The following is a 56581-nucleotide window of genomic DNA, read 5'->3' on the forward strand; positions in this document are numbered from 1 at the left end:
CCGGCCTGCTGCAGGATCTGGGTGCGGGTCAGCTCGGCGGTTTCCTTGGCGAAGTCGGTGTCCTTGATGCGGCTGCGCGAGGAGGACAGGTTTTCCGACGAGGTCTGCAGGTTGGCCACGACCGAGGTGAAGCGGTTCTGGATCGCGCCGAGGTCGGCGCGGGTGCTGTTGATCGCACCCAGGGCCTTGTCGACGATTTCCATTGCCTGCTGGGCGCCCTTCACGGTGCTCACGTCCAGGTTGCTGGCGTACTTGGCGGCCGGCGCCGCAGCATCGGCAGTGGCCGTGAAGGTCGCCTGCGTGTTGCCTGCCCAGGTGCCGGGGGTCGCGGTGATCGCCTTGAACGAGCCATCAGCGTTGGCGCTGTCCTTGACCGAGGTCAGGGTGACGCCGGCGGTGCCGTTCACTTCGGCGTAGACACCGGTCTCGCCGATCTTGGCGTTGATCGCGGTCACCAGCGCTTCACGCGAGGCCTTGCCGGTGGCAGCGGCGTCGGCGCCCTGCTTGACCGAGACGTCAGCGATGGCCACGCCATTGATGGCCAGGCCGGTGATGCTGAAGTCAGCGTTGGTGCCCGGATCGGCCAGGGCCAGCGCGTTGGTGTCGAAGCGGGCACCACCCAGGGCGTTGGCCTTGGCGTCGATGGTCTTGTCGATGGCGATGGCCTGGCCGGCGTTGGCGCCCACCTGGAACAGCTGGCTCGAGAACGAACCGTCCAGCAGCTTGGTGCCGTTGAAGTCCGACTGCTTGGCGACGCGGTCGATTTCCGAGACCAGCTGGGTCACTTCGGCCTGCAGCGCCTTGCGGTCACTGGCCGAGTTGGTGGCGTTGGAGGCCTGCACCGACAGCTCGCGGACGCGCTGCAGGTTGTTGCCGATCTCGGTCAGCGAGCCTTCGGCGACCTGGGCCAGCGAGATACCGTCGTTGGCGTTGCGGATGGCGACGTCGGTACCGCGGATCTGGGTGCCGAAGCGCTCGGAGATCGCCAGGCCGGCGGCGTCGTCCTTGGCGCTGTTGATGCGCGAACCGGAGGACAGGCGCTGGATGGTGGTGGCCAGCGAGCTGCCGCTGGTGCTCAGGTTACGCTGAGCATTCAACGACATCGTATTGGTGTTGATGACTTGTGCCATGAGGAGAGGTCCTTGAGCGGTTGCACGTGAGTTGGGTTAGACGCCCCCGACGTGCCCCGGGGGCGGCTCATGTCAGCGCTGCAACAGGCTGAGCACGTTCTGCGGTACCTGGTTGGCCTGGGCCAGCATGGCCGTACCGGCCTGCTGCAGGATCTGGGTGCGGGTCAGCTCGGCGGTTTCCTTGGCGAAGTCGGTATCGCGGATGCGGCTGCGCGAGGCCGACAGGTTCTCCGAGGAGGTCTGCAGGTTGGCCACCACCGAGGTGAAGCGGTTCTGGATGGCGCCGAGGTCGGCGCGGACGCTGTTGACCGACTCCAGGGCCTTGTCGACGATCGACATCGCCTTCTGCGCGCCCTCGGCGGTCGTGACGTTCAGGTCCTTGACGAAGCTGACCGCTGCACCGGTCAGGGTGCCGCCGTTGGTGCTGGTCTCGGTCAGGCCCAGGCCGGCGAGGGTGGCGGCGGTGACGCCGGTCGGCGGCGTTGCGGCGCTGACGCCCAGGGCGAAGGTCTGGCCATCCTTGACCGACGCCAGGCTGATGACACCGGCATTGACCGAAGCAACCACGCCGGTTTCGCCCAGCTTGTTGTTGATCGCCGCCGCGGTGGCCGAGGTGATCGATTCGCCGGCCTTCACGGTGAAGTCACTGATGGTGACCGTAGTGGCGGTGCCACCCGGCGGAGTGACCGAGACCTGCAGGCCCGAGTAGGTGGTGTCGGCGGTGGCTTTGTCGGCGGCGGCCAGGCTGGTGCCGGTGTAGCCGTTGGCAAAGGTGGCCGCGCCCAGTGAATCGGCCTTGGCGTTGACCACGCTGTTGATGGCGATGGCCTGGCCGGCGTTGGCGCCGACCTGGAACAGCTGGCTGGTGAAGCTTCCATCCAGCAGCTTGGTGCCGTTGAAGTCGGCCTGCTTGGCCACGCGGTCGATTTCGGAGACCAGCTGGGTCACTTCGGCCTGCAGCGCCTTGCGGTCGCTGGCCGAGTTGGTGGCGTTGGAGGCCTGCACGCCCAGTTCGCGGATGCGCTGCAGGTTGTTGCCGACTTCGTTCAGCGAGCCTTCGGCGACCTGGGCCAGCGAGATGCCGTCGTTGGCGTTGCGGATAGCCACGTCCAGGCCACGGATCTGGGTGGTGAAGCGCTCGCTGATGGCCAGGCCGGCCGCGTCGTCCTTCGCGCTGTTGATGCGCAGGCCGGACGAGAGGCGCTGGATGGTGGTGGCCAGCGAGCTGCCGCTGGTGCTCAGGTTGCGCTGAGCGTTGAGCGACATCGTATTGGTGTTGATTACCTGTGCCATGGGGTCGTCTCCTCTTATATGGAACCCGTTGGTGAATGAAGCGAAGCGCCGCCTGTTTTTTTGTGTGGCTGTGTGCTTCGCCGTTGCCAAATGAATAACGGCGCTTTGTCAACAACCTTTAGCCGTGAATTCCGTTGAAGTCGTAATTCGTTGCCGGAGGCTGTTTTTCCGGGTTTTTCCAACCCCGAAGGGGCGTGTAGGCGCACCCGGAAGGGGCGGTTGGGCAGGCCCAACCAGCGCTGATGAAGGTATCGGCGGGGTGGGGCCGGGCTTGATGGGCAATCACGGAAAATCCGCCGAGCGCTGTCTGGAATGCTTCGCGGCGACGGGCCACGGAAACGAAAAAGGCCGCGATGCAAGCATCGCGGCCTTTCGGGGCTGAGGCGGGGGTGCTGTCAGCCGATCTTGTTGAACAGCGACATCGACTGCATCTGCGAGAAGATCGTCTGTGCCGCCTGCAGCGCGGTGCTCTGCAACTGGTACTGGCTCAGCGCATCGGCGTAGTCCAGGTCGCGCATCTGCGACAGCGTGGTTTTCAGCGTCACGCTGTTGGCTTCGCGCATGTCGGCGGCGTTGTCCAGTGCCTTCAGCTGCGCGCCACCGGCCGCACGCGAATCGATCATCCGCTCCGACGCGCGCGCCACGTCACGCAATGCACTCTGCAGTTCGTTCTGCTGGGCGCTCATCTTCGCGGTGGTGCCGGTGTCGGCATCCAGTGCGGCGATCAGCTTGTCCATGGTGTCAAAGATGTCGCGGCTGCTCGCCGGCTTCACGTTGAAGCTGTCGCCCGCTGCCGGCGCGCCGGTAATCTGCAGCCGCACGCCGTTCACTTCCACGTTGTCACCTGCCTTGAAGGTGCCGGTGCCGGTCACGTTGCCGGCGCCATCCAGCACCTCGTACTGGTCGGCAGCGGTGAAGCGGATGCTGAAGGACTGCCCGTTCCAGCTGTCGCTGCCATCACGGGTGATGTTGGTCAGCACGCCGTTACCGGTGTTGCCCGCCGCAGCGGCGCCATCGACGAAGCCATCGCCGGTGGGGATGCGCATGAAGATTTCGCTGCCGGGCAGGGCATCGCGCACGTAGGTATCGGGGCCGACCTCGATCTGGCGCTGGGTCTGGTCACCGCGGTAGACCACCTTGCCATTGATCCTGGCAAACGGCGGATCGCCGTCGTTGGTGCCGCCGAATACATAGCGACCCGTGCCGTCCTCGGCGTTGGCCAGCGACAGCAGGCCGTCGCGGATCTGGTTCAGTTCGGTGATCAGCGTCTTCTTGTCGGACGCGCTCAGGGCGGGGTTGCTGGCCTGGATGGTCAGGTCGTTGACGCGCCCCATCAGATCATTGACCTGGGCCAGGGTGTTTTCCTGCACGCCCAGCCGGTTCTGCACGTTGCCGGCGTTGAGCTTCATCCGTTCCAGTGCGGCCAGGCTGCGGTCCAGTCCGACCGCTGCGCCGGCCCCGACCGGATCGTCCTTTGCGGAGACGATCTTGCTGCCGGTGGCGATCTGCTGCTCCAGGTGGCTGAGCTTGGCCTGCTTGGCCATCATCAGCGACACCGACTGGTTGTACATCATGCTGGTGGAGATGCGGCTGCTCATCGGCGGACGGCTCCCAGGATGGTCTGGAACATGCTGTCGGCGGTGGAGATCAGCTGCGAGGCGGCCTGGTAGGCCTGCTGCAGGCGCAGCATGTCGGCCGCTTCCTCGTCCAGGTTGACGCCGGACACTTCATCGCGCGCTTCCTGCGCCTTGTCGTTGATCACCAGTTGCGCTTCCAGCGAGTACTCGGCCGAACGGGCCGCAGCACCCACCTGGGTGGTGAGGCCACCCAGCGCGCCGTTCAGCGTCACCGTGCCGGCATTGAAGGCCTTGGCGCTCTCGACCTTGGCCAGCCTGGAGGCGTTGCTGTTGTCGGAGGAGCCGGCCGGCGTCGGGGTGATGTTGAAGGTGTCGCCGACCTTCGGCGCACCGTCCAGCACGAAGCTCCAGCCATTGGCGCTGATGGTCTGGCCGGGCGTGTAGGTCTGCGGCGGGCCACCATCGATGGTGTAGGTGGTGGCCGAGGTGAACACGATCGCGGCCGGATTGCGCAGGTTGGCGTTGCTCGAATCGGTCACGGTTACGCCACTCAGCTTGCCGGTGCCCGTGTTGGCCGTCGCGGCGGCGCCCTTTACCGCGGCAGCGGCTGCAATCCGGGACGGATCGGTGATGGCGATCTCCATGCTGCCGGCGACGCCTGCGGTGGGCTGCAGCAGGAATCGGTCGTTGGCAGCGGGGGTGCCACCCACGACCAGCGTGACGCCGTTGATCACCAGCGGATCGGCGGCGGTGCCGGTGCCGGCCAGCGGAACGCTGGCGCCGGTGTCGGCCCGGCTGGCCTTCCAGTTGCTGCCATCGAACTGCAGCACCACGTTCTGCGCGTCCAGCTTGCCCAGGTCGCCATAGGTGGCGCTGAGGCTGGCGGTGCCGGTGTTGGCGTTGTTGGCGGTGACGCGCGGGTTGCCGATGTTGAAGAAGTCGCCCCCGAGCTGGCCATACATGTCCACGCCCTGGTGGTGGGCCTGGTTGAAGGTCTCGGCCAGGCCGACAGCCAACTTGCCCAGTTCGGCCTGGGCCGGGGTCAGCACGGTGTCGCGGAACTCCATCAGGCCGCCGATCTGGCCGCCTACTGCCTTCGGGTCGAGGCGGATGGTGTTGCCCTGCGTTTCCAGGGCCAGCTGCAGGCGCTCGGGCTGGTACGGGTCGGCCACGGTGGTGACCTTGGTCGCGGTGGTGCCCACCACCAGCGCGTTGCCGCCGGCGGTGTAGACATTCATGATGCCGCCGTCCTGGATCACCGCGGTGCCGCCGGTGTAGCCGATCAGCTGGGTGATCAGCTGGTCGCGCCGATCGAGCAGGTCGGGCGCGGCGGTGGCGATGTTGGTGCCGATCGCACCGTTGATCTGCGCGATCTCCTGCGCCAGGCGGTTGACCTCGGTGGCACCGGCCAGCAGGCCGTTGTTGACCTCGCTGTTGAGGTTGTTCAGGTGGGTGTTGAGCTGCACAAAGCGGTTGGCCAGGGCCTTGCCGCCATCGAGCATGTTCTGGCGATCGGCCGTGCCGGAGGCATTGGAGGACAGGCCACTGACCGAGTCGAAGAAGTTCGACCACACACCAGAGACATTCGTGGCCGCATCAGAGAACAGCGCGTTGACCCGGTCGGCCATGCCCGAAAGCTGTTTCAGGCGCGCCAGTTCGCCGCTGCTGTCGAGCAGGCGCGAGATGGCCAGCTGGTCGGCGGTGCGGCGGATGTCGGTGATGCGGGTACCGTTGCCGACCGTGCCGTAGCCATAGTTCTGCGGATCGGCGGTGGCGAAGTTGACCTTCTGCCGGCTGTAGCCGGGCGTATTGAGGTTGGCCACGTTGTGGCTGGTGGTCGCCAACGCACGCTGGAAGGCGAGCAGGGCACCGGTACCGGTGGAAAGTACGTTGGACATGGGATTCCTCAACGACGGGTGATACCCAGCGCCGCGGTCGCGGTGCTGGCGAAGGTCTGGCCAAGGCGCGAGCCGGCGTCTGCCACGGCGGCGACGGCGCGCTCGATGGTCGGGCCGCCGGCGATCGCGGCGATCTTGGCCGCGTAGCGCGGATCGGTGGCATAGCCGGCGCGCTGCAGGCCACGGGCGAAGCCCTGCACGTCGGTGCCGGCCTGCAGGGCCTGCTGGTAGCGCGGGCTGGTCTTCAGCAGGCGCACGTAGTCGGCAAAGCTCTCGGCCGGCGAACTGTAGGCGCGGAAGCTGGCGGTCTCGTTGCGGCGCACGCCATCGACATATTCATGGGTGCCGGCTACGGCGCGCTGGCCGTTCCAGCCATTGGCCTTGATGCCGAACAGGTTGTGCGAAGTGCTGCCGTCGGCATGCTTGATGTGGCGCTTGCCCCAGCCGGTTTCCAGCGCCGCCTGGGCGACCAGGGCGCGGGCATCCACGCCCAGTTCCTTGGCCGCACGCTGCGCGTGCTGCCAGATGCTGGCGACGAAGCCTTCCGGGGTGTGCTCGCCGAGCCGGGCGACAGCGGTGCGGGTCGCCATCGCATCGGCCGGGCTGATCGCGGTGCCGCGGTTGCTGGCGGTGGCCGACCACTGGTCGCTGTTGGCGGCCCAGTCCTCGCCCTGCAGGCTGCCGATGTACGGATCGTCGGTGCCCAGCGAGCGGTGCATGCTGCTGCTCTCGCGCCCGGCGATCAGATCCAGGGCCTGCTCCATCGGCGCCACTGCCGCCTGCGCACCGTGCTGCGCACCGGCGGCCATCTGCTGCAGCAGGCGCACCGCCTGGCTGCCGTCTTCCAGTGGCAGCGACGGTGCCGGCCTGGCCGGTGCATTGAGCTGGTAAGCACGGCTGGCCTTGGCCGGATCCACGCGGGCATCCAGCGCCGGGCCATCGGCGGCCTGGCCGGACAGCTGCCGGCTGATCATGCTGGACAGGCCCAGGCCTTTGCCGCGGGTCATCGCCTCGGCAATCTTCTGGTCGTACATCTCGCGGAACATCTTGTTCTCGCCGGGAAACAGCGAGTCGCCGAAGCTGGCGTCACGCATGCTCTTGACCAGCATCTGCGCGAACTGGCCTTCCAGCTGGCGCGCCACCTTGTCGATCCTTGCCGGATCGTTCTGTTGCGCCGGGTGCAGGTCGAATGCGGGATTGATGCGCATGTCAGATCACCTCGAGCTCGGCACTCAATGCGCCGGCCTGCTTCAGGGCTTCCAGGATCGCGATCAGGTCGCCCGGTGCCGCACCTACGGCGTTCACCGCATGCACGATCTCGTCCAGGGTGGTGCCGCCGCTGAACTTGAACATGCGGCTGCCGTCGTTGGTGGCGGTGATGGTGGACTGCGGGCTGGCCACGGTGCGGCCGCCGGACAGGGCATTGGGCTGGCTGACGTTGGTGTTTTCCTGGATGGTCACGGTCAGCGAACCGTGCGAGATCGCCGCGGGTCCCACGCGCACCTGCTGGCCGATGACCACGGTGCCGGTGCGCGAATTGACCACCACCTTGGCCGGGGCGCTGCCCGGGGTCAGTTCCAGGTTCTCGATGCGCGCCAGCAGGCCGACGCGTGCGCCCGGGTCGGTCGGCGCGGTGACCGCGACGGTCACGCCATCGATCGCGCGTGCCGCACCTTCGCCGAAGGCGTTGTTGAGCGCGGCGACCATGCGCGAGACCGTGGTGAAATCGTTGTTGTGCAGGTTCAAGGTGATGTCGCCGCCGTTGGCCAGCGGATCGGGCAGGGCACGCTCCACGGTGGCGCCGTTGGGGATACGACCGACGCTGGGCACGTTCACCGAGACACGGGAACCATCCTTGCCCTGCGCACCGAAGCCACCCACGATCAGGTTGCCCTGGGCGATGGCGTAGATCTGCCCGTCGGCCCCGCGCAGCGGGGCCATCAGCAGCGAGCCGCCGCGCAGCGACACCGCGTTGCCGATCGAGGACACCGTGATGTCGATCGGCTGGCCGGGCTTGGCGAACGGCGGCAGCTCGGCATGGATCGCAACGGCGGCCACGTTCTTCAGCTGCGGGTTGACGTTCGGCGGCACGTTCACGCCCAGCTCGCCGAGCAGGTTCTTCAGGCTCTGCACGGTAAAGGGCGCCTGGCTGGTGCGGTCGCCGCTGCCATCCAGGCCGACCACCAGGCCGTAGCCAACCAGTGCGTTGCCACGCACGCCGCCGACCTGTGCCAGGTCCTTGATGCGCTCGGCGCTGGCCGGGGCTGCCACGACCATCAGCATCAGCGCGACGAACGACGCCACGCGGCGCTGCCAGGAAGAAGAGGGGAGGAGTTTCATGGCCATACTCAGAACGGCGTCAGGCCGGAATTGAAGAAGCGGCTCAGCCAGCCCATCGCGTTGGACTGCGCGACCGGTCCGCGGCCGCCGTAGACGATGCGGGCCTCGGCTACGCGGCTGGAGGGAATGGTGTTGTCCTGGCTGATGTCGCCAGGGCGCACGATGCCCTGCACCTGCACCAGTTCATCGCCCTGGTTGAGCCGCAGGTTCTTCTGCCCCTGCACCACCAAGTTGCCGTTGGGCAGGCGCTGGATCACGGTGACCGTAACGCTGCCCTGCAGGCGGTTGCTCTGCGCGCTGTTGCCCTTGCCGGTGAAATCACGCTTGCCTTCCGCACTGGCGCTGAGGATGTCCTTGCCGCCCAGGGTGACCGGCGCGCCAAAGATGCTCGGGCTGCCCAGGCTCAGGTTGGACTCCTTGTTGGTGGCGGTGTTTGCACTGGTCTGCGCGGTGGTGCTTTCCAGCAGGGTGATGGTCAGCAGGTCGCCGACATCGCGTGCGCGGCGGTCTGAATACAGCTGCAGGGTCGGGCCGGCGGCATAGATCGCCCCGGCGGTGGGCGCGGCCTGCGGCGGCATGATCGGCTGGATCGGCGCCATCGCCGGGTAGGGGCGCACGTCGCCCGCGATCACGCAGCCACCGAGCAGGGCGGCCACGGTGCAGGCGAGGGCAGTGCGGGCAAAGTTGGAAATGGGCGACATGGCGGTTTCCCGGTTGGGCCGGTCAGATCTTGTTGTTGAGATAGCCGAGCATCGAGTCGGTGGTGGAGATCGCCTTGGCATTCATTTCGTAGGCGCGCTGGGTTTCGATCATCGACACCAGCTCTTCCACCACATTGACGTTGCTGCCTTCCAGCGCCCCCTGCACCACGGTGCCGAGGCCGTTCAGGCCGGGATTACCGTTCTGGGCCGGGCCCGAGGCCGTGGTTTCCAGGAACAGGTTCTCGCCGCGCGCCTGCAGGCCGGCCGGATTGACGAAGTCGGTCAGGGTCAGCGCACCGACTTCCACCGACGCGGCGTTGTCGGCCATCTTCACGCTGATGGTGCCGTCGCTGCCGATGGTGACCGACTGCGCGCCCTCGGGAATCTGGATGCCCGGTTGCACCGGGTAGCCGCTGTTGGTGACCAGCTCGCTGTCCTGATTGATCTTGAACGAGCCATCACGGGTGTAGGCCGAGCTGCCGTCGGGCATCTGCACTTCGAAGAAGCCGCGGCCGTTGACCATCACATCCAGGGCGCGGCCGGTCTGCTGCTGGCCACCCTGTTCGAAGTTCTTGGCGGTTGCTACCACGCGCACGCCGGTGCCCAGCTGCAGGCCGGTCGGCAGCTGCGTCTGCGCCGACGAAGAGCCGCCCGGCTGGCGCACCTGCTGGTACAGCAGGTCCTCGAAGCTGGCACGGTCCTGCTTGAAGCCGGTGGTGTTGGTGTTGGCGAGGTTGTTGGAAACCACCGACATGCGCATCTGCTGCGCATCCAGTCCGGTTTTCGCGATCCACAATGCCTGGTTCATCTTCGATGTCCTGTCTGGTGAAACCGGCCGCGTGGTGCGGCCCTTGTATGCGGGTGTGCAAGCGGTGTGCCAGCGCCGGCATCAGCCGGCGCCGGAATTCCGTCAACTGCCCAGGCGCAGCATGCTGTTGGCGCTGCGCGCGTTTTCGTCGCCGTGTTTGATCACCTGCACCTGCATTTCGTACTGGCGCTGCAGCTGGATCATCTGCACCAGTGCCCCGGCCGCATCGACATTGCTGCCTTCCAGCTGGCCGCTGTGCACTGCGGTGCCCTGTGCCGGTGCGAACGGCTGTTGCGGGTCGGTATTGCGGAACAGGCCATCCAGGCCGCGCTCGAGGCGCTCGTCCGGTGCCTGCACCACCTTGATCCGGCCGATCTGCGCCATGGTCTGCGGGCCTTCACCCTGCGGGATGATCGAGATCGTGCCGTCGGCACCGATCTCCATCGCCTGGTAGGGCGGAATGGCGATCGGGTTGTTGTTGTCATCCAGTACCGTGCGGCCGCCGGAGGTCACCAGCTGGCCATTGGGGGTGACCGACAAGGCCGCGCCGCGCGTATACGCCTCGCTGCCATCGCTGGCCTGCACCGCCAGCCAGGTGCCGCTCTGCAGCGCCAGGTCCAGCGGTTTGCCGGTGATGTGCTGCGCGCCGGGCGTGCGGTTGAAGCCAGCGTCGACGTGCAGCGCATCCACCCGCGAGGCAAAGCCGGGGCCGCGGATCGGGAAGGCTTCGGTGTTGGCCAGCGCTTCCTTGAAGCCGGGGGTGTCCGAGTTGGCGAGATTGTGGCTGAGCGTTCCCTGCGCCTGCAGGGAGGCGCGGGCACCGGTCATCGCCACGTAAAGGGCTTTATCCATGCGGGGAGTTCCGTGACAGGGTCAGCGGGTCATCAACGGATGTTGATGACCGTCTGGGTGATCTGGTCCTGGGTGGTGATCATCTGTGCGTTGGCCTGGAAGTTGCGCTGCGCGGTGATCATGTTGACCAGCTGCTCGGTGAGGTCGACGGTGGACGCTTCCAGCGAACCTGCCTGGATCTTGCCGAGGTTGGAGGTATCGGGCATGCCGGTGCGCGGCGTGCCCGACTCGAAGGTCTCGACCCACAGGTTGTTGCCCTTCGATTCCAGGCCCTGCGTGTTGTTGAAGGTCGTCAGCGCCACCTGGCCCAGCGGCTTGTCGTCGCCGTTGGAATAGCGGGCGTAGACCACGCCGGATTCGGACACGGTGATTTCATTGAGCTTGCCGGCGGCATAGCCGTCCTGCTGGGTGTTGCGCAGCGCGAACTTCTCGCCGTACTGGGTCGAGCCGTTGATATCCAGCGTCATGTTCAGCTGGCCGGCGCCGGTGGTGGGGGTGAACGTGCCGAGGCCGACCTTGCCGTTGGCCGGGGCGGTCAGCTTGCCGCTGTTGTCGAAGGTGACCGCGGTCGGGGTGCCAGCGGGCTGGCCATCGACATAGTTGTGCACGGTCCATTCGTTGGGGTTGGCTCCCTTGACGAAGTACGAGACCTGGATGTGGCTCACGCCCAGCGAGTCGTACACGGTGATGCCGCCGCTGGAATGGTTGTAGCTGTTGGAATCGGCCGGGTCGAAGGTGGCCACCGTCGGCTGCTTGGCGTTGGCCGGCAGGGTGAAGCCGACCTTCACTTCGCTGGTCTGCTTCGGCGGGCTGTCGGTGGTCAGCAGCTGCAGGTCGACCAGGCGGCCGGCGTCGAAGTTGGTGCCATCGGCATTCGGTGCGAACACCTGCAGGCGCGCACCCTGCGGATTGACCACGTAGCCGGCCGAATCGGTCTGGAAGTTGCCGGCACGCGAATACACCCGCGAACCGTTCATGTTCATGGTGAAGAAGCCCTCACCGGAAATGGCCATGTCCAGGCTGCGCCCGGTCTGCTCGTTGTGGCCCTGGATGAACTGCTGGGCGACGTTGGAAACGCGCACACCCGAGCCGGTCTGGTTCTTCGACAGGCCATAGCTGGTGGAGGCGAACAGATCGGCGAACTCGGCGCGCGACTGCTTGAAGCCGGTGGTGTTGACGTTGGCGACGTTGTTGGCGGTGACGCTCAGGTCGGTGTTGGCGGCATTGATGCCGGACAGCGAGACATTGAAGCCCATGGGATGCTCCTGGTTGATGCGGGATGTGCGGCTCAGCTGACGCGGAGCACGTAGTCGATCGGGGCCGTGCCCAGGCCCTTGAGGTTCAGGTACAGGCCGTCGGAACCGACGGTCACGCTTTCCACCGGCGCCTGAACGTAGGTGGACAGCTTGGTGCTCTTGCCGGCGGTATCGACATGGTTGGCGACGATGGAGTACTTGCCCGGCTCCATGCGTTTGCCGTTGGCGTCCTTGCCGTCCCACTGGAAGGCGGTTTCGCCGGCGGCAGTGGCTTCCACGCTCAGCGAGGTGACCTTGGCGCCGTTGGCATCGGTGATGTCCACGGTGATGATGCCGGCCGACGGCGCGGCCACCGTGCCTTCGACGCTGCCCTCCTTCTCCAGTACCAGCTTTTCCGACGGCACCAGCACCTGGTGGCCGACCAGTGCCGCGCCACGCAGCACCTGGTCGCTGGCCATCGACTCCTGGAAGCCCTTCACCGTCTTGTTCAGATCGGTGATGCCCTGCACGGTGGACATCTGCGCCATCTGCGCGACCATCTGGGTGTTGTCCATCGGCTTCAGCGGGTCCTGGTGCTGCAGCTGCTCGGTCATCAGGCGCAGGAAATCGGCCTGGTCCAGCGTGTTCTTCTTCTTGGTGGCGTTGCTGTTCGGGGCGTTCAGACCAAGTGCGGTATAGACGTCCTGGTTGGTCTGGTTGTTGACGGCGGTGGTCATGGCGGTATCCGGTACTGCGGGCCTCAGCGGCCCATGGTCAAGGTGGCCAGGGCCAGTTCCTTGGCGGTGGTCAGCATCTCCACGCCGGCCTGGTAATTGCGCGAGGTCGAGATCAGGTTGACCATCTGCGCCACCGGGTCGACGTCGGGCTGGTAGATGTAGCCATCGCCATCGGCCAGCGGGTGGCCCGGCTCATAGCGCTTGATCGGCGCCGCATCGCTCTGGGTGATCTCCTTCACCTTCACCGAGGTGATGTTCGGATCGTTCTTGCTGGTGACAGCCTGGAAGATCGGTTCCAGCGGCTTGTACACGGCGTCGGCGGAACCGGCGACGGTGTCGGCGTTGGAGAGGTTGGAGGCGATGGTGCTCATGCGCACCGACTGCGCCTGCAGCGCGGAACCGGCGATATCGAAGATCGGCAGGTTGCTCATGGCTTATTGCCCCGTGATCGCGGTCAGCATGGAACGCACCTTGCTCTCGACGAAGCTGAGCGAGGCGCGGTACTCAAGAGCGGCGCGGCCATAGGCGGCACGCTCGGCATCGGGATCGACGGTGTTGCCGTCCAGGCTGGGTTGCACGCCTTCGCGCGCGATCTGGAACGGGTTCAGGCCGCTACTGATTTCGTAGTGCTGCTCATGGGTGGTGGCCATCAGGCCGTTGGCATCCTGCCCCTGGGCGTGGCGCAGGGCGGCATCGAAGTCCAGGTCCTGGGCCTTGTAGCCGGGCGTATCGGCATTGCCGAGGTTGCTGGCGATCAGCTTCATCCGTTGTTCGCGCAACGGCATGGCCTGGGCGTGGACGCCCAGGTAGTCGGTAATCAGGTTGCGCACGGTGCACTCCCACGGGAACGTTGCCCGGGAAGCTGCAAGGGGTGTGCCAAATTCGAGAGGGTAGTGCCGGCCGCTGGCCGGCTCCCCGATGGATCTGCGGTTGCCGGCCAGCGGCCGGCGCTACCGGATCGGTGGCTGTCAGGCCGCCATCGCGACCTTGCGCAGGCGGTCCAGCACGAAATCGGCCAGCTCGTGCGGCGAGTACTTGGCGACGAAGGCATTGGCGCCGACGCGCTCGACCATCGCATTGTTGAATACGCCCGACAGCGAGGTATGCAGCAGCACGTACAGGCCGGCAAGGCCAGGGTGGCGCCGGATTTCCGTCGTCAGCGTATAGCCGTCCATGGCCGGCATTTCGATGTCTGAGATCACCATGGCGTAGCGCTCGGCCGGGTTTTCGCCCGAGGCGTGGATCTGCAGCAGGTGGTCCAGCGCCTGCTTGCCATCGGAAAGCAGGGTGGCGCCAACGCCCAGCTGGTCCAGCACGCTGCGGATCTGCTGGCGGGCCACGCGCGAATCGTCCACCACCAGCACCTGCAGCTGCGGGCCATCGGCAGGCATTGCCATTGCCGGATCGAGTACGGCATCACCGCGTACCTGGGCGATATCGGCCAGCACGCTTTCAACGTCGATCACCTGGATCAGCTCACCCTGGAAGCGGGTCACCGCCGTCAGGTAGCTCGATTCGGCACCCAGTTCCGGCGGCGGGTGGATGTCTTCCACCGCGATGTTGACGATGCGCTCCACGCCGCTGACCAGGAAGCCCTGGATCGAACGGTTGAATTCGGTGACGACCAGGTAGCCAGGCGAGGTGTCCGCGTCAGGCTCACGCTCGGGGTGGCCGATGGCCAGGCCCAGGTCCAGCACCGGCACCGAGCGGCCGCGTACGTCGGCCACGCCGGCAAACTGGCTGGGCAACCCGGGCACCTGGAACAGCTCCGGGCGCCGCAGGACTTCCTGCACCTTGAAGACATTGACGCCAAAAAGCTGACGTCCGCCGAGACGGAACAGCAGCAGCGCCAGGCGGTTGTGGCCGGCCAGTCGGGTTCGCTGGTCGATCCGGTTGAGCAGGTCATGGGACATGGCTGCTGTATCGGCGGGGTGGGCGCCAAACTTGAGGGCGCTCTGCCGCCTGCGCGGTCCGCACCACGTTTGTAGAGTCGACTGTCAGTCGACCGCTCTTCGATCCGATCACGGAAAACCCCGTGCTTCGCGCGAAAGTCGACTGACAGTCGACTCTACCCATCCGGTCGCATCCCCATCCCGGATCCGATCAACGGGTCCCGGCGCTCTGGCACACCCCTTGCACGCACCAGGGCCAGATTCCATCGACAGGAGGCGCCATGCGCCGGGTCACACCTCTATTCGCCATCGTGCTCGCCGCAGCCGCGCCATGGGCAGCCGCTGCAGAGTGGCAGCCGGTTGCCAGCATCCGCGCGGCGGCGTTGTCGACGCTGCCTGCCGGGAGCGAGGGGGAGGCGCAGGTGGCCGATGCGCTGCGCCTGCCCAAGTGTGGCGGCGCGCTGCAGGTGCAGCCCACCGCCAACACCACGGTGGAAGTCAGCTGTCCCGACGCCGGTGGCTGGCGCCTGTTCGTGCCAGTGAAAGTGCGGCGCAACCAGACCGTGCTGGTGCTCAACCGCGGAATCGGTACTGGAGAAACCCTTACTGCTGCCGATATCACCACTGCCCAGCGTGATGCCGCCCGGATTGCCGGTGCGGTGCTGGCCGATCCCAACGCAGCGATCGGCCGCATCGCCCGCCGTCCGTTGCAGGCCGGGGCCCTGCTGTCGAGCAACGATCTGGTGGTGCAGCGTCTCATCAAGCGAGGAGACAATGTGGCGCTGGTCTCGCGTCGCGGCTCGGTCGAGGTCCGTATTGCAGGCCGTGCGATGGGTGACGCGGGTGAGAACGAGCGGGTCTCGGTCGAGAACCTGTCCTCGCGGCGGATCGTGCAGGGCACGGTCGACGCCGCCGGTGACGTAATCGTGGCGCGTTGAATTACCGCAGAATATCCCTAAAGATCACGGCCCTGCGGCCGTTATCCCATGTGAACGGCAACTCCAGGACACCCCATGAGCCAGAAAATCGACGGCAACCTGCAGGTCCCCCAGGCCCTGCGCAGCGTGACGACCCCGGCCAACAAGCCCGGTGTAAGCACCGATGCGGCGGCACGCCCGGTCGAGGCGGCCGACAGCCTGCGCCTGACCGGCGAGGCCACCAATCTGCAGGCCATCGAGCGTGAGCTGACCACCGCCCCGGCAATCGACGCCCAGCGCGTGGCCGCCGTGCGCGAGGCGCTGCAGAACGGCACCTACAAGATCAATCCGGACGCGATCGCATCGCGCATGCTCGAGCTGGACCAGCAGCTGCACGGATGACTGCGGCGATGAGCGAGCCGCTGCAGCGTCTTGCCCAGGCCCTGGACGTTGAACGCCAGGCCCTGGTCGAGCACGACGTGCACGCCCTGATCCGGGCCACCGGCGCCAAGCTGGAAGCGCTGCGTGCGCTGGAAGGCGCGCCGCCGGTCGGGGAAGGCGAGCAGCTGCAGGAACTGGCCGAACGCAACCGCGCCAACGGCGTGCTGCTGTCGCGCCGGCGCCGCGAGGTCAACTGGGCCCTGCGCCAGCTCGGGCGCACCGAAGATGCCTCGGCCTACGATGCCAAGGGGCAGGCGCACACCGTCACAGCGCGCCGCCCACTCGCCGTCGCCTGAGGCGGCGGTCGAACAACCCCATCACGCGGGCTGAAGCCCGCTGCACGAGCGCGTATATTGGGCGTCTGTTCGAATGCCCCCGAGTCGCCGTGTCCGCTGCCAACGCCCTGGTTACCGCCCCCCTTCCGCCACAGCCGGTACTGCAGGCCCTGCTTGAGCGCCTGCGCGAAGGGCTGCTGCTGTTCACCGAAGACGGGCAGGTTGCGCTGGCCAATCCAGCCGCGCAGAACCTGTTGGCAAGCGGTGAGGATGGTGCATTGCCGCCCCCGCAGCGGCTTCGCGAGCTGCTGCCCCCCGATGCGCTGGAACACGCGCGCCAGCATGGTCACTGGAACGGCAGCCTGCCGCTGGGCGAGGGCGTGGTCATCGCCCACCTGTATCACCACGGCCCGGTGGGGCAGGGGCACTTCCTGGCCTTGTTCCGTCATATCGAAGGACAGGAAGACTACGAGCGAGAACTGCAGCAGCGCCACGCCGAGCTGCGCCAGGCCTACCTGCGGCTCAACGGTACCCAGGAGAAACTGCTGCAATCTGAGAAGATGGCCTCGATCGGCCAGCTTGCTGCCGGCGTCGCGCACGAGATCAATAATCCGATCGGCTACGTGCACTCAAACCTGGGCAGCCTGCAGGAGTACCTGCGCAGCCTGTTCACCGTGATCGAAGCCTACGAACGCGCGTTGCGTGCGCCGGACCCGAAGGCGCTGATCCCGGAGATCGATGACATCCGTGACCGCCTGGACATCGATTTCATCAGCCGCGACCTGCCGCAGCTGATGGCCGAATCGCGCGAAGGCATCGAACGGGTGACGCGCATCGTGCGTGATCTGAAAGACTTCTCGTATTCCGGGCGTGATGAGTCGTGGAAGCTGGTCGACCTGCACGCGGGCCTGGAATCGACCATCAACATCATCTGGAACGAGCTCAAGTACAAGGTCACCCTGGTACGCGAGTTCGGCCAACTGCCGCTGGTGGAATGCCTGCCATCGGAGTTGAACCAGGTCTACATGAACCTGCTGCTCAACGCGGGCCATGCCATCGCCGAGCGCGGCACGATCACCGTGCGCACCGGCGTCGATGGCGACCAGGTGTGGGTCGAATTCGAGGACACCGGCGGTGGCATCTCGCCGGAACTGCGCCAACGCATCTTCGATCCGTTCTTCACCACCAAGCCGGTGGGCAGTGGCACGGGCCTGGGCCTGTCGATCTCCTACAGCATCATCAACAAGCACCATGGCCGGATCGACCTGGACAGCACCCCGGGCGTGGGCTCGCGCTTCCGCGTGGTGCTGCCGGTGAAGCAGCCGCGCTGACCGCTTCGGGTAATGCCGGCCGCTGGCCGGCAACCTCATTGCACCCGGCATGCAGAGCAGCCGGCCAGCGGCCGGCTCTACCAGGCTGGATCGTTACCGCAATGGGCGGTCCTCGCCGCCGTCTCCGCTCTCCACCGGCGCCGGCCCGGCGTTGCTGCGGCGCTGTTCCTCGTACGTGCGGAACGCCTGGTGGATATGCTTGCGCAGCTCGTCGTCGTTCCATGGCTTGGTCAGGAAGCGGTAGATCGCGCCGCGGTTGATCGCATCGGTCACCGTGTTCAGATCGGTATAGCCGGACAGCACCAACCGGATCGTGTCCGGGTACAGCATCTTCACCCGGCCGAGGAACTCGGTGCCGCTCATGTCGCTCATGCGCTGGTCGGACAGGATCACCTGCACGTCGTTGATCGCCAGCAGGTCGAACGCATCACGCACGTTGCCGGCCGCCAGGATGCGGTAGCCGTCGCGACGGAACAGCCGCACCAGCGATCGCAACACGTTCTCTTCGTCGTCCAGCAAGAGCAGCGTGCGGTCCGGGCGGGTCTCGGCGAAAGCTTCCGGGCGCAGGTAGCGGCGGCGCAGGGTCATGCCTGCGGCATCGGCCGACATCGGTTCGCCGAACAGGTAGCCCTGGAACACATCACAGTCGTTGCGACGCAGGAAGCCAAGCTGCGCCTGCGATTCAACGCCGTTGGCGATCACCGTCATGCCCAGCTGATGGCCCATGGCGATGATCGCGCGGGCGATGGCCGCCTCGCGGTTGCCGGCCGGCGCGCTCTTGATGAAGCTGCGGTCGATCTTCAGCTTGTCCACCGGGTAGCGCACCAGCGCACTGAGACTGGAGTCACCGGTGCCGAAGTTGTCCAGGCTCAGGCTGATGCCCTCGTTGCGCAGGTTGGCCAGCGTCTCATGCACGAAGTTGACGTTGTTGGTCAGCGCGCTTTCGTTGATCTCCAGCGTCAGCATCTGTGCCGGTATGCCCGCGGCCTGGATCAGGCCCATCACTTCGGCGAAGAAGTTCGGCCGCAGCAGCTGCAGGGTGGAGACGTTCACCGCGATGGTGAAATCGTCGAAGCCTTGGTCGCGCCACAGGCGGGCCTGCTTGAGTGCACCTTCCAGCACCCAGGTGCCGATCTGCACGATGATGCCCAGCCGCTCGGCGGTGCGCATGAAGCGCTCCGGCACCAGCATGCCCAGCGTCGGCGACTGCCAGCGCAGCAGCGCTTCCATGCCGACCACGTGGCCATCGCGGGCGCTGACCAACGGCTGGTAGCGCAGTTTCAGTTCGCCGTTGGGAATGGCATCGACGATCTGCCGCGCGATGATGCTCTCGCTGTGCGCGCTCGGCGGCGTGTCCACTGCGTGGATGCGCACCGCGTTGCCGCCCTCGCGGGCGGCCTGGTACAGCGCATCTTCGGCGTGGTCCAGCAGGCGTGAAACGTTGCTGGCATGCTCCGGGCACAGGCTCACGCCCAGCTTGCCGGTCATGAACAGCGTGTACGGCAGGACCGACAGCGGCAGTTCCATCTGCTGCCGGATTTCCTCGGCGAAATCCTCCGGCAGTGGCACCTCGGCTGTGCGTGGCACCGCGATCAGGAACTCGTCGCTGCCGTGGCGCCACAGTTTGCCGCGCCCTCGCAGGTAGGACTGCAACCGCTGCGCAACCAGCACCAGGGCCTGGTCACCTACCTCGGCGCTCATGTTTTCGTTGACAGAGGCGAAGTGGTCGATGTCCACATGCATCAGCATGAGTGCGGTACCGCCCGAGGCCGCCTCGGCGACCATCACCTGCAACTCGGGGTTGCCGGCACCGAGGCGATCAGGCGCATCATCGATGCTGACCGGGGGCTGGTTGGGATTCCACATAGGCTCAGTAGTCCGGTGACTCGGCGGCGGCCATGCTGGCTGCCTGGTAGGGGAGATGAACGTCGATCAGGGTGCCTTCACCGTGCGCGGATTCGATCCGTACATGGCCACCGACGCTCTGCGCACGCTCGCGCATCACGATCAGGCCCAGTCCGCGCGGGCCGTCGGGGTCGAAACCCTCGCCGTCGTCGCGGATCTGCAGGTGCAGGCCGCGCTGGCCGACGTCGCGCAGCTGCAGCTGTACCTGGCTGGCACGGGCGTGGCGCAGCACGTTGGTCAGGCTTTCCTGGGCAATACGGAAGCAGGCCTGCTCGATGCTGTTGTCGGGACGGTGCGGCAGCGGCTCGATCTCGGCCAGCAGCTCCACCGGCGAGGAACGGAACAGTACCCGTGCCTGCCAGCTCAGCGCCGCTTCCAGGCCCAGCGCGTCCAGCTGCGGCGGCCGCAGCAGGGTAGAGATGTCGCGCAGCTTGGCCACCGTGGTATCGGCCAGGCTGACGATCTGTGCCAGGTCCTCACCGCGGCGTTGCGGATCGTCCTCGTCCTGCGCGGCATAGGCAGACAGCTTGATCGCCGTGATCGCCTGGCCGATATCGTCGTGCAGGTCGCGCGAGATCGCGCGGCGCTCATCCTCCTGCAGCGAGAACAGGCGGCCGGCCATGGCCTGCAGTTCGCGGTTGCTGGTTTCCAGTGCGCTGCGGATGCGTTCGGAATCACTGAGATCGCGCACGATCAGCAGCTTGCAGTCGCGGCCGCCATAGCGCACCTCGCCCACTGCCAGGCCGGCATGGAAGCTGCGGCCATCTGCGCGCTGCATCGCCACCACGCTGCTGTGGCCCGGCCCCAGGTGCAGCTGGCCCGCACGCAGCTGGCTGCGCACGCGGGCCAGATCGGCGCTGTCCACCAGTGCCGAAAGCGGTTCGCCCAGCAAGGTGTGGCTGCCATAGCCGAACAGGCTGGCGGCCCAGGCGTTGGCGTACAACACGTGTTCGTCGGCGAGGATCACCACACCATCGGGCAGCACCCGCACCAGCTCGCGGAACTGTTCCTCGCGCTCGCGCAGCAGGCGACGCGACTGCTCGCGCTCGGTCACGTCCTGCAGGGTGCCCAGCACACGGCTGCGGCCAGCTTCATCGATACCGCTGGCGGCGCGCAGGTGCACCATCAACGCGCGCCCGTCCATCGACAGGACGGGCAGCAGCACGTCCACCTGCACCGGCTCGCCGGAGCATAGTTCGGCCAGCAGCTGTTCGGTCTGGGTGGCAGTGGCCGGATCGGCCGGCACCAGCAGTTCGTCGAAGCGGTGCCAGCGGCGGGCCTCGGGCGGGCGGCGGCCAAGCAGCCGGTAGACCTGGTTGGAGTAGCGACCCAGCCCGGTGGACGGGTCCAGCTCCCAGGCGCCGATACGGGCCAGCTCGTGGGCTTCCTCGACCCGGGCCAGCGCCTGGTCGCGGCGCAGCTGGGCCAGGTCTTCGGCGGTGCGGTCGATGGCAATCAGCAAGCGGGCGTTGTGGCCGTCATAGCTGATGGCGTTGGACCGCAGCTCCATCTGCCGTAGCGAGCCATCACGCAGTTGCAGCTGGGCACGCAGGATGCAGAGCTCCTGCGGCGCCTCGCGGATCGCCTCCAGCTTGGTCTGCAGTGCCTGGTCCTGGCCGGGCGGCCACAGCACGTCGACGGTCTTCTCCAGAAGGTCACCGCGCTCCCAGCCGAACGCGCTGCAGGCAGCCGGATTCGCGTCGAGGATCGCCAGCGTGTCCAGGTCGTAGACCAGGATCGGGCCGGGATTGCCCTCGAACATCTGCCGCAGGCGCAGCTCGGAGGCCTGTTGGCGCGCGTGGGTGTGCAGCACGTGCTCGGCCAGCGGGCGCAGCAGCAGATACAGCAGGCCTGCGCTGGCCAGGGCGAAGAACGAGCCCTTCAGGCCCTGCCACAGTGCCGCCTGCTGCGGATCGGGCACCAGCGCCTGCACCACGCTGTCGGTAGAGATCATCCAGGCCAGCGCCATCACCAGGTAGCTCAACACCACCCGGCGGCGGTCACGGCTCAGCGCCTGCGCCATCCGCGGGTCGGGAACAGGGGCGTTGCCGGTCGGTTCTGCAGGCATGGACGAGGCGGGTGACAGGGGCGCTGGTCATCTTACCCCGCAGCGCGCCGTGACCACTCAATTATCCGCCGCAGGCGCCGTTAACCACTGCGTGCCCCGCTGACGGGCGTGTCATCCGGAGCAAGATCGCGTGGACCAAGGGATCATCGCCAGCCTGCTGCAGCACCCGCTTGCGTCGGCGCTGGTCATCGTCGACCGTACCGGGCGTCCGCTGGCGGCCAATCCGGCCGCGCGCGAGCATGGCCTGCCAGCCACCGTGGCGGCCTATGCGCCGATGCTGGAAGATCTGCGCCTGATGGCCGCCGATGGCGGCATCGTGGCCTGCACGCTGCCGGGCGGCCCGCGCGGCCACTACGACGGCCACCTGCGTGCGGTGCACGACGGCGCGGGCAACCTGCTGGCCTTCACCCTCAGCATCCCCGAGCCGGTGCCGGTGGACGGTGGCGGACGCTGGGAACTGGCGCTGGATAGTGCCGGCCACAGCCTGTGGGACTGGGACATCCCCAGTGACCGCGTGATGCGGACGCCGACGCTGGGCGACGAGACCGCCACCGAGCTGCTGGCTCGGGTGCACAGCGAGGACATCGCCCTGGTGCGCGCAGCGCTCGACGAGCACCTGCATGGGCGCAGCGAGCAGTACAGCGCACAGTTCCGCTTTCGCCAGGCCGATGGCCAGTGGCGTTGGGTGCTGGATCGCGGCCGCGTGGTCGCGCGCACCGCCGATGGCCAGCCCCTGCGCATGGTCGGCACGCATACCGATATCGAGCAGCAGAAGCAGCTCGAATCGCTGCTGCAGGAACAGCAGCTGCACCTGAGCGAGGCCCAGCGCATCGCCAGCATGGGCAGCTGGTCGTTTGATCCCAACAGCGGGCATTTCTGGTGGTCGCCGGAACTGCGCTCGCTGCTGGCGCTGGAGCAGGGCGCCGTGCCCGGCCAGCGGCGCTGGTTGAAGCAGCTTCACCCCCGCTCGCGGGGTGCGTTGCGTGCGGCCTGGCGGCGGTTATGGCGCGATGGCCGCGCTGCCAACCTCGAGCTGGAGCTGACCCGCGGCCATGAGCCTTCGCAGCACCTGCGCCTGTGGATGCAGCCGCTGCTCGACATGGACGGGCAACCCAAGCGCCTGCTCGGCCAGGTGCAGAACATCACCGAGCAGCACCAGACCGATGCGCTGATCCGCTGGCGCACCGAACTGCTGAACCGGGTCTCCGCGCTGGGCCGCATCGGCGGCTGCGAGATCGAGGTGCAGACCCGCAGCATGCAATGGACCGAGGAGTGCTACCGCATCCATGGCCTGCGCAAGGAACCGATCACCCTCGACCAGGCGTTGGCGCTGTACACGGAGGACTCGCGCAACGCGTTCGAGGCGGCACTCGCCCGTATCGCCAACGGCGGCCTGCCCGAGCAGCTGGACCTGTGCTTCTATCGCCAGTCCGGCCTGCGCGTGTGGGTGCAGGTGCTGATTGAACTGGACCGCCGTGACGGCCTGCCGCCGCGGTTCGTTGTCCTGTTCCGTGACATCACCCGCGAGCGCGAAGCCAACGAACGCATCGAACTGCTGGCCCACTACGACCTGCTGACCGGCCTGCCCAATCGTGTGCTGCTCGGCGAGCAGACCGCCGAGGCCATCGAGGAAGCACGCGACCGCGGAACATCGCTGGCGATGCTGTTCATCGATCTGGATGGCTTCAAGACCATCAACGACAGCTTCGGCCACGCCACCGGCGATGCGCTGCTGAAGGCGGCGGCCACCCGCCTGCACCAGAACCTGCGCAACAACGACCTGTTCGGCCGCTTCAGTGGCGACGAGTTCATTGTGGTGCTGCGCGACCTGGCCGAGCCGGAAGACGCCGGCCACGTGGCGCGCAAGCTGATCGCCTCGCTGGCCGAGCCGCTGCGCCGTGGCGAGACCACGTTGAAGGTCGGCGCCAGCGTCGGCATCGCGATGCTGGGCGATGCGCAGACCGACTTTGATTCCCTGCTGCGTGCTGCCGACGCCGCGATGTACGCAGCCAAGGAAGCCGGACGCAATACCTACCAGTACTACAGCCAGGACGCATTGGCCCGCATCCAGCGCCGGCTGGACGTCGAGCATGCCCTGCATGGGGCAATCGAGCGCGACGAGTTCAGCCTGGCCTACCAGCCGTTGCTGCACGCTCACCACGGTGAGCCACCGGCGATCGAGGCACTGTTGCGCTGGCACCGGCCCGGGATTGGCTACTGCAGCCCGGCCGAGTTCATTCCCATTGCCGAAAAGTGCGGCGAGATCGTGCGCATCGGCGACTGGGTGCTGAACGAGGCCTGCCGCCAGGCCACCGCCTGGGACCGCGCCGGACTGCAGTTTGATCGCATCGCGGTCAATGTGTCGGCGGTGCAGCTGCGTGATCGTGGCTTCGCCGAACGCGTGATCGAGATCTGCCATGCCCATGGCTGGCCGCCGCAACGGCTGGAACTGGAGCTGACCGAGTCGGCGCTGATCCGTGACACCGACATCCTGCGCCATTGCTTCGACGTGCTCGAACGGCACGGCGTACCGTTGGCGGTGGACGACTTCGGCACCGGCTTCTCCAACCTCAATTATCTCAACCGCTTCCCGGTGGGGCGCCTGAAGATCGACCGCAGTTTCGTGCAAGGGATGCTGCATGACTCGGGCACGGCGGAAGTCACCCAGGCCATCGTCCACCTGGGACACGCGCTGGGCATGAAGGTGGTGGCCGAAGGCGTGGAAACCCATCAGGAAGAAGACATGCTGCGCCGCCAGGGCTGCGACGAGATCCAGGGTTACCTGTACTCGCGCCCGCTCAGCCCGCGCGACCTGGCGCAGTGGCTGCGCCAGCCGCAGCCGGTTTCGCTGCGCACCGACGCCAGCGGCGAAGCGGTGCTGGTGCGCTGACAGCCATACTTTGGTAGGTGCCGACCGTTGGTCGGCACGAATGCATGTACCTCGCGATCACCCACGCTCGGCGTGCAACTACTTACCGCGGGTATCCAGTTTGGTTGGTCGCGCCTTGGCGACTGTCGCAGCAAGGGCTTCCAGCTCAGCGAGACGATCTGTCTTCACCAGATGCGCCGCATTCCAGCCACCTTCGGAAACCGCGGGCGAAAAGCTGTAGATCTCATTCGGAGCCAATGGCCCAAGTCGGTCAAGTGCATGCGCATGCAGGGGCCGCTCATCGTCGTCGGTGACGTCAAGATAGGGCCCATCCAGGGCCTCCAGCAGGAACGCCAGTTTCCAGTTGCGTTCCGCCGCATCGGCGGGGTCTGGCACATCCGATTCTGTCGTGACGTGTCCACTGTGTGGATCGATGCTGATCTGCGTGGAGGTGTTCTCCCCACACAGCAGAATCTGGCCGAAAGCTGTTACCGCGTAGACATGGAAAGTATCGGCACCCTCCATGGGATTGCCTTGCAGGAACGCAGTAGCAACCTCCGCATAATCGCCACGAACCAGCTGCACAGGCCGATCACCCGCACCTCGTGCCGTCGCGCGTTGAGTACGATGCGACCGCGCATCACCGGGAAGTAGCGCAGGCCGAAGCTCGGCGCAAAGCTCTCACGGAACGCCATGCTGCCGTCAGGCAGCGCATGGAAGGCCAGTTGCAGCCACTTGTCCTGCGGCAGGTCACGTTCCAGGCTGCCCAGCGAGAGGCGGGCCTGCATGGCCGGTGACGCCGCAATGCGTTCGTTGAACAGGGTGATGCCCCAGCTGAAATAGCCGGCTACCCAGGCCATCATAAGGACGGTCTCGATCAGCAGAAGTGCGATCAGAGCGATGGCCATCGGTCTTCCATGAAGGGTACCGGTGGATCATGCCATGCGCGACGGCCCATCCACGCATGGCGTGGATCTACTTAAGCGCATCCCCATCCAGCCCGAGATCCCAGGCCAGGCCCAGCAGCGCCTCGTCCACCCGCGACGGGGCCGGGCGCGCGTCCGCCAGCTGCTGCAGCTCGCGGATCTCCTCGCGTGCCACATCCTCCAGCTGTTGCAGCTGCTCACGCACGCTCGCGTTGCGCGGGCGCTCGGTGTCGGTGAGGGCGGGCAGGGCGCGGATCAGGGTCATGGTGCGCGTACAGGATGCATCCAATGGCGGGTTACAGGCAAAGGCCCCGGACGAACCGGGGCCTTGCGGGCTGCCGGCGAGGGCAGCGGACATCAGGATCAGAACAGCTCGACGGTGCCGGCGCCCATGCTCTGCTGGGCAACCGGCTTGTGCGGCGGGCGTTCCCATTCGCTGCGCAGTTCGCGCAGGCGGCTGCCGGTGCGCTGCAGGGCGGTGGCGATCTCTTCGTCGAACACGCCGCCATTGCGGTGCAGCAGTTCCTGCAGCGCCACCGCTTCACGGTTGATCGCGGTCAGGCGGTCCAGGTGGGTGTGCACGCCGCCCAGGGCCTGGGTGGCGATGTCTTCGAACTGCAGGGCGCGCACGGCCTCGGCCACGCTGCCATCGATCGCACGGGCGCACTCGGACACTTCACGCATGCCGTCGCCGAGCGAGGCATTGATCTGCGCGACATTGTCGAGCATTGCCGCCGCTTCCTGGCGTGCTTCGCGGGAGCGGTCCATGTCACGCGAGGCCATGTGCGAAACCGTCTCGCGCACCTTGGCGATGGCGTCCTTGGAGCTGTGCGCCAGCTTGCGGATCTGCTCGTTGAAGGTGGTCGAGCGCTCGGACAGGTTGCGCACTTCGTCGGCGACCACCGCGAAGCCTCGGCCGGCTTCACCGGCACGCGCGGCTTCGATGGCGGCGTTCAGCGCCAGCAGGTTGGTCTGGTCGGCGATCGACTTGACGTCTTCCAGCAGCGCGAAGATGCCATCCAGGTGCTGCGCCATCTGGTCGATGTGCTGCACGGTGGTGCTGCTCTGGCCGCTGACCTGTTCCAGTGCTTCCACCAGCTGCTCCATGCGGTGGCTGGCGTGCTGGGCGAAACGGGCAACGTCGAGGCCGGCATTGCCTTCATCACCGGCGCGGTCGACGATGCGCGACAGGGCCTGGCTCTGCTGGCGCGACTTGCGGTTCATCGCATCGAAGCTGCCACCGAGGCTGGAGACGGCCTGGCGGATCAGGTCACGGGCGCGTTCCACTTCACCGCGCGAACCCTCAATCTCGTTGCCGACGAAGTTGCGCAGTTCGGTCAGCAGCTGGTCCTGCTCACGCAGGACACGGGCATGTTCCGGGGAACGATGCGCCTGGGCGCGGGTGGTCCACCACGCAAAGCCGAGCCAGCTCAGCGTCATCGTGGTCAGGATCGCCCAGCGCAGGGCGGCCGGCCATTCGAAACCGATGGCGAAGGGGAGCAGCAGGGTCAGAGCCAGGGGGGCGGCCAGACGGATGAAAATGCGTGAGTACATGGACGTTCTCGGGAGGTGCACGGAGGATGTATCGGCCGTACCCCCTTTCTCTTTAACGTCGATGTGCCCCGAAGTGCATTCTGAATGCGCCGGTTTTCCGGCGCTGGCGGTGATTCGGTGTCCGATTCCCTTTTCCATGGAAAAGCGCCCGGACCCCATGCGCTTACGCCAGCTGGCGGTCCACGGCCTCGATCATCGCCTTGCGGCCGAACAGGAAGTCCCAGTAGCTGCCGCCCAGCTGCCGCCATAGCACCGCCGAGCGCACCGCTGCCAGCAGTAGGGCGCGGATCTCGGCCACCACGCCAGCCTGGCCCAGGTAGTGCGGGTTGCCCTGCACCATCACCCGCGGCTTGAGGTGGCTGATGGTGTCCGCGTACAGGCTGCCCAGGCTGGCCAGCACATCCGGGTGGCCGCTGTCGCCCAGCTCGGCGGCCTGGCGCTGGGCGCGCTCGATGCCCGAGGCGACCTTGTTCACCGTGGCGCCATCCTGAACGAAGCGGCGCTCCAGCTGCAGCACCGACAGGGCCAGCTTGGGCAGGATCGGATCCTGGCCCTGGCTGCGGAAGTAGTTGTGCAGCAGGCGCAGCCCGGCCTTCAGTGCATGGCGGTCACCGAATACCGCCTGCGGCGAGGACGCATCGACACGGAACACGCTGTCCACGGCGGTGCGCACGGCGGCGGCGTCGGAATGGCCGGTATCGGCGATGCGGCGGACCTGCTGCAGGGCCTGGGCAATGCCGGCCAGGGCCAGGACGCGGTCGTCGACAGTGAAACTCATGCAGCGGATACCTCAAAAGGGGAAGGAGTGGTGCGCAGACGCTGTTCCAGCGGCGCATCGGTGGCGGCGATCACCGCGCCACCCAGGCACACATCACCGTCATACAGCACCAGCGATTGACCGGGGGTAACGGCACGCTGCGGGCGCGCGAAGGTGACCAGCACGCTGCCATCGTCCAGCACCTGGACCGTACACGGCTCGTCAGGTTGGCGGTAGCGGGTCTGGGCGGTGCATTCAAAGCGCCGTGCCGGCGGCGAGCCGGCAATCCAGTGCGCGGTTTCCGAACGCAGGCGGTTGGAAAGCATCCACTTGCTGTCGCGTTCCTGGTCCACGTACAGCACGTTGCTGGCCACATCCTTGCCGACCACGTACCACGGTGCGGCCGGGCGGCCGCGTACGCCGCCGATGTTCAGGCCCTCGCGCTGGCCCAGGGTGAAATAGAACACGCCCGGATGTTCGGCGATCACGCTGCCGTCGGCCGGGTCAAGGATCTGGCCGGGCCTGGCCGGCAGGTAGCGGCCGAGGAATTCGCGGAAATCCCGCTCGCCGATGAAGCAGATGCCGGTGGAATCCTTCTTGGCGTGGGTCGGCAGGCCGACGTCGCGCGCAATCCGGCGCAGGTCGGTCTTTTCCAGGTCGCCGATCGGGAACAGGGTCGCTGCCAGCTGCGCCTGGCCCAGCTGGTGCAGGAAGTAGCTCTGGTCCTTGGAGCGGTCGGCGCCACGCAGCAGCAGCCATTGGCCACCGCGCTGGGCTACGCGCGCGTAATGGCCGGTGGCGATGCGCTCGGCGCCCAGCTCGCGGGCGGCATCCAGGAAATGCTTGAACTTCACCTCGCGGTTGCACAGCACGTCCGGGTTCGGCGTGCGGCCAGCGGCGTACTCGGCCAGGAAGTGCTCGAACACACCCTGCCAGTACTCGCTGGAGAAGTCCCGGAAGTGGAACGGGATACCGAGCAGGCCGCATACGGCGACCGCATCGCGGCGGTCATCCTCAGCGCGGCAGTCACCGCTGCCGTCGTCGGCCCAGTTCTGCATGAACAGGCCTGCCACGGCCTCGCCCTGCTGGACCAGGCGCCAGGCCGCGACGGAAGAGTCTACGCCACCGGAGACGCCCACCATCACGCGCGGCGTGCTCATGCGACCTCCCGGACCAGCGAAAGCGGATGGCGCTGGCCACCCAGGTAATCCGCCACCACCTGCCAGACCAGCGGGCTGCGCTGGCGCTCGCCGGCGGCCTGCAGCTCGGCCGGGGTCAGCCACAGCGCGCGGTCGATGCCGGTGTCCAGCGGCTGCGCCGGGTCGTGCGAGAGCGGGCGCGCTGCGTAGCAGAAGCGCAGGAACGCGGTGCCGTCGCCGGCAGTCCACTGGTAGCAGCCGATGAAATGGGTCAGCTGCACGGTCCAGCCGGTTTCCTCGCGGGTCTCGCGCAGGGCTGCCTCGGCCAGGCTTTCGCCCGGCTCGAGGTGGCCGGCAGGCTGGTTCAGCACTTGGCGGCCGTCGATGGTCTCTTCAACCAGCAGCACGCGGCCGCCGTCGACCACCACCGTGGCGACGGTGGCGTGCGGTGCCCAGCGCGGGTCCGGCGTGGCGTTCAACTCAGAACTCGTCCTTCTTGGTCAGCTCCAGCTCCATCGCGTCGGCGGTGCGGATGGCCGCATCGATGGCGTCACTGAGCTGGTCCGGGGTGGCATCGGCATCGATCTTCACCACGAACATGGCGGTGGTGTCCTGCTTGACCCAGCCCCCCATCTTGGCGTCCTGCGAATCCTCCAGCAGGCGGTTGGCCACGGCCACCGGGAACTGCTTGGTCTTGGCGTTGTAGGCCGGCGACCAGATCTCACGGATGTTGTGGCTGCCGAAATCCTCCACCGCCGAGCGCACGTAGACCATCTGGGTGCGGTCACCCTCGACGTCGAAGACCATGCGGTAGTCGCCGTCCTCGTCGACTTCATAGGTATAGCCCAGCTTGTCCAGGTGGCGGCCCACGGACTTGTCGGCGGTGGTTGCGGCGGTGGCGGCGCCGGCAGCAGCCAGGGCGATCAACAGGGCGGTAAGAAGGGTCCTTTTCATGAAGATCCTGTGAAACAGTGTTGAGACAAGATGCAATTGTGACGGCGGCCGTGCGTGCCGTCCAATCTGCGGCGGGCCGACGCAGGCTTCTCCGAGCCTCTATAATGGACGGATGCCCCATGAGTCCTCCCCCGATTCCCAGCACGAGCACGGCGTTGCGGTAGAACCTGCGCGCCCGGAAGTGGCGCCGCCGCCGTTCTACCAGGTGATGCTGCTCAATGACGACTACACCCCGATGGATTTCGTGGTGGACGTGCTCCAGCAGTTCTTCAACATGGACCTGGACAAGGCCACGCAGGTGATGCTGCACGTCCATACCCGCGGCCGCGGCGTGTGCGGGGTGTTCACCCGCGAAGTGGCCGAGACCAAGGTTGCCCAGGTCAACGAGTATTCGCGGATGAACCAGCACCCGCTGCTGTGCACGATGGAGAAGGCCTGACCGGCCTTTTGTAGAGCCGAGCCCATGCTCGGCTGCTGTTCGTGCAGGTATCCAGATCGCTGGCAGAGCAGCCGAGCGCAGGCTCGGCTCTACAGCCGGATCACGCTTCCGCCAGCGCCTGCAACGCCATCCTCGCGACCGATTCGTCCACAACCGCTGGGTCGCCATCATCGCGGAACCACACCGCCGACAGCCCTGCGCTGGCAGCGACCCAACGCAGCAGGCGGGTGCGCTCGAGGCCGGCCAGCGCGGTCACCTGTTCTGCGCGCGCGGCAAACCGCTCGGGCCGGGTGGCCACATGGATGCCCGGGCCGCAGAGATCCGGGTTGCTGAACAGCGTCGTGTAATCGAACGCGCGATCGCCCAGCAGCCGCTTCGGGTCGATCGCCAGCCAGCCGCGCGCGCCGAAGTCGAGCACGTTGTCGTGGTGCAGGTCGCCGTGCAGCGGCCGGATCTCCTGTTCGTCACGCAGCAACCCCTCCGCCAGTGATCTGCACTGTTCCAGCAGTGGCGGCAGCGCAGCCCTTGGCTGCAGCAGGTCGGCGAACCATCTACGCAGGCAGACCAGTTCCGCTGGGCGCGCGCTCCGTGGCCGGTGCAGCCGCTGCAGGACCTGGCACAGGACCGTGGTGCAGGCGTCATCGTCGCCCGCGATTGAACGTTGCCGCAGCGAATCGCCTTCGGCGCGCTCGATCAGGATTGCCGGCCCCTCGTGGGCCAGCAGGCGGGCAGCGCCATCACCGTCCCACCAGCGCAGCAGGCGGTGGCTGTTCTGCTCCTCCGCTTCGCTGCTGATCTTCAGCATCGCCGGCGCGCCGGCAGCGGTCAGCACCGGCCAGAGCCGGGCGTGGGGCGTGGGGCGTGCAGATGGCCGGGCCATCACGCCGCAATCGCCAGCGGCTCAGGTAGGGTTCGCTCATGCCGGTTGAGGTCTTCTGGAGTGAATGAAGATCAAGCGTTCTGCAGTGCTAACGCCATCTGAACGCAGCAATCCGCTAGGGTGATGGAAATCGCGTAGTCAGGCCGCATATTGTTCCCATCTGCCGCCGGAGTAATCCATGTTCAGCAAAGACCTCGAACACACCATCGGCCAGTGCTACAAGCGCGCCCGTGAGGCCCGGCATGAGTTCATGACGGTCGAACACCTGCTGTTGGCACTGCTCGACAACCCGTCCGCCCAGGCCGTACTGAAGGCCTGCGGTGCCGACGCCGAACGCCTGCGCCAGGAGCTGGAGCAGGCCATCGAGGCCTCGGTGTCCCGCCTGGCCGAAGATGACGGCCGTGACACCCAGCCGACCCTGGGCTTCCAGCGGGTGCTGCAGCGGGCCGTGTACCACGTGCAGTCCTCGGGCAAGAAGGAGGTCACCGGCGCCAACGTGCTGGTCGCCATCTTCGGCGAAAAGGACTCCCACGCCGTCTACTACCTCAACCAGCAGGATGTCACCCGGCTGGATGTGGTCAATTACCTGTCCCACGGCATCGCCAAGCTGGGCGAGGAAGGCGAGCAGCCGTCCTCTTCCTCCGAGGGTGAGGGCCGTATGGAAGGCGGGGATGGCGAGCCGAAGGGCGATGCCCTGACCGAATTCGCCAGCAACCTCAACGAACAGGCCCGGTCCGGCCGCATCGATCCGCTGGTCGGTCGTAGCGACGAGATCGAGCGCACCATCCAGGTCCTGTGCCGGCGCCGCAAGAACAATCCGCTGTACGTGGGCGAGGCTGGCGTGGGCAAGACCGCCATCGCCGAGGGCCTGGCCCGCCGCATCGTCGAGGGCTCGGTGCCCGACGTGCTGGCCGACGCGGTGATCTACTCGCTCGACCTGGGCGCGCTGGTGGCCGGCACCAAGTACCGCGGCGACTTCGAGAAGCGGCTGAAGGGTGTGTTGACCGCGCTGAAGAAGGTGCCCAACGCCGTGCTGTTCATCGACGAGATCCACACCATCATCGGCGCCGGCTCGGCGTCGGGTGGCACCATGGATGCGTCCAACCTGATCAAGCCGGCGCTGGCCTCCGGCGAGCTGCGCTGCATCGGCTCGACCACCTTCCAGGAATATCGCGGCATCTTCGAGAAGGACCGGGCGCTGGCCCGCCGCTTCCAGAAGATTGATATCGTAGAGCCGACCGTGGGCGAGGCCTACGAGATCCTGCAGGGCCTGAAGTCCAAATACGAGTTGCACCACAGCGTGACCTATTCGGACGAAGCGCTGCAGGCGGCGGTGGACCTGTCGGTGAAGCACATCGGCGACCGCCTGCTGCCGGACAAGGCCATCGACGTGATCGACGAGGCCGGAGCCCGCCAGCGCCTGCTGCCGGAAGGCCAGCGCAAGGAGCTGATCGACGTCGAGGAAGTGGAAGCGATCGTGGCCAAGATGGCGCGTATCCCGACCAAGCAGGTCAGCGCCACCGACAAGGACGTGCTGCAGCATCTGGAGCGCAACCTGAAGATGGTGATCTTTGGGCAGGATCCGGCGATCGAGACGCTGTCCTCGGCGATCAAGCTGGCCCGCTCGGGCCTGGGCAACCCGGAGAAGCCGATCGGCAACTTCCTGTTCGCCGGCCCGACCGGCGTCGGCAAGACCGAGGTGACCAAGCAGCTGGCGCTGCAGCTGGGCATCGAGCTGGTCCGCTTCGACATGTCCGAGTACATGGAGCCGCATTCGATCAGCCGCCTGATCGGCGCCCCTCCGGGCTATGTCGGCTTCGACCAGGGCGGCCTGCTGACCGAGAAGATCGTCAAGACACCGCACTGCGTGCTGCTGCTGGACGAGATCGAGAAGGCGCACCCGGACATCTTCAACATCCTGCTGCAGGTGATGGACCGCGGCGTTCTGACCGATACCAACGGTCGTGAAGCCAACTTCAAGAACGTGGTGCTGGTGATGACCACCAATGCCGGCGCGGCACAGGCCTCGCGGCGCTCGATCGGCTTCACCAAGCAGGACCATGCCACCGATGCGATGGAGACCATCCGCCGCAGCTTCACCCCGGAGTTCCGCAACCGCCTTGATGCGGTGGTGCAGTTCCAGGCGCTGGGCTTCGAGCACATCCTGCGCGTGGTCGACAAGTTCCTGATCGAGCTGGAGATGTTGCTGCAGGACAAGCACGTGAGCCTGTCGGCCACCCCGACCGCCCGCGACTGGCTGGCCCACCACGGCTTCGACCCGCTGATGGGTGCGCGCCCGATGGCCCGCGTGATCCAGGACAAGATCAAGCGTCCGCTGGCCGACGAGCTGCTGTTCGGCAAGCTGGTCAACGGTGGCAAGGTGAGCATCGATGTTCGCGACGACGAACTGGTGGTCGAGACCCAGGCCGAGCCGGAGCGGCTGCTGCCGGTCACGGTAGAGTGAGCTGAAGGCTTGGCGTGAAAGACTGGAAACAACAAGGGCGGCTTCGGCCGCCCTTGTTGTTTCCAGTGGGCCTGTCGTCTGCGGCCTTGCTTGAACGGAATGCAGGTGCCAATGCTGTCTTCTGGTCGCGATGGGGTGCTGCCCTGTTTGTATCTCGTAACGATACAGGATACAGTAATGATCATCGGTTTTCGTCACAAGGGCCTTGAGCGGTTCTACCGTTCCGGCAGCAGTAGTGGAATCCGCCACAGTCATGCCAGCAAGGTGTTGATGATCCTGACGATCCTGGATGTGGCTTCGGGTCCTGAGGATCTGGCCATGCCTGGACTGCGCCTGCATAAGCTCCGGGGCGGCCTGAAAGGACATTGGTCTGTATGGGTCAACGGAAACTGGCGGATTACCTTCCGTTTCACCGGCAGCGACGTGGAGCTGCTGGATTACCTGGACTATCACTGAGGTCGCGCATGATTCATCACCATCCGCATCCGGGGCAGACGATCAAGGCAATGGTCTTTGATCCAATGGATCTGTCTGTGACCGAGGCGGCCGAGCGCCTGGCAATGTCACGGGTGGCCCTTTCGCGGGTCCTGAACGGCAAGGCGGGCATCAGTCCCGACCTGGCTATCCGCCTGGAGATGGCGGGAGTGAGTACCGCGGTTTTCTGGATGGGGCTGCAATCCAGCTACGATCTTTGGTTGGCGCGGCAGCGCGCGCAACCGAGAGTGTTGTCGCTGGTTGCCGCGACGCGTTGACGTATCTCGCGACAAGGGCGGCTTCGGCCGCCCTTGTCCTCTCCGGGGTCAGCGGCTGCGGCGGCGCGCTTCGCGCTTGAACCGCTCGGCATCGATCGGCTCGATGCGCGCAACCTCGCAGCTGCCGCGACCGGTGTCCAGAGCGCTTCGGCCCTCGCTGCACAGCTCGTCAGCCTCCTTGCCGTCGGTCTTGAAGCCGAGGCGGGTGGCCAGCACGGCAGAAGGGCAGCTGTTGCGGAAATGCACCACATAGTGGTCTTCACCGGCGCGAAGCAGGACGTTCCTGTCAGCGCCGGCGCGAACGATCTGCTGTTCGTCGGTCAGTGGTACGCATTGCGCCGGCGGGGTGCCAGCGGCATGGGCGGGCGGCGCCAGGGTGATGGCAGACAAAGCCAGGGGGACCAGCAGGGAAGACAGGTTCATGGCGGGGCAGGGGCGGCGATCCGGACTGGATCGGATTCCAGGTTGCCGCAGCCGCTGCAAATGCGAATCTGCCGCAAGCAAGGCTGACCGACGCCACGGTGAGATCGGTCACGATGACCTTTGGCGCGTCAGGCGGCGATTGAGCGGAATCCTTGCTGGCGCCCCTGGTCGCCGCCATCCTCGATGACGAATGCGACTGCCTCATGTGGAATATGCAGGCGCTGCTTGAGTGTGCTGCCCATGTGTGGGACCTCGCGCTGCACGGCCAGATACAGTGGGTGGGATGCGTCCATGCTGGTACAGACCAGGCAGGGCTGGCCGAACCAGGTGCCGTCCGGCCCCTTGCTGGCGTAGCAGCGGCTGGTGACGGACTGCGGGTCCAGGACGATCAGGTAGGTCATGCGCGCAGCGCCCTCTGTGAAGAACGCGTTGAGTCTAGAGTTCCGGCGCGATGCTGGATTTCAGACAAGGACGAAAATCGAACGGCCCCGGAGACTTTGACTTTATTCCGTGCACGACAAAGGGCCGGAAGCGAGGCCGGCCCTGTCGGAGTGGCGCAATGCGCCGACCGCTTACTTCATGCGGTAGGTGATACGGCCCTTGGTCAGGTCGTACGGGGTCATTTCAACCTTGACCCGGTCACCGGTGAGGATGCGGATGTAGTTCTTGCGCATGCGGCCGGAGATGTGGGCGATGATTTCGTGCCCATTTTCCAGACGAACGCGGAAAGTGGTGTTCGGCAGCGTCTCGCTGACGGTGCCCTCGAACTCGATGGAATCGTCTTTCGACATGTAGTCCTGTGCGGTTCAGAAAACGGCCACGCTGGGCCTAAGGCGCGGTATTTTACGCGTGATGGGCCCGGCTTGCAAAGTTTGTGTTAACCCCCGGCCAAACGCCGTGCTGGCAAGCGTCCGACCGCCTGGGTCCAGGGGCCTTCACGGCCGTCACGGTGTACGGCCTGACGGACGTGCTCCAGAAAGTCCGCGCGCGGCAGGTGCTCGGCGCCCATCCGCAGCAGGTGCGGGTTCTCCACCTGGGCATCGATCAGTTCCCAGCCCCAGTCACGCAGGGTGGATGCGAGGGCGGCCAGGGCGATCTTGGAGCCGCCGCTGGCGCCACTGAACATGCTTTCGCCGAAAAACATCGATCCGATCGCCACCCCATAGATGCCGCCGACCAGCGTCTGCCGGTCCCAGACCTCGAAGGAATGGGCAAAGCCGAGGTCGTGCAGCTGGCCATAAGCCTCGACCATCGCCGGGCTGATCCACGTACCGTCCTGGCCCGGTCGCGGTGCTGCGCCGCAGGCACGCATCACACGACTGAAAGCGGTGTCGGCGGTGATCTCCCACGTGCTGCCGCGCAACTGGCGGCGGAAGCGGCTGGACAGGTGCACGCCCTCGGTACGGAACACCATGCGCGGGTCTGGCGACCACCACAGGATTGGCTCGCCCTCGCTGAACCAAGGAAAGATACCGCCGGCGTAGGCATTGAGCAGGCGCACCGGATGCAGGTCGCCGCCCACCGCGAGCAGGCCGTCGGGCTGGTGCAGGGCGGTCTCGGCTGGAGGGAAGGGCGCGTCCGGCGCATCGGCCAGGCGCCAGGGCAGCTGGCGGGTCATGCCGTCATTGTATTCGCCGTGGCGGTCGCTGATGTCTGTCACCATCAGCGTCCTACGGCAAGGAGCCCACGCATGAGTGACGCCATCACCGCCATCCTCGACGTGCACGACACCGCGCGCTCGCGCAACGACAGCCAGAGCATGCTGCTGGCGCTGGCCACTGAGCAGCCGGGCCAGCTTGGTGCGCTGATGCTGCTGGCCCTTGCCCGGCGTTCACCCAGCTCGGCCTTTCTCGACATGGCGCTGGATCTGCTGCCCGATGAAGCGATTGTGCCGGTCTGTACCGAGGCCAGGCGTCGCTATCGTAATGGCGAGCGCGGCGAACTGCTGGCCAGCGTGATCGAATTCACCAGCTACCAGGCGCCGCAGGTGCTGCAGGACGACTGGGAGGCCTTGCTGGCGCTGGCCACCGAAGACGAGCTGCAGCTGGCTTCGCAGGTATGGCAGGGCCTGCCCTCCGTCATTGCCGTGCAGTGGGCGCAGATTCTGGCTGAGGCCGACGACGATCGCGAGATGGCGCGGGCCAGGGCGCTGCTGCTGGCGGCGCAGCCCGAGAGCTATGCCGTTGCCCGCGGCTACCTCGCTGACTGGGGCGCGCTGGATGCTGAGGTCTGGGCGCATTGGGCCGGCGTCGCCGACGGACCGCAGCCGCGGCGCCTGCATGGGGAGCGGCCGCTGCACATCCGCTTCGGCCGCGAGCAGCATCGCGCGCAGCAGGCGGACGAACCGAGCTGGCGCAAGCGCATCTGGCGCCTGCACCCGACCTGGAATGGTGGGCAGGTGCGTCACGCCGGTTGTATGGGAGGGCCGCTGGAGGCGCAATGTGGCAGCTGCCATGCGCCGTTGCAGCGCCTGTTGCAGACAGATGCCGCCGCGCTGCAGCCGGGCGCAACGGGTGAGATCACGCTGGGGCTGTGCCTGGACTGCTGCGGTTGGGAAGATCCGCCCGTGCGTTTCTATCGCCACGATGCCGCCGGCCTGCCCAGCTGCCACCCCAGCCAGCATCGGGAGGTGCCGGCCACGCCGACCGACAGCGGTGACCTGATGCAGGCCGAGGTCGGCCTGGCCGCCATGGACACCATGCGGTGGGAGCAGCAGGACTGGGGCCAGTCCAATCATCGGCAGAACCTGTCGCGCGTGGGCGGCGCACCGAGCTGGGTGCAGAGTGCTTGGTATCCGGCGTGCATCGATTGCGGTGAGGAGATGCCCTTCGTGATGCAGCTGGATTCGACGCTGCCGACCACCGGTGGAGGCGCGCTGCTATGGGGCAGTGGCGGCATGCTCTACACGTTCTGGTGTGCGAAGTGCCGGGTGAGCGGGCACTTCTGGCAGTGCACCTGACGGTCCCGGTGGTTGGAAGGTTTCCTTTTTTGAGATTTGTTGCATTCCCGTGGGATGCATCGCCAGTCACCCTCTTGGTTTACATGCCCCGAGCTGACCGCCATGACCTGTGTTGTCGCCATGCAAGAGCTGCTTGAATTGGCCCGAATGCCGGGAGGCTCAGATGGAGCCTTGGTTGCGATGCTGGATCTCTATGGACGTGATCCTGCCGCCCTCACGACACTGCTCATCCTGGCGATGAAGTTTCAGGCGGAGAAGAGCCGGATGCTGATGGCTGCGGCGGAGTTGCTGCCGGATGAAAGTGTCGCAGAGGTGTGCCGATTTGCCTGGGGCGAGTTCAAGAGCGGTAGCCGCCATTGGCTGGCGACCAGGATCGCGGCGCAGGCGGCCTATCGTCTCCCCGGATTGCTTCATGATGACTGGGATGCCGTCCTTCGCCTGTCGGCACACGAGCCAATAGAAGGCCCATTCTGGCGGGAGCTGCCGATTGAGGTCGGTCGGAGATGGATCCAGGAGGCAAGAGGGCCGTCGTCGTCTGATGCTGGCTTGCCCGGGTTGCCGCTTGAAATGAGTGGGATAGTGGAGTTCCAGGACGCCGTGCGTGACCCATCTGGTTCACGGGATGAACCTTGGGCGACAATCGGTAGGGGGGGATTGTCTGGCCTTGAGCTGGGCTCGGGACGCGCATTGCATGGAGAGCGTGGTCTCCACCTGCGTTTCAGTGCGCAACTTCAGCGCTTGCAACTGGCGGAATCCACAAAGGTCGAGCGTCGCCTCCAGCACTTTCATCCCACCTGGAAGGGTGGGAGTGCGAAGGCAACGGCGCATGTGGGTGGCCGCCTGGAAGGGAGATGCGGAATATGCGGCTCACCGCTGCAGCGTTTGCTGGAACTGGAGCTGGCATTGATCGGCCCGTGCACCCTCTCGAAGGTGACGCTCGGCATATCCCTGGACTGTCCCGACAATGGAGAGTCCGGTTGGTGCCACGGAGATCCCGTGTATTTCCGCCACGATTCACAGGGCTTTCCCAACGCCCATGAATCGCAGGTATTCGATTCGCGGGCATGTCCTGAAACGTCCACCACCCTGATGGAGGCGGAGGTCGATCTGGTCGAGCTTCCGGGTCGGTTCTGGCAGCCGCCGAGCTATGTGGGTGGCTGGCAGAACTACAGCCGGGTGGGCGGACTGCCATCCTGGATCCAGAGCGGGCTCTATCTGTCCTGTCCCGACTGCTGCCGCACAATGTTCTTTGTCATGCAGCTCGATTCTCACATTCCTTTGGACGATGGCTCCCTGATGCAGTGGATGAATGGAGGAATGCTCTATACGTTCTGGTGTGACCATTGCCAGATCAGTGGGCACTACAGCCAGTACTCCTAGCTCATCCGAGCAAGCTCGACTCTACGTTCCTACGCGGAACGGACCATGCCCCTGCAATTCCTGCTGGTACCGCCGCACACTCTGCCGCTCCTGCCGGCACCAATCCTGCAGTGCCTCTGCGAAATCCGGATCGGCCACCCGGTGTCGGCTGCGCACCAGCGTCGGCAGGAACCCGCGCGCCAGCTTGTGCTCGCCCTGTGCGCCGGGCTCGAAACGGCTCAGGCCTTCGCGCAGGCAGTATTCGATGCCCTGGTAGTAGCAGGCTTCGAAGTGCAGGCCGGGCAGGGTGGCGCCGCCCCAGTAGCGGCCGTACAGCGTATCGCCACCGCGCAGGCACAGCGCGCCGGCAATCGGCTCGCCGTCCTGTTCGGCCAGAAACAGCACCAGCCCGCGTCCCAATGAAATGGCCAGATGGCGCAGGAAGGCCTCGGTCAGTGCCGGGGCGTTGCCGTACTCGAGGAATGTCTGCAGATAGAAGCGGTACATCGCCTGCAGGTCGGCGCGGCCGGCCTCGTCGCCATGTACCACGCGGAAGGTGATTCCCTGGCGGGTGACTTTGGCCCGTTCCTGGCGGATGTTCTTGCGATGCTTGTGGTCCATCGCAGCGAGGAACTGGTCGAACGTCGCCCAGTCACCCGGATTCTGCCATTGGAACTGCACGTCCTCGCGCAGCAGCCAGTCGTCATCGAACAGAGCCTCATCGCTGGCGGTGTGGAAGTTGATATGGGCCGAGGATACGTGCAGCGCGGGCAGCGCCTCGCGCAATGCCGACAGCAGCGCGATGCGCCCTGAATCGTGACGGGCCAGCAACCGCGGGCCGGTGACCGGCGAGTACGGCACCGCGCCCAGCCACTTCGGATAGTAGTCGCGGCCGTGGCGGGCATACGCGTTGGCCCAGGCATGGTCGAACACGAACTCGCCGTGCGAATTGGTCTTCAGGTAACCCGGAATGGCGCCGACCAAGGTGTTGCCTTCCCAGAGCGTGAAGTGCCGGGGCTGCCAGCCCCAGTCCTCGCGCAGGCAACCGTGCTGTTCAAGTCCGGAAAGGAAGGCGTGGCTGACGAAGGGGTTGCGGCCGTCGTGCAGGGCATCCCAGTCGGTCGCGGCGATGGACTGCAGGGAGTCGAGGAAGCGGGGGGAAGACATGGGGGAAGGATAGGGCAGATGAAACAGAAAGGCCGACGCACTGGCGTCGGCCTATCATCCGGAGTCGGGCGTGGCGCGACCCTACAGGAGCGGGTCAGCCTCTCAGCTGGCCTTGCCCTGGGCGTCCAGGTAGCGCTCGGCATCCAGTGCGGCCATGCAGCCGAAGCCGGCCGAGGTGATCGCCTGGCGGTAGTGCTGGTCGGCCACGTCGCCGGCGGCGAACACGCCTTCCACCGAGGTCTGGGTGGCATTGCCGCCCAAGCCCGAGCGGATCTCCAGGTAGCCGTTGTTCATCGCCAGCTGGCCGTCGAACAGCTGGGTATTCGGATGGTGGCCGATGGCCACGAAGAAGCCGTGGGCGTCGATGTCACGGGTACTGCCGTCCAGCGTCGACTTCACGCGCACGCCGGTCACGCCGGCGTCGTTGCCCAGCACTTCCTCCACCTGGTGGTGCCAGACGGTCTCGATCTTGCCGGCAGCAACCTTGGCAAACAGCTTGTCCTGCATGATCTTTTCCGCCTTCAGGGTGTCGCGGCGGTGGACCAGATAGACCTTGCGGGCGATGTTGGACAGGTAAAGGGCCTCTTCCACGGCGGTGTTGCCACCGCCGACCACGACCACGTCCTGGTCGCGGTAGAAGAAGCCGTCACAGGTGGCGCAGGCGGACACACCGCGGCCCTTGAAGGTCTCTTCGGTCGGGATGCCCAGGTATTTGGCGGTCGCGCCGGTGGCGATGATCAGCGCATCGCAGGTGTACTCGTGGCTGTCGCCGATCAGCTTGAACGGGCGCTGCGACAGGTCGGCGGTGTGGATGTGGTCGAAGATGACCTCGGTCTCGAAGCGCTCGGCGTGCGCCTGCATGCGCGCCATCAGGTCCGGGCCCATCAGGCCGTGGGCGTCACCCGGCCAGTTGTCCACCTCGGTGGTGGTCATCAGCTGGCCACCCTGCTGCAGGCCGGTGATGACGACCGGCTTCAGGTTGGCACGGGCGGCGTAGACGGCGGCGGTCCAACCGGCCGGTCCGGAACCGAGGATGACGAGGCGCTGGTGGCGGGAGGGCAGGCTGGTGCTCATGTAGACTCGCGAAAAGGTAGATGGGACAAGGCGCTGGCGATGTTTGCGCAGCATCCGTGGCTGGTCATAGAGTGGCGGCTGGGGCAGGGCGATTCAAGCCGATGAACGGAACGCCGTCATCCAGCAGTGGTTTCGGCCCTCGGATTGCCCTGTCGGACGTCGCATAACTGAAAACTGACGCCGTCTCATTTATTATCAATCACTAACAGCGCATTCCAAAGGTATGGTCTAAGGTGGCGAAGCAGGTCCCCGAACGCTCCAAGTCCGACGACAGCAAGGCGTCACGTCGCACGGCCGCGGCGGCGACGACCGACAATCCACGCCGCCAGCGCCTCTGGCGCGACCTGGGCCTGATCGCCATCGCGCCGGCCCTGCTGTATCTGGCGGCCAGTCTTTTCACCTATTCAGCGACTGATCCGGGCTGGTCGCACACCGGCAGCGTGGTTGCGCCGGTGCACAACCTGGGCGGCCGCGCCGGCGCCTGGATCGCCGACGTGCTGCTGCAGCTGTTCGGCTACATCGCCTTCCTGCTGCCGGTGGTGCTCGGCGCGCTGGCGTGGATCGCCATGTTCGGCCTCAAGCGCGAGAGCAAGGGCGAGAACGACCTGGATCCGGCACTGCGCCTGGTCGGTCTGGTCGGTTTCCTGATCGCCGGCACCGGCTTCCTGCATGTGCGCCTGTTCAGTGGCGATGTCGCCAGTGCCGGCGGCATCCTCGGCAAGCTGGTCGGCAATTCGCTCACGGTGGGCTTCGGCGCGCTGGGGGCGAACCTGTTCGTGCTGGTGCTGCTGCTGGCCTCGATCACCCTGGCCACCGGGCTGTCCTGGTTCACGGTGATGGAGAAGATCGGCCGCGGCGTGATGTCGCTGGCGCCGTTGCTGGAACGCAAGAAGGAAGAAGTCACCGAGTGGAAGCAGACCCGGGTGATGCGCGAGGAACGCCAGGAAGTACGCAAGGCCGACGCCGAGGTGCGCGCCAAGCGCGAGCCGGTGAAGATCGAGCCGCGTCCGGAGCCGGTGATCGAGAAGAGTGATCGGGCCAAGCGCGATACCCAGATTCCGATGTTCCGCGGCGTCAACGGTGATGGCTCGGACCTGCCGCCGCTGGCGCTGCTGGATGATCCCAAGCCGCAGCCCAAGGGCTACGACGAAGAGACGCTGGAGACCCTGTCGCGGCAGATCGAGTTCAAGCTGAAGGACTTCCGCATCGATGCGCAGGTGGTCGGCGCCAATCCCGGCCCGGTCATCACCCGCTTCGAGATCGAGCCAGCACCGGGTATCAAGGTCAGCCAGATCAGTTCGCTGGACAAGGACATCGCGCGTGGCCTGTCGGTGAAGTCGGTGCGCGTGGTCGATGTCATTCCGGGCAAGTCGGTGATCGGCCTGGAAATCCCCAATGTCACCCGCGAGATGATCTTCCTGTCCGAACTGCTGCGCTCGAAGGAATATGACAAGTCGGCCAGTGTGCTGACCCTGGCGCTGGGCAAGGACATCGCCGGTCGCCCGACCGTGGCCGACCTGGCACGCATGCCGCATCTGCTGGTGGCCGGTACCACCGGTTCGGGCAAGTCGGTGGCGGTCAATGCGATGGTGCTGAGCCTGTTGTTCAAGGCCTCGCCGAAAGACCTGCGGATGCTGATGATCGACCCGAAGATGCTCGAACTGAGCGTCTACCAGGGCATCCCGCACCTGCTGGCGCCGGTGGTCACCGACATGAAGGAGGCCGCCAACGGCCTGCGATGGTGCGTGGCCGAGATGGAGCGCCGCTACAAGCTGATGAGCGCGGTGGGCGTGCGCAACCTGGCCGGCTTCAACAAGAAGGTGAAGGAAGCCCAGGACGCCGGCCAGCCGCTGATGGACCCGCTGTTCAAGCCGAACCCGGAGCTGGGCGAGGCACCGCGTCCGCTGGAAACGCTGCCGTTCATCGTCATCTTCATCGACGAATTCGCCGACATGATGATGATCGTCGGCAAGAAGGTGGAAGAGCTGATCGCGCGCCTGGCACAGAAGGCGCGTGCGGCCGGCATCCACCTGATCCTGGCCACGCAGCGCCCGTCGGTGGACGTGATCACCGGCCTGATCAAGGCCAACATCCCGACCCGTATCGCCTTCCAGGTCAGCTCCAAGATCGACTCGCGCACCATCCTCGACCAGTCCGGCGCGGAAACCCTTCTCGGCCACGGCGACATGCTGTACCTGCCGCCGGGCACCGCGCTGCCCGAGCGCGTGCATGGTGCGTTCGTGTCCGATGACGAAGTGCACCGCGTGGTCGAGCACCTCAAGGCGATGGGCCCGGCCGACTATGTCGACGGGGTGCTGGACGAGGTGCAGACGATGGGCGACGGCGTGGTCGTCGGTGCCACCGGCCTGCCCGAGACCAGTGCAGCCGGCGACGAGTCCGACCCGTTGTATGACGAAGCACTGCGGGTGGTCACCGAGACCCGCCGTGCCTCGATTTCCGGCGTGCAGCGCCGGCTGAAGATCGGCTACAACCGTGCAGCGCGACTGATCGAGGCCATGGAAGCGGCCGGCGTGGTCAGCCCGCCCGAGCACAACGGCGACCGCACGGTGCTGGCACCGCCGCCGCCGAAGTAAGACCCGACGTATCCCCCACGACGTCCAAGGAACCGACGCATGCTTCACCCCGTATCAAGCGCGCTGGCGCTGGCGCTGGCAGCCCTGATGGCTGCCGGCCCGGCACTGGCAGAAACCGCCACCTCCGCGCCCGCCACGGCGCCGCCTTCCACCAGCGGCGATACCGAAGCCAGCAATAATTTCAGCATTGTCCGTTACCGCGCCGACTACCAGGTCCGGCCGGACGCGGGCAATGTGCAGACCGAAACCTACGAAGTCCTGCTCAAGACCAAGGCCTCCGTCGAGCAGTTCAGCCAGGTGCGGCTGAGCTACAGCGAAAAGATGGAGACGCTGGAAGTGCTCGGTGCCTACACCATCACCGCCGATGGCCAGCGCCGCGACGTGCCGGCCGACCGCATCTACACGCAGGAGAGCTACTCCAGCGCCTCGGCGGCGATGTATGCCGACCGCAAGGTGCGGGTGATCGTGTTCCCGAACCTGGCCCCGGGCACGCGCCTGTACTACAAGGTGCGCCGCACCCAGGCCACGCCGTACTTCCCGGGCTATTTCGGCCTGTGGGAGACCTTCAACGTCTTCACCGAGTACGAGGACGCCGAGGTCACCCTGAGTGCGCCGGCCAACCTGCCGATGTTCGTCGACAGCCGCGGCGTGCAGGGCAGTGACCGGCCGACGGTGAAGAACGGCCAGGCGCAATGGCGCTGGCGCTACCAGCGTCGTGAGGCGATGCCGGCGCAGAACTGGTCGGCGGCGGGCTGGGAGTTCGGCCCGAACATCATGGCCAGCACGTATCGTGACTGGTCGCAGATGGGGCGCGCCTACCAGCTCAAGGCGGGCCCGGCGGCCGAGGTGACCCCGGCGCTGCAGGCGCTGGCTGATGAGATCACCGCCGGCATCAGTGACCGCCGCGAGCAGGCTGATGCGCTGTATCGCTGGGTCGCGCAGAACATCCGCTATGTGGCGGTGTACCTGGGCAACGGCGGCCTGGAGCCGAACAGCGCGCAGAGCATCCTCGACAACCACTACGGCGACTGCAAGGACCATGTGACGATCCTGGAGGCGCTGCTGGCGGCCAAGGGCATCGCCAGCTCGCCGGTGCTGATCGGTGCGGGCGGTGGCCCGACGCTGCCGAAGATTCCGGTGCTGGGCCGCTTCAACCACGCCATCACCTACATTCCCGAATTCGATCTGTACCTGGATTCGACCACCGCGTGGGCGCGCTTCGGTCAGCTGCCAGAGGGTGACCTGGGTGCACCGGTGATGCGTACCCGTGACGCCACGCTGGCGCGTACCCCGGCCAATACGCCGGAGCGCAATGCGACGTCGATGGAGGTGCGTTTCACGTTTGATGCCAACGGCAACCTGCGCGGCGAGACCATTCCCAAGTTGGGTGAGAACGCCGAGATCGGCATGCGCGCGCAGTTCTCCCAGCTCAACGCGCAGAACCGTGCGCGCGCTGAGGAGCAGATCATGGCCTCGTCCGGTTTCGATGGGCGAGGGCAGCTGCAGATCCAGGGCGTGCCGGTCGACCTGACCCGGCCGTTCGGCTACCGCATGGCGTTCCAGGCCGAGGACTACGCCGATTTCAGCGTGGCCGGCGGCATGGCCGTGCCGGATCCGCCGGGTGGCGAGTCGGTGCGGGGGTTGTATGCCACCGCCTCGGCGCCGGCCAACGAAACGCCGTTCTACTGCAACGCCAGCCTGCGCGAGGAAACCTATCGCCTGCAGTTCCCGGCCAATGCGCCGATCATCGCCATTCCGGCCAGCCAGCGCTTTACCAATGCCGCTGGCGAATACCGGGTGGACTGGAGCCGCGAGGGCCAGGACGTGATCGTGCACCACCGCTTGCAGCAGAATGCGGTGCGTGGGCCGGAGGCGCTGTGCCAGCCGCAGGACTACCCCGCGTTCCGCGCGCTGTACCGCGAAGTGCGGCGCGGCTTCCGCGGCCAGGTGCTGTACGGCAAGCTGCCGACATCTGGCGGCTGAATCGCCGATGGACGTTCAGGGCGGCATAATGTCGCCCTGATCGCCCATTCATCTTTCCCTGGGCACACTGGCAACCACCTTTCCTGGCGCCCGCGCCCACAGGATTTCCGCATGAACTTCCACTTCCGCCGTTTCCTTGCCACTACTACCCTGGCCGTCGCCTGTGCCGCTGCCGGCAGTGCCTGGGCCGGTGCCCGCGATGACCTGAAAACCTTCACCAGTGGCCTGAAGGGCTTGGACGGACAGTTCAGCCAGCAGGTGTTCGACAGCCGCGGCAAGGTGAAGGAATCGACCAATGGCCGCGTGGCGCTGTCGGCGCCGCGCCTGTTCCGCTGGGAATACGTGCGCCCGCATGAGCAGTTGATCGTGGCTGACGGCAAGAAGGTCTGGATGTACGAGCCGGACCTGGAGCAGGCCACCGTGCGCGAGCAGGGCAAGGAAGAACAGAACAGCCCGCTGACCGCGCTGATCAACCCGGCGCTGCTGGAACAGCAGTACGACGTCAGCGAAGAGGCCGCGCAGCGCGACGGCCTGCAGTGGCTGTCGCTGTCGCCAAAGCGCGAGACCGAAGCCAGCTTCCAGTACGCCGCGCTGGGCTTCAACGCCCAGGGCCTGGCCAGGATGGAAATCACCGATGCGGTTGGCCAGCGTACCGTGATCACCTTCAGTGGCTGGAAGCGCAACCCGGGCTTCGCGGCCGGCACCTTCAGCTTTACGCCGCCGAAGGGCACCGACGTTATCGGGAATTGATTGCGGTCGCCGGGCATGGCCCGGCGCTACCTGCTCTGGTGGGTGTCAACCGGCACCGCCTTGGTGGGGGTCAACCTTGGTTGACACGCTGTTGATCTGCCGGCCAGCGGCCGGCACTACCGGACATCGCGTCCCGCCCGCCGGGCACGGCCCGGCGCTACCGTTGGGCGGCGCGGTACAATGAGCGGGTGGCAAGACATCGTTCAACTTCCTTCCCCGGCCCCGATCTGCTGAGTGTTGATCGGGAACATCTGCGCCCGCTGGCCGAGCGCATGCGCCCGCGCACCCTGGACGAAATGGTCGGGCAGAAGCGCCTGCTGGCGCCGGAGAGCGCACTGCGCCGTGCAGTCGAATCCGGTCGCGTGCATTCGATGATCCTGTGGGGGCCGCCCGGCTGCGGCAAGACCACGCTGGCGCTGCTGCTGGCCGAGTACGCCGATGCGGAATTCCGTGCCATCTCCGCGGTGCTTTCCGGGTTGCCGGAAGTGCGCCAGGTGCTGGCCGAGGCCGCGCAACGCTTCGCCGAAGGCCGCCGCACCGTGCTGTTCGTGGATGAGGTACATCGCTTCAACAAGGCGCAGCAGGATGCGTTCCTGCCGCATATCGAGCGCGGCACCATCCTGTTCGTCGGTGCCACCACCGAGAATCCATCGTTCGAGCTGAATTCGGCGCTGCTGTCGCGTTGCCGCGTGCATGTGCTGGAAGCGGTATCACCAACCGATATCGTCGAAGCGCTGGAACGCGCACTGGGCGATCGTGAGCGCGGCCTGGGCGAAGAAGGCATCGAGGTCGCTCCCGAACTGCTGCTGGAGATCGCCACCGCTGCCGATGGTGATGTGCGTCGTGCGCTGACGCTGCTGGAAATTGCCGCCGAACTGGCGGGCGGGGAGGGGGGGCGCATCACGCCACAGACCCTGACCCAGGTGCTGGCCGATCGTACCCGCCGCTTCGACAAGGGCGGCGAGCAGTTCTACGACCAGATTTCGGCGCTGCACAAGTCCGTGCGCAGCTCCAACCCCGATGCTGCGCTGTACTGGCTGACCCGCATGCTCGATGGCGGCTGCGATCCGTCGTATCTCGCGCGCCGGCTGACCCGCATGGCCATCGAGGACATCGGCCTGGCCGATCCGCGCGCGCAGAGCATGGCGCTGGAAGCCTGGGACATCTACGAGCGGCTGGGCAGCCCGGAAGGCGAGCTCGCGTTCGCCCAGTTGGTGCTGTACCTGGCGAGCACCGCCAAGTCGAACGCGGGCTACGCCGCGTTCAACCAGGCCAAGGCCGACGTGCGCCAGAGCGGTACCGAAGAGGTGCCGCTGCACCTGCGCAATGCGCCGACCAAGCTGATGAAGGAGCTGGGCTACGGCGCCGAGTATCAGTACGACCACGATGCCGAAGGAGGCATCGCGCTGGACCAGACCGGTTTTCCGGACGCGATGGGCGAACGGGTGTACTACAACCCGGTGCCGCGCGGCCTGGAGATCAAGCTGAAGGAAAAGCTGGATCGGCTGCGCGCCGAGCGCGAGGCGGCGCGGGCCGCGAAGGGCCGTTGAGTCGGCTCATGTAGCGTCGAGCCACGCTCGACTCCGCTCTGGACCGATCCAGCAGCACCTGCGGAAACAGCAGCCGAGCATGGCTCGGCTCTACAGGGGTAATCGCAGTCGAGTGTGGTTCGTCACCACATTGTCCTGCGGGCGCTCCTTTGGCACACTGCGCGGCTACTTTTTCAAGGATTGATGCCGTGCAGGAAATGATTCTGCCGTTGAAGCGTTACGCCCAGTTCGAGGGCCGTGCCAACCGTCGCGAATACTGGATGTTCCAGCTGTTCCTGTTGATCGTCTCGGCCGTCCTGATGGTCCCGCTCATCGCCGGGTTGGTGATGCAGTCCGACGTGCTTGGCATCGCGTCGATCATCCTGTTCGTCGTGTTCTGGCTGGCGACGTTCGTGCCGGTCATCGCCGTCACCGTGCGCCGCCTGCACGACTGCAACCAGTCGGGCTGGATGTACCTGCTGGCCTTTGTTCCGTTCGGTGGCCTGGTGATCTTCGTGTTCGCGCTGCTGCCGGGTACACCGCAGGAGAACGTCTACGGCCCGGTGCCTGCGGGGCCGTGAGACTGCGTGAGTCGAGCATGGCTCGACTTCTACGGGACGGGAAAACGAAGCCGGCGTTTCGCCGGCTTCCTTCTTACTTGATGCTGCAGTCGCCGAAGGACAGGTAATGCGTTCCCGAGCTGAACTGCAGCGTGCAGCTGGCGGTGAAAGTCGCGCCTTCTTCCAGCGCACCCAGCTTGGCCGCCTGCTGCTCATCGTCGCTGGTCAGCCGGGCCAGGACATTGCCCTGGTCATCGCCGGCCTCGATCAGCGGTTCGCCCGCCAGGTTGCTGGAAACGCTCAGTGCCACGGCAGTGAATGTCACCGTCTGGTTGAGTTCGTCCATGCCCAGTGAAGAATTGCCGGCTTCTTCAAAGGCCTGGTAGAGCGTTGGCAGGTCCTGTGCGGCATGGGCGGCCAGCGGTGCAAGCAGGCCGAGGGAAAGGGCGATCAGTGCGTTGTGCTTCAAGGGTTCTCACAATCATGGGATCCAATCCCATGGCGTTTGTGTGCAGATGAACGCGACCCGGATGGCGGCAAGTACCCGCCATCCATGGCTGCGCTGGAAGCGGGGCGATCCAATACCCCGATGGGCCGCAAAATAGGGGAAGTGCTGCCCCTTGCGCAAGCCGGGCATGCGCGCGCGTGATACACAGCGTGACGTTTGATCGATGTGATAATCATTCGCGTTTAAGGTAGACTGCGGTCCCCTGTGAACCGGCGGCCATCGGCCGCTCCTGCCGCCGCTGATGAAGCATTTCGTCCCGCCTTTGCGCCGTGGTCCACTGGCCCGCGGCATGGCCGCCCTGATGATGGGGGTCCTGATGGCCACGCCCTACGCCCATGCGCAGCAGCGCAATCCGCTGCAGAAGATCGGCCACACCGTGCTGGACGAGCCGGCGGCCAGCTATCGCTTTGAACGTTTCGTGGTGGACAGCCCGGACCAGCAGCGCCGTTGGCGGGTGAACCTGGCGATCCCGGTCAAGGCCAGCAAGGTGTCCTCTCCGGTGCTGTACGCGCTGGACGGCAACGCCGTCGCCATGGTCCTGGATCAGCCGTTGCTGGCCGAGCTGGCCGCGCGCAAGGCGCCTCCGGTGCTGGTGCTGATCGGCTACGACAACGACCTGCGCATCGATTCCAGGGCGCGCACCCGCGACTACACCGCGTGGATCGACCGTGCCGATGACGAGAGCGGTGCGACCCAGGCGGTCGGCGGTGGTGCTGCGGTTTTCCTGGATGTGATCGAACGCCGCATCAAGCCGGAAGTCGAGCGACGCGCACGCATCGATACGCAGCAGCAAGCACTGTGGGGGCACTCGTTGGGCGGGCTGTTCGTGCTCAATGCGCTCTACACCCGCCCCGCCGCCTTCCAGTCCTATCTGGCGGCCAGTCCCTCGCTGTGGTGGAGCCAGGGCGCGGCGCTGGGTGATCCGGAACAGCAGTTCGTGCAGAACGTGCATGGCCAACCGGCAAAGCTCTGGCTGATGCTGGGCGGTGCCGAGCGTGTTGGCGATCGTGGCAAGCGCGACCTGAGCAACCCACGGGTGGTCGCGCACCTGCGCCGCATTGGCGGTGCCACGCCGGATGCGGCGACGCAGCTGTCCGAGCGGCTGGCCAAGGTGCCGGGCCTGAGCGTGCAGTACCGCGAGTTCCCGGGGCTGGGACACGGCCCGATGCTGCCGGCCTCGTTCCATGCCGCGCTGCATGAACTGTACGGCGTGACCGACCGCAGCGCCGGCGATGGCGCGCCCAGTGGCGGGGACAACGCCGCCGAATGAATGCCTTCGCACGCGATGCCGTGCGACCCCACTACCCAGGCGAGGCTGCCGGCGTGCAGCGGCCCAGGCAACCGATGACTCCCGCGCCGCGTGGCGCGGCCTACGTGTGCAAGGAGCCTTCCATGTCGTTCCGTCCGTCTTTCCGTCTCACCTCTCTCGCCGCCGGCCTCTTGCTGGCGGTGACCGCCACCGCGCAGCCGGTGTTCGACCAGCCGGCCAACGCCACCTTCAAGGGTGAAGTCGTCTCACGCGGTGAGAACGTGGTTCCCGGCAGCACTGCCGACGTGGTCGGCCGTGGGTTCTTGCCGGGCCAGAAGGTCAGCCTGCTGCGCGGTGACAGCGTGCTCAACGCGCAGCCGCTGGTGGTCGATGCTGATGGCAACTTCAAGACCCAGTTGAGCATTCCGGCCGACGCGGTGCCGGGCACTCATCCGGTGGTGGTGCGCGCCAGCCAACCGGCTGCGGCCACCGTGCTGAAGCTGCGCGTCTCGCCGCAGCTGCCGCTGTCCGGCCAGGCGCAGTTCGCCACCCAGTCCAACAAGCTGGTGCCGGGCCTGTACCAGTCCGCCTACAGCGCCGCCAGCAACGCGGTGTTCGTGACCTCGGCGGTGGGTCGCCCGCCGGTGACCCAGTCGCAGCTGCTGAAGCTGGACCCGAAGTCGCTGAAGGTGACCAAGGCGATCACCCCGGCGCAGGTGCCGGGCAGCACCAATGGTGCGGTGTATGCGGTCTACGGCGTGGGTGTGGATGACACCAACGGCAATGTGTGGGTGACCAATACCCGCCAGAACTCGATCGCCGTCTATCGCCAGAAGGACCTGTCGCTGGTCCACCAGTTCCCGGTCGACACCGTGCCGCATGCGCGCGACGTGGTGGTCGACGGTACGCACGGCAAAGTGTTCGCTTCTGCCACCGGCGAGGACCACCTGACGGTGTTCGATGCGAAGACCCTCAAGGAACTGCCGCAGGTGACGCTGGAATCCGGCGTGGACGACGGCAAGTTCACCCCGATGAGCCTGGTGCTGGACGAGAAGGGCGGCAAGCTGTTCACCGTCAGCATCGGCACCCCGGAGGCGGCGGTGATCGATGTGGCCAGCGGCAAGGTCGACAAGGTCATCGACCTGGGCAATTCGATCAGTGCCTCCGGCGTGGCCTTCGATGCGGCACGCAACCGTCTGTACGTGGCCTCGCAGGGCACCGACAACCTGCTGATCGTCGACGTGGCTGCCGGCAAGGTGCTGCATGACGTGCCGGTCGGCGCCGGTGCGCTGAACGTCGCCTTCGATGATGCCTCCGGCCTGGCCTACGTCAGCAACCGTGGCGCTGGCACGGTCGCCGTGGTGAACGGCGACGGCAAGGTGGTCGCCAACCTCGATGGCGGTACGCTGCCGAACCACGTCCGTGCCGATGGCAAGGGCAACGTGTTCGCGGTGAACAAGTCGCGTGGCGCCGAAGATCCGAAGGGTGACCGCATCACCCGCATCACCCCGAAGCAGTAAGTCACAGGGCAGGGCGGCCTGCACGTCGCCCTGCCAGCAAGGAGAACGAGCATGAACATCGCGTCCCGTCTGCGCCTGTGTGCGCTTCCGTTGGCTGTTTCGCTGGCGCTGTCTGCCTGCAGTGGCTCGTCAACGCCGCCGGATGGCCACAAGGCCGCCGAGCCGCCCGCCGCAACCGCCGCTGCGGACACCGCGTTGCCGGCAGGCTGGCAGCGCGTGGCCGGTGCCGAAATGCCGGCCGTGCACGGCCGGAAGGCGGTGCTCCCGGCCAAGGTGCATTCCGACGATGGCGCTGACATTGAAGTGGCCGATACCAGTCGCATCATCGCCGGTGGCGACGACGTCATCGCGGTGATCGAAGCACTGGGGCTGGGCAAGCAGGTCTTCGCCGCGCCGACCAACACCACCACCCAGGCCGGCCTGGCCGCGCCGCACCAGTTCCTGTTCAACCGGACCACTGGCGTGGAGGGCGTGCTGAGCCTGCAGGGCTCGCTGTTCCTCGGCAACAGCCTGCGCCGCCACACCGAGCTGGCGAAAAAGCTGCGCGAGGTGGGCGAGCCAGCGGTGGTCATCGATGACCTGCAGCCGGCGCCGGACAAGGTGCGCAAGGTCGCCGCCGCACTAGGGCTGGCCGAGGCAGGGCAAGCACTGGCCACGCAGGTGCAGCGCCAGCTCGACGAGGCTGCAGCGATTGGCAAGGGCCTGGGCCATGCACCACGAGTGATCCACGTCTCGGCCACCGGCGCCGGTGGCTCTCCGACCGTCGCCGGTGCCGACAGTGCGTCGGCGCAGCTGATCGCACTGGCGGGCGGCATCAACATCGGCACCGAGGCGGGGGTGAAGAACTACTCGCAGCTGAGCAATGAAGGCGTGGTCGCCGCAGCGCCCGAGGTGATCCTGGTGACCGAGCATGACCTGCAGCTGTTCGGCGGTGCCGAGGGCCTGTGGAAGGCGTACCCGACGTTGAAGCAGACCCCGGCCGGGCAGGCCAATCGGGTCTGGGTGATGCCGGACGTGCAGCTGAAGTACACCAGTGTCGGTTCCGGTGCTGGTGCGCTGGCGCTGGCCAAGGCCCTGGCGGCGTTGCCGAAGGCATGAGTCCGGCGGATCGGCGCCGCCGCCGCGGGCGGACGATGTTGCTGGTAGCGTTGCTGGCACTGCTGGGTGCGGTGCTGGCCTCGTTCGCCGTGGGCCCGCTGCGGCTGCCGCCGCTGGAGGTGATGCAGGCGTTGGCGGTGAAGCTGGGTCTGCTCGACCCGCAGGCGGTCAGCAACCGCGATCTGGCGGTGGTCTGGCAGCTGCGTATTCCGCGTGCCCTGTTGGGCGCGATGGTCGGTGCGTCGCTGGCGATGGCCGGTGCCAGCCTGCAGGGCCTGTTCGGTAACCCGCTGGCCGACCCCGGTATCGTCGGTGTCAGCCAGGGTGCTGCGCTGGGTGCGGTGGCTGCCATTGTTCTCGGCGCTGCGGGCGCAGCGGGCTGGCTGGTGCCGGTGGCGGCGTTCGCTGGCGGTGCGTTGGCGATCGGCCTGACCTACGCGCTGGCGCGGCCCGGCAAAGGCAGTGGCAACGCCACGCTGCTGCTGGTCGGCATCGCGATGGCCGCGTTCTGCTCCGCGCTGATCGGTTTCCTCACGTACATCGCCAGCGAAAGCGAACTGCAGTCGCTGGTGTTCTGGCAGATGGGCTCGCTGGCGCGTGCCAACTGGGCCGATGTGGCGGCGGTGGTGCCCCTGTTTGCGATCGGCGTGTTCGCGTTGCAGCGGTTGGCCACGCCGCTGGACATGCTGGCGCTGGGCGAACGCCAGGCGCAGCATCTGGGGCTGGACGTGACCCGCACGCGGCGTCGCCTGGTGGCGTTCAGTGCGCTGCTGGTGGGCGCGGCGGTGGCCTTTGCCGGCTCGATCAGCTTCGTCGGCCTGGTGGTGCCGCACGTGGCGCGCCTGCTGGTCGGCCCGGGTCATCGCTGGTTGCTGCCGTTGTCCGGCCTGCTCGGTGCGCTGCTGATCGTAGTGGCCGACACCGCGGCCCGCACGCTCGATCCGCCGGCGGAGATTCCGCTGGGCTTGTTCTCGGCCGCGCTGGGCGCGCCGTTCTTCCTCTGGCTGGTGCTGCAGCAGCGCCGCAAGGCGGCCCCATGAGCGCGTTGCTGAAGCTGCACGAGGTGGTGGTGCGTCGCCAGCAGCGCGAGATCCTGCATGGCATCTCGCTGGCGTTCGAGCCGGGTACGGTGACCGCGCTGGTTGGCCCGAACGGCGCAGGCAAGTCCACGTTGCTGGCGGTAGCGGCCGGCGACCTGCGCGCCGATGCGGGCGAGGTGAGCCTGCTGGGCAAACCGCTGGCCAGCTACAAGGCCGGGCCGCTGGCGCGCGAGCGCGCGGTAATGCCGCAGGAGCATGGCGTGCGCTTTGCCTTCAGCGTGGAAGAAGTGGTGGCGATGGGGCGTTTGCCGCATCCGCCGGATCCAGTGGTGGATGACGCCCAGGTGGAAGCGGCCATCGATGCCGCGGAACTGCAGGCGCTGCGCCTGCGCGAGGTGCAGCAGCTGTCCGGTGGCGAGTCCGCCCGGACCACGTTCGCGCGCGTGCTGGCGCAGGATACGCCGCTGCTGCTGCTCGATGAGCCGACCGCCGCGCTGGACCTGCGTCACCAGGAGCGCACATTGCGTAGCGTGCGTGCCTGCGCCGAGGCCGGTGCGTGCGTGATCGTGGTGCTGCACGATCTGAACCTGGCGGCTGGCTATGCCGACCGCATCGTGCTGCTGGAGCAGGGCAGGGTGGCCGCTGATGGTACGCCGCTGCAGGTGCTGACCGAAGACAACCTGCAGCGGGTCTACCAGCAGGATGTGGTGGTGCTGGAGCATCCGCGGCGCGGGGTACCGCTGGTGGTGGTGACCTGAGCGAAGGCCGTCAGGTTGCTCCGGGTATCATGGTTGCTTCGTTTTCTTCAATGGACTGATGCCATGTTCCGTACCGTCACGCGCAGCGTGCTGCTTGCCGCGATGGTTGCTTCGGTGTGCGCTGCCCATGCAGCGTCGACCTCCCAGGTTTCGCTGGCCAATGCGGCCGAGCACGCCTCGCTGATCGAGACCCGGCATGCCACTGGCGAGGGCGCTGCCGTCACCTCGATCAGGACGCAGTACTTCGCCAACGAGGAAATGTCGGTGAGCTGGGACGACCAACAGGTGCTGGTGCTGTGCAAGGAGGCGGCGTACCTGAAGATTCCTGCTGCCAAACTGGAGGGCGGTGCGCTGACCACCGAGCAGCGGCAGATGATCGTCTATCAGGCGCTGATGTCCGGCCTGGGGGCTGTCGCGGGCGTTGTCGGGCCGGCAGGCGAAGTGGTAGCCGTGGCCGATGACGGTAGCGAGACCCGCAGCGTTGGCGAAAACAGCTGGGCCTACGGTGTTGAGCGATACGAGGTGATCACCCAGTGGCTGCCGGACGGTGCACTTCGGGTCCGGACCCGCAAGACGGAAACCGTGAATACCACGCCTCCGGCTGGCCCGGACGATATGTTCAGCACCGAGGACGACCAGGCGGCACGCTTGTCCGAACTGGCGCCGGTGGGCAGCTGGACCGAAGTGGTGGTGCGCGGTGGCGCGCGCCAGCCGCATGTGGATACGGCGATGTCGCTGCAGGGCTGGATCTCGATGGGCGATGACCGGGCTGCGACGGTGGCCGAGGCGCGTAAGCTGCACGGCTGCAAGTAAAGGCCGCCAGGGGTCAGATCCCTTTGCCAGGGGCAAAGGGATCTGACCCCTATCATTGTCGGCCTCATCGTTCCATTCATGTGCGCAATATTCACTTGCGCGCCAGATTGGCAGGTCTAGAATGCGCCCCATGAACCGGATGCCGCTCCTGAAGTTTTTCACCCTGATCCGCGCAAGCGCGGAACGGGCGTGTCTGCCTGGAGCTCCACAGGGCCGCTGAAGCGGCTATCGCTGGATCATCCACAGAGCGCCCTTCGGGGCGCTCTTTTCGTTTCTGCAGTTTCATTTCCCTAACCCGACGTACCGCAAGGAGAACGTGCCATGCACCAGATCGCCGAGACCGAACGCTAGCCGCGCACCCTGTCGCCAACCGGGGTGCGCGGCCCCCGTAGTTGGCTTTGCAGGAACCTATCTCATGAACACCCAAGTCCTTTCCCGTCGTCGCAACCTTGGCATCATTGCCCACATCGACGCCGGCAAAACCACGTTGACCGAACGCCTGCTGTGGAAAAGCGGCGAAATCCATCGCGTCGGCGAAGTGCACGACGGCAATGCGACCACCGATTTCTCGGCAATCGAGCGCGAACGGGGCATCACCATCGGCGCGGCCGCCGTGCAGGCGCAGTGGGCACCGCGTGACCTGCCGCCGCATCGGCTGACCCTGATCGATACCCCTGGCCACATCGACTTCGCCATCGAAGTCGAACGTTCGCTGCGCGTGCTCGACGGCGCCGTGGCCGTGTTCTCGGCCGTGGATGGCGTGCAGCCGCAGTCCGAGACGGTGTGGCGCCAGGCGCGCCGTCATCGCGTGCCGCTGATCGCCTTCGTCAACAAGATGGACCGCGTCGGCGCGTCGTTCGAGCGCGTATTGGAGCAGCTTCAGGACAAGCTTCAGGCGCGGCCGTGGGCGCTGGGCGTGCCGTTGGGCAGCGAGAGCGACTTCAACGGCTGGGTCGACCTGATCGATGAGCGCGTGCTGCAGTGGCGCGACGGTGCGACGACCATCAGCCCGTGGGACGACGCGGCACGTATCCAGTGGCGAGCCCAGCGCGATGCTCTGGTC

At 66.4% G+C, this 56581-nt stretch carries 54 protein-coding genes and 1 pseudogene (1 of these 55 running past the window's edge); 23 read left to right on the forward strand and 32 right to left on the reverse strand.

What is annotated here, in order from left to right:
• From G370_RS0105085 to G370_RS0105150, 14 genes are all read right to left on the reverse strand, one after another.
• Positions 1 to 1130, reverse strand: a 1130-nt coding sequence (locus G370_RS0105085; protein ID WP_019659612.1) for a flagellin, incomplete at its 3' end; no start/stop codon positions are given.
• A 72-nt stretch (positions 1131 to 1202) separates the two neighbouring features.
• On the reverse strand, positions 1203 to 2423 hold the full coding sequence (locus G370_RS0105090; RefSeq protein WP_019659613.1) for a flagellin: 1221 nt from the start codon (positions 2421 to 2423) through the stop codon (positions 1203 to 1205).
• Between the two features lie 395 nt (positions 2424 to 2818).
• On the reverse strand, positions 2819 to 4021 hold the full coding sequence (gene flgL / locus G370_RS0105095; protein ID WP_019659614.1) for a flagellar hook-associated protein FlgL: 1203 nt from the start codon (positions 4019 to 4021) through the stop codon (positions 2819 to 2821).
• A complete protein-coding gene (gene flgK / locus G370_RS0105100; RefSeq protein ID WP_019659615.1) occupies positions 4018 to 5898 on the reverse strand; it encodes a flagellar hook-associated protein FlgK in 1881 nt (626 codons plus the stop codon). The genes flgL and flgK overlap by 4 nt, the downstream gene beginning before the upstream one ends.
• An 8-nt stretch (positions 5899 to 5906) precedes the next feature.
• The gene (flgJ, locus tag G370_RS0105105) at positions 5907 to 7106 is read right to left on the reverse strand and encodes a flagellar assembly peptidoglycan hydrolase FlgJ (protein WP_019659616.1); all 1200 of its coding nucleotides are present in this window, start codon (positions 7104 to 7106) and stop codon (positions 5907 to 5909) included.
• A gap of 1 nt (position 7107) precedes the next feature.
• On the reverse strand, positions 7108 to 8244 hold the full coding sequence (locus G370_RS0105110; RefSeq protein ID WP_019659617.1) for a flagellar basal body P-ring protein FlgI: 1137 nt from the start codon (positions 8242 to 8244) through the stop codon (positions 7108 to 7110).
• A 2-nt stretch (positions 8245 to 8246) separates the two neighbouring features.
• On the reverse strand, positions 8247 to 8939 hold the full coding sequence (gene flgH, locus G370_RS0105115) for a flagellar basal body L-ring protein FlgH (protein ID WP_019659618.1): 693 nt from the start codon (positions 8937 to 8939) through the stop codon (positions 8247 to 8249).
• Positions 8940 to 8961: 22 nt separating this feature from the next.
• Complete coding sequence (flgG, locus tag G370_RS0105120; RefSeq protein ID WP_005416457.1) at positions 8962 to 9747, reverse strand: flagellar basal-body rod protein FlgG; 786 nt, start codon at positions 9745 to 9747, stop codon at positions 8962 to 8964.
• Positions 9748 to 9849: 102 nt separating this feature from the next.
• Positions 9850 to 10599: a flagellar basal body rod protein FlgF gene (locus G370_RS0105125; protein WP_019659619.1), complete on the reverse strand. Its 750-nt coding sequence runs from the start codon at positions 10597 to 10599 to the stop codon at positions 9850 to 9852.
• A 32-nt stretch (positions 10600 to 10631) separates the two neighbouring features.
• A complete protein-coding gene (gene flgE, locus G370_RS0105130; RefSeq protein WP_019659620.1) occupies positions 10632 to 11855 on the reverse strand; it encodes a flagellar hook protein FlgE in 1224 nt (407 codons plus the stop codon).
• A gap of 32 nt (positions 11856 to 11887) precedes the next feature.
• The gene (locus G370_RS0105135) at positions 11888 to 12571 is read right to left on the reverse strand and encodes a flagellar hook assembly protein FlgD (protein ID WP_019659621.1); all 684 of its coding nucleotides are present in this window, start codon (positions 12569 to 12571) and stop codon (positions 11888 to 11890) included.
• A 23-nt stretch (positions 12572 to 12594) separates the two neighbouring features.
• Positions 12595 to 13002, reverse strand: coding sequence for a flagellar basal body rod protein FlgC (gene flgC, locus G370_RS0105140; protein ID WP_005409575.1), 408 nt, complete (start codon positions 13000 to 13002; stop codon positions 12595 to 12597).
• A 3-nt stretch (positions 13003 to 13005) separates the two neighbouring features.
• Positions 13006 to 13401, reverse strand: a complete 396-nt coding sequence (gene flgB, locus G370_RS0105145) for a flagellar basal body rod protein FlgB (RefSeq protein ID WP_005409576.1) — start codon at positions 13399 to 13401, stop codon at positions 13006 to 13008.
• Between the two features lie 138 nt (positions 13402 to 13539).
• Positions 13540 to 14484: a chemotaxis protein gene (locus tag G370_RS0105150; RefSeq protein WP_019659622.1), complete on the reverse strand. Its 945-nt coding sequence runs from the start codon at positions 14482 to 14484 to the stop codon at positions 13540 to 13542.
• Between the two features lie 260 nt (positions 14485 to 14744).
• Between G370_RS0105150 and flgA the strand changes: the two genes are divergently transcribed.
• The 4 genes from flgA (at position 14745) to G370_RS0105170 (ending at position 17427) form a co-directional block, all read left to right on the forward strand.
• Positions 14745 to 15401, forward strand: a complete 657-nt coding sequence (gene flgA, locus G370_RS0105155) for a flagellar basal body P-ring formation chaperone FlgA (RefSeq protein ID WP_019659623.1) — start codon at positions 14745 to 14747, stop codon at positions 15399 to 15401.
• 75 nt (positions 15402 to 15476) lie between these two features.
• Positions 15477 to 15782, forward strand: a complete 306-nt coding sequence (gene flgM / locus G370_RS0105160) for a flagellar biosynthesis anti-sigma factor FlgM (RefSeq protein WP_019659624.1) — start codon at positions 15477 to 15479, stop codon at positions 15780 to 15782.
• A complete protein-coding gene (locus G370_RS0105165) occupies positions 15779 to 16117 on the forward strand; it encodes a flagella protein (protein ID WP_010485882.1) in 339 nt (112 codons plus the stop codon). Before flgM ends, G370_RS0105165 begins: the two co-directional genes overlap by 4 nt.
• Positions 16118 to 16206: 89 nt before the next feature.
• Entirely contained in the window at positions 16207 to 17427 is a 1221-nt protein-coding gene (locus G370_RS0105170; protein WP_019659625.1) for an ATP-binding protein, read from the forward strand.
• 93 nt (positions 17428 to 17520) lie between these two features.
• On the opposite strand, the gene G370_RS0105175 is transcribed toward G370_RS0105170, so the two are convergent.
• Both G370_RS0105175 and G370_RS0105180 read right to left on the reverse strand, forming a co-directional pair.
• Positions 17521 to 19293 (reverse strand): EAL domain-containing protein, encoded by a 1773-nt coding sequence (locus G370_RS0105175; RefSeq protein ID WP_019659626.1) that lies wholly within the window; start codon positions 19291 to 19293, stop codon positions 17521 to 17523.
• A gap of 4 nt (positions 19294 to 19297) precedes the next feature.
• Positions 19298 to 21400, reverse strand: coding sequence for a sensor histidine kinase (locus G370_RS0105180; RefSeq protein WP_019659627.1), 2103 nt, complete (start codon positions 21398 to 21400; stop codon positions 19298 to 19300).
• Between the two features lie 130 nt (positions 21401 to 21530).
• On the opposite strand from G370_RS0105180, the gene G370_RS0105185 reads away from it, so the two are divergent.
• Positions 21531 to 24290, forward strand: coding sequence for a bifunctional diguanylate cyclase/phosphodiesterase (locus G370_RS0105185; RefSeq protein WP_019659628.1), 2760 nt, complete (start codon positions 21531 to 21533; stop codon positions 24288 to 24290).
• A 78-nt stretch (positions 24291 to 24368) separates the two neighbouring features.
• On the opposite strand, the gene G370_RS0105190 is transcribed toward G370_RS0105185, so the two are convergent.
• The 8 genes from G370_RS0105190 to G370_RS0105225 form a co-directional block, all read right to left on the reverse strand.
• Complete coding sequence (locus tag G370_RS0105190) at positions 24369 to 24794, reverse strand: DUF1851 domain-containing protein (protein WP_019659629.1); 426 nt, start codon at positions 24792 to 24794, stop codon at positions 24369 to 24371.
• Positions 24758 to 25177 (reverse strand): hypothetical protein, encoded by a 420-nt coding sequence (locus tag G370_RS0105195; protein ID WP_019659630.1) that lies wholly within the window; start codon positions 25175 to 25177, stop codon positions 24758 to 24760. The genes G370_RS0105190 and G370_RS0105195 overlap by 37 nt, the downstream gene beginning before the upstream one ends.
• Before the next feature lie 67 nt (positions 25178 to 25244).
• Positions 25245 to 25460: a hypothetical protein gene (locus G370_RS0105200; protein WP_019659631.1), complete on the reverse strand. Its 216-nt coding sequence runs from the start codon at positions 25458 to 25460 to the stop codon at positions 25245 to 25247.
• Positions 25461 to 25558: 98 nt separating this feature from the next.
• Complete coding sequence (locus G370_RS0105205; RefSeq protein WP_019659632.1) at positions 25559 to 26749, reverse strand: methyl-accepting chemotaxis protein; 1191 nt, start codon at positions 26747 to 26749, stop codon at positions 25559 to 25561.
• Positions 26750 to 26912: 163 nt separating this feature from the next.
• On the reverse strand, positions 26913 to 27527 hold the full coding sequence (gene hflD / locus G370_RS0105210; RefSeq protein WP_019659633.1) for a high frequency lysogenization protein HflD: 615 nt from the start codon (positions 27525 to 27527) through the stop codon (positions 26913 to 26915).
• Positions 27524 to 28666, reverse strand: a complete 1143-nt coding sequence (gene mnmA / locus G370_RS0105215) for a tRNA 2-thiouridine(34) synthase MnmA (RefSeq protein ID WP_019659634.1) — start codon at positions 28664 to 28666, stop codon at positions 27524 to 27526. The genes hflD and mnmA overlap by 4 nt, the downstream gene beginning before the upstream one ends.
• Positions 28663 to 29124 carry an NUDIX hydrolase gene (locus G370_RS0105220; RefSeq protein ID WP_019659635.1) on the reverse strand — a complete coding sequence of 154 codons (462 nt, stop codon included), beginning with the start codon at positions 29122 to 29124 and terminating at the stop codon, positions 28663 to 28665. Before G370_RS0105220 ends, mnmA begins: the two co-directional genes overlap by 4 nt.
• Position 29125: 1 nt before the next feature.
• Entirely contained in the window at positions 29126 to 29599 is a 474-nt protein-coding gene (locus tag G370_RS0105225; RefSeq protein WP_019659636.1) for a hypothetical protein, read from the reverse strand.
• Between the two features lie 112 nt (positions 29600 to 29711).
• On the opposite strand from G370_RS0105225, the gene clpS reads away from it, so the two are divergent.
• The gene (gene clpS, locus G370_RS0105230; protein WP_019659637.1) at positions 29712 to 30038 is read left to right on the forward strand and encodes an ATP-dependent Clp protease adapter ClpS; all 327 of its coding nucleotides are present in this window, start codon (positions 29712 to 29714) and stop codon (positions 30036 to 30038) included.
• A 100-nt stretch (positions 30039 to 30138) separates the two neighbouring features.
• Here the strand turns inward: clpS and G370_RS01000000120730 are convergent.
• A pseudogene (locus G370_RS01000000120730) lies at positions 30139 to 30958 on the reverse strand (APH(6) family putative aminoglycoside O-phosphotransferase).
• A gap of 138 nt (positions 30959 to 31096) precedes the next feature.
• On the opposite strand from G370_RS01000000120730, the gene clpA reads away from it, so the two are divergent.
• The 3 genes from clpA to G370_RS0105250 all read left to right on the forward strand — a co-directional run bounded on the left by clpA (position 31097) and on the right by G370_RS0105250 (position 34134).
• Positions 31097 to 33382, forward strand: a complete 2286-nt coding sequence (gene clpA / locus G370_RS0105240; RefSeq protein ID WP_019659638.1) for an ATP-dependent Clp protease ATP-binding subunit ClpA — start codon at positions 31097 to 31099, stop codon at positions 33380 to 33382.
• Between the two features lie 177 nt (positions 33383 to 33559).
• Positions 33560 to 33838 carry a type II toxin-antitoxin system RelE/ParE family toxin gene (locus G370_RS0105245; protein ID WP_019659639.1) on the forward strand — a complete coding sequence of 93 codons (279 nt, stop codon included), beginning with the start codon at positions 33560 to 33562 and terminating at the stop codon, positions 33836 to 33838.
• Between the two features lie 8 nt (positions 33839 to 33846).
• Positions 33847 to 34134, forward strand: a complete 288-nt coding sequence (locus tag G370_RS0105250; RefSeq protein ID WP_019659640.1) for a HigA family addiction module antitoxin — start codon at positions 33847 to 33849, stop codon at positions 34132 to 34134.
• A gap of 48 nt (positions 34135 to 34182) precedes the next feature.
• On the opposite strand, the gene G370_RS0105255 is transcribed toward G370_RS0105250, so the two are convergent.
• The 4 genes from G370_RS0105255 to aat form a co-directional block, all read right to left on the reverse strand.
• Positions 34183 to 34557, reverse strand: a complete 375-nt coding sequence (locus G370_RS0105255; RefSeq protein ID WP_019659641.1) for a hypothetical protein — start codon at positions 34555 to 34557, stop codon at positions 34183 to 34185.
• A gap of 128 nt (positions 34558 to 34685) precedes the next feature.
• Complete coding sequence (locus G370_RS0105260; RefSeq protein ID WP_019659642.1) at positions 34686 to 34958, reverse strand: hypothetical protein; 273 nt, start codon at positions 34956 to 34958, stop codon at positions 34686 to 34688.
• Between the two features lie 171 nt (positions 34959 to 35129).
• Positions 35130 to 35348: a translation initiation factor IF-1 gene (gene infA, locus G370_RS0105265; RefSeq protein ID WP_005409596.1), complete on the reverse strand. Its 219-nt coding sequence runs from the start codon at positions 35346 to 35348 to the stop codon at positions 35130 to 35132.
• An 86-nt stretch (positions 35349 to 35434) separates the two neighbouring features.
• A complete protein-coding gene (aat, locus tag G370_RS0105270) occupies positions 35435 to 36175 on the reverse strand; it encodes a leucyl/phenylalanyl-tRNA--protein transferase (protein WP_026346973.1) in 741 nt (246 codons plus the stop codon).
• A gap of 72 nt (positions 36176 to 36247) precedes the next feature.
• Here aat and G370_RS0105275 point away from each other — a divergent pair, with 72 nt between their 5' ends.
• Both G370_RS0105275 and G370_RS0105280 read left to right on the forward strand, forming a co-directional pair.
• On the forward strand, positions 36248 to 37516 hold the full coding sequence (locus G370_RS0105275; protein ID WP_019659644.1) for a hypothetical protein: 1269 nt from the start codon (positions 36248 to 36250) through the stop codon (positions 37514 to 37516).
• A gap of 180 nt (positions 37517 to 37696) precedes the next feature.
• The gene (locus tag G370_RS0105280; protein ID WP_019659645.1) at positions 37697 to 38896 is read left to right on the forward strand and encodes a hypothetical protein; all 1200 of its coding nucleotides are present in this window, start codon (positions 37697 to 37699) and stop codon (positions 38894 to 38896) included.
• A gap of 21 nt (positions 38897 to 38917) precedes the next feature.
• On the opposite strand, the gene G370_RS0105285 is transcribed toward G370_RS0105280, so the two are convergent.
• The gene (locus tag G370_RS0105285; RefSeq protein ID WP_019659646.1) at positions 38918 to 40042 is read right to left on the reverse strand and encodes a GNAT family N-acetyltransferase; all 1125 of its coding nucleotides are present in this window, start codon (positions 40040 to 40042) and stop codon (positions 38918 to 38920) included.
• 102 nt (positions 40043 to 40144) lie between these two features.
• On the reverse strand, positions 40145 to 41116 hold the full coding sequence (trxB, locus tag G370_RS0105290; RefSeq protein WP_019659647.1) for a thioredoxin-disulfide reductase: 972 nt from the start codon (positions 41114 to 41116) through the stop codon (positions 40145 to 40147).
• Positions 41117 to 41349: 233 nt separating this feature from the next.
• Between trxB and G370_RS0105295 the strand changes: the two genes are divergently transcribed.
• The 5 genes from G370_RS0105295 (at position 41350) to G370_RS0105315 (ending at position 48553) form a co-directional block, all read left to right on the forward strand.
• Positions 41350 to 43710 carry a DNA translocase FtsK gene (locus G370_RS0105295; protein WP_019659648.1) on the forward strand — a complete coding sequence of 787 codons (2361 nt, stop codon included), beginning with the start codon at positions 41350 to 41352 and terminating at the stop codon, positions 43708 to 43710.
• 39 nt (positions 43711 to 43749) lie between these two features.
• Complete coding sequence (locus G370_RS0105300; RefSeq protein WP_019659649.1) at positions 43750 to 45693, forward strand: DUF3857 domain-containing protein; 1944 nt, start codon at positions 43750 to 43752, stop codon at positions 45691 to 45693.
• A 111-nt stretch (positions 45694 to 45804) separates the two neighbouring features.
• On the forward strand, positions 45805 to 46443 hold the full coding sequence (gene lolA / locus G370_RS0105305) for an outer membrane lipoprotein periplasmic chaperone LolA (RefSeq protein ID WP_019659650.1): 639 nt from the start codon (positions 45805 to 45807) through the stop codon (positions 46441 to 46443).
• 272 nt (positions 46444 to 46715) lie between these two features.
• Positions 46716 to 47993 (forward strand): replication-associated recombination protein A, encoded by a 1278-nt coding sequence (locus G370_RS0105310; RefSeq protein ID WP_019659651.1) that lies wholly within the window; start codon positions 46716 to 46718, stop codon positions 47991 to 47993.
• 188 nt (positions 47994 to 48181) lie between these two features.
• Positions 48182 to 48553 (forward strand): DUF805 domain-containing protein, encoded by a 372-nt coding sequence (locus G370_RS0105315; RefSeq protein WP_026346975.1) that lies wholly within the window; start codon positions 48182 to 48184, stop codon positions 48551 to 48553.
• A gap of 73 nt (positions 48554 to 48626) precedes the next feature.
• Here the strand turns inward: G370_RS0105315 and G370_RS0105320 are convergent, their stop codons facing one another.
• Positions 48627 to 49001, reverse strand: a complete 375-nt coding sequence (locus G370_RS0105320; RefSeq protein WP_019659653.1) for a hypothetical protein — start codon at positions 48999 to 49001, stop codon at positions 48627 to 48629.
• A gap of 280 nt (positions 49002 to 49281) precedes the next feature.
• On the opposite strand from G370_RS0105320, the gene G370_RS0105325 reads away from it, so the two are divergent.
• From G370_RS0105325 to fusA, 7 genes are all read left to right on the forward strand, one after another.
• On the forward strand, positions 49282 to 50310 hold the full coding sequence (locus tag G370_RS0105325) for an alpha/beta hydrolase (protein WP_019659654.1): 1029 nt from the start codon (positions 49282 to 49284) through the stop codon (positions 50308 to 50310).
• Between the two features lie 122 nt (positions 50311 to 50432).
• Positions 50433 to 51809, forward strand: coding sequence for a YncE family protein (locus G370_RS0105330; protein WP_019659655.1), 1377 nt, complete (start codon positions 50433 to 50435; stop codon positions 51807 to 51809).
• Positions 51810 to 51860: 51 nt separating this feature from the next.
• Positions 51861 to 52907, forward strand: coding sequence for a heme/hemin ABC transporter substrate-binding protein (locus tag G370_RS0105335; protein ID WP_019659656.1), 1047 nt, complete (start codon positions 51861 to 51863; stop codon positions 52905 to 52907).
• Positions 52904 to 53947, forward strand: coding sequence for a FecCD family ABC transporter permease (locus G370_RS0105340; RefSeq protein ID WP_019659657.1), 1044 nt, complete (start codon positions 52904 to 52906; stop codon positions 53945 to 53947). The genes G370_RS0105335 and G370_RS0105340 overlap by 4 nt, the downstream gene beginning before the upstream one ends.
• Complete coding sequence (locus G370_RS0105345) at positions 53944 to 54705, forward strand: heme ABC transporter ATP-binding protein (RefSeq protein WP_019659658.1); 762 nt, start codon at positions 53944 to 53946, stop codon at positions 54703 to 54705. The genes G370_RS0105340 and G370_RS0105345 overlap by 4 nt, the downstream gene beginning before the upstream one ends.
• A gap of 63 nt (positions 54706 to 54768) precedes the next feature.
• Entirely contained in the window at positions 54769 to 55518 is a 750-nt protein-coding gene (locus G370_RS0105350; protein WP_019659659.1) for a hypothetical protein, read from the forward strand.
• A 415-nt stretch (positions 55519 to 55933) separates the two neighbouring features.
• Positions 55934 to 56581: the start of an elongation factor G gene (gene fusA / locus G370_RS0105355; RefSeq protein ID WP_019659660.1), read on the forward strand. The gene runs 1386 nt beyond the window's last position; only the first 648 of its 2034 coding nucleotides appear in the window; its start codon is at positions 55934 to 55936; the stop codon falls past the right edge of the window.

Source organism: Stenotrophomonas hibiscicola ATCC 19867 (assembly GCF_000382065.1).
Taxonomy (GTDB): domain Bacteria; phylum Pseudomonadota; class Gammaproteobacteria; order Xanthomonadales; family Xanthomonadaceae; genus Stenotrophomonas; species Stenotrophomonas hibiscicola.

Bases quoted from the DNA above. Each gene is read 5' to 3' on its own strand.
- G370_RS0105090 (WP_019659613.1), bottom strand. From the start codon at position 2,423: ATGGCACAGGTAATCAACACCAATACGATGTCGCTCAACGCTCAGCGC.
- flgL (WP_019659614.1), bottom strand. From the start codon at position 4,021: ATGAGCAGCCGCATCTCCACCAGCATGATGTACAACCAGTCGGTGTCG.
- flgK (WP_019659615.1), bottom strand. From the start codon at position 5,898: ATGTCCAACGTACTTTCCACCGGTACCGGTGCCCTGCTCGCCTTCCAG.
- flgJ (WP_019659616.1), bottom strand. From the start codon at position 7,106: ATGCGCATCAATCCCGCATTCGACCTGCACCCGGCGCAACAGAACGAT.
- G370_RS0105110 (WP_019659617.1), bottom strand. From the start codon at position 8,244: ATGGCCATGAAACTCCTCCCCTCTTCTTCCTGGCAGCGCCGCGTGGCG.
- flgH (WP_019659618.1), bottom strand. From the start codon at position 8,939: ATGTCGCCCATTTCCAACTTTGCCCGCACTGCCCTCGCCTGCACCGTG.
- flgG (WP_005416457.1), bottom strand. From the start codon at position 9,747: ATGAACCAGGCATTGTGGATCGCGAAAACCGGACTGGATGCGCAGCAG.
- G370_RS0105125 (WP_019659619.1), bottom strand. From the start codon at position 10,599: ATGGATAAAGCCCTTTACGTGGCGATGACCGGTGCCCGCGCCTCCCTG.
- flgE (WP_019659620.1), bottom strand. From the start codon at position 11,855: ATGGGCTTCAATGTCTCGCTGTCCGGCATCAATGCCGCCAACACCGAC.
- G370_RS0105135 (WP_019659621.1), bottom strand. From the start codon at position 12,571: ATGACCACCGCCGTCAACAACCAGACCAACCAGGACGTCTATACCGCA.
- flgC (WP_005409575.1), bottom strand. From the start codon at position 13,002: ATGAGCAACCTGCCGATCTTCGATATCGCCGGTTCCGCGCTGCAGGCG.
- G370_RS0105150 (WP_019659622.1), bottom strand. From the start codon at position 14,484: ATGTCCCATGACCTGCTCAACCGGATCGACCAGCGAACCCGACTGGCC.
- flgA (WP_019659623.1), top strand. From the start codon at position 14,745: ATGCGCCGGGTCACACCTCTATTCGCCATCGTGCTCGCCGCAGCCGCG.
- flgM (WP_019659624.1), top strand. From the start codon at position 15,477: ATGAGCCAGAAAATCGACGGCAACCTGCAGGTCCCCCAGGCCCTGCGC.
- G370_RS0105165 (WP_010485882.1), top strand. From the start codon at position 15,779: ATGACTGCGGCGATGAGCGAGCCGCTGCAGCGTCTTGCCCAGGCCCTG.
- G370_RS0105175 (WP_019659626.1), bottom strand. From the start codon at position 19,293: ATGTGGAATCCCAACCAGCCCCCGGTCAGCATCGATGATGCGCCTGAT.
- G370_RS0105180 (WP_019659627.1), bottom strand. From the start codon at position 21,400: ATGCCTGCAGAACCGACCGGCAACGCCCCTGTTCCCGACCCGCGGATG.
- G370_RS0105190 (WP_019659629.1), bottom strand. From the start codon at position 24,794: ATGGAGGGTGCCGATACTTTCCATGTCTACGCGGTAACAGCTTTCGGC.
- G370_RS0105195 (WP_019659630.1), bottom strand. From the start codon at position 25,177: ATGGCCATCGCTCTGATCGCACTTCTGCTGATCGAGACCGTCCTTATG.
- G370_RS0105200 (WP_019659631.1), bottom strand. From the start codon at position 25,460: ATGACCCTGATCCGCGCCCTGCCCGCCCTCACCGACACCGAGCGCCCG.
- G370_RS0105205 (WP_019659632.1), bottom strand. From the start codon at position 26,749: ATGTACTCACGCATTTTCATCCGTCTGGCCGCCCCCCTGGCTCTGACC.
- hflD (WP_019659633.1), bottom strand. From the start codon at position 27,527: ATGAGTTTCACTGTCGACGACCGCGTCCTGGCCCTGGCCGGCATTGCC.
- mnmA (WP_019659634.1), bottom strand. From the start codon at position 28,666: ATGAGCACGCCGCGCGTGATGGTGGGCGTCTCCGGTGGCGTAGACTCT.
- G370_RS0105225 (WP_019659636.1), bottom strand. From the start codon at position 29,599: ATGAAAAGGACCCTTCTTACCGCCCTGTTGATCGCCCTGGCTGCTGCC.
- clpS (WP_019659637.1), top strand. From the start codon at position 29,712: ATGCCCCATGAGTCCTCCCCCGATTCCCAGCACGAGCACGGCGTTGCG.
- clpA (WP_019659638.1), top strand. From the start codon at position 31,097: ATGTTCAGCAAAGACCTCGAACACACCATCGGCCAGTGCTACAAGCGC.
- G370_RS0105245 (WP_019659639.1), top strand. From the start codon at position 33,560: ATGATCATCGGTTTTCGTCACAAGGGCCTTGAGCGGTTCTACCGTTCC.
- G370_RS0105250 (WP_019659640.1), top strand. From the start codon at position 33,847: ATGATTCATCACCATCCGCATCCGGGGCAGACGATCAAGGCAATGGTC.
- G370_RS0105255 (WP_019659641.1), bottom strand. From the start codon at position 34,557: ATGAACCTGTCTTCCCTGCTGGTCCCCCTGGCTTTGTCTGCCATCACC.
- G370_RS0105260 (WP_019659642.1), bottom strand. From the start codon at position 34,958: ATGACCTACCTGATCGTCCTGGACCCGCAGTCCGTCACCAGCCGCTGC.
- infA (WP_005409596.1), bottom strand. From the start codon at position 35,348: ATGTCGAAAGACGATTCCATCGAGTTCGAGGGCACCGTCAGCGAGACG.
- aat (WP_026346973.1), bottom strand. From the start codon at position 36,175: ATGACCCGCCAGCTGCCCTGGCGCCTGGCCGATGCGCCGGACGCGCCC.
- G370_RS0105275 (WP_019659644.1), top strand. From the start codon at position 36,248: ATGAGTGACGCCATCACCGCCATCCTCGACGTGCACGACACCGCGCGC.
- G370_RS0105280 (WP_019659645.1), top strand. From the start codon at position 37,697: ATGCTGGATCTCTATGGACGTGATCCTGCCGCCCTCACGACACTGCTC.
- G370_RS0105285 (WP_019659646.1), bottom strand. From the start codon at position 40,042: ATGTCTTCCCCCCGCTTCCTCGACTCCCTGCAGTCCATCGCCGCGACC.
- trxB (WP_019659647.1), bottom strand. From the start codon at position 41,116: ATGAGCACCAGCCTGCCCTCCCGCCACCAGCGCCTCGTCATCCTCGGT.
- G370_RS0105300 (WP_019659649.1), top strand. From the start codon at position 43,750: ATGCTTCACCCCGTATCAAGCGCGCTGGCGCTGGCGCTGGCAGCCCTG.
- lolA (WP_019659650.1), top strand. From the start codon at position 45,805: ATGAACTTCCACTTCCGCCGTTTCCTTGCCACTACTACCCTGGCCGTC.
- G370_RS0105310 (WP_019659651.1), top strand. From the start codon at position 46,716: ATGCGCCCGCGCACCCTGGACGAAATGGTCGGGCAGAAGCGCCTGCTG.
- G370_RS0105325 (WP_019659654.1), top strand. From the start codon at position 49,282: ATGAAGCATTTCGTCCCGCCTTTGCGCCGTGGTCCACTGGCCCGCGGC.
- G370_RS0105330 (WP_019659655.1), top strand. From the start codon at position 50,433: ATGTCGTTCCGTCCGTCTTTCCGTCTCACCTCTCTCGCCGCCGGCCTC.
- G370_RS0105335 (WP_019659656.1), top strand. From the start codon at position 51,861: ATGAACATCGCGTCCCGTCTGCGCCTGTGTGCGCTTCCGTTGGCTGTT.
- G370_RS0105340 (WP_019659657.1), top strand. From the start codon at position 52,904: ATGAGTCCGGCGGATCGGCGCCGCCGCCGCGGGCGGACGATGTTGCTG.
- G370_RS0105345 (WP_019659658.1), top strand. From the start codon at position 53,944: ATGAGCGCGTTGCTGAAGCTGCACGAGGTGGTGGTGCGTCGCCAGCAG.
- G370_RS0105350 (WP_019659659.1), top strand. From the start codon at position 54,769: ATGTTCCGTACCGTCACGCGCAGCGTGCTGCTTGCCGCGATGGTTGCT.